The organism is Streptomyces sp. NPDC006476, from assembly GCF_040612015.1.
GTDB classification, from domain to species: Bacteria; Actinomycetota; Actinomycetes; order Streptomycetales; family Streptomycetaceae; genus Streptomyces; species Streptomyces griseorubiginosus_B.
In genome coordinates this window covers 1-57,671 of record NZ_JBEXPK010000041.1, presented here as the reverse complement: position 1 = coordinate 57,671, position 57,671 = coordinate 1, and the positions used below count along the sequence as shown (strand labels likewise).

At 71.0% G+C, this 57,671-nt stretch carries 52 protein-coding genes (1 of these 52 running past the window's edge); 40 read left to right on the top strand and 12 right to left on the bottom strand.

The window, feature by feature from the left end:
• Positions 1-549: the 3' portion of an NAD(P)H-dependent glycerol-3-phosphate dehydrogenase gene (locus tag ABZZ74_RS35335; RefSeq protein ID WP_356772069.1), read on the top strand. It extends 462 nt beyond the left edge of the window; the window shows 549 of its 1,011 coding nt (coding positions 463-1,011); its start codon lies off the left edge, out of view; the stop codon is at positions 547-549.
• A gap of 59 nt (positions 550-608) precedes the next feature.
• Complete coding sequence (locus tag ABZZ74_RS35330) at positions 609-1,763, top strand: D-alanine--D-alanine ligase family protein (RefSeq protein WP_356772067.1); 1,155 nt, start codon at positions 609-611, stop codon at positions 1,761-1,763.
• Positions 1,764-1,801: 38 nt separating this feature from the next.
• On the opposite strand, the gene ABZZ74_RS35325 is transcribed toward ABZZ74_RS35330, so the two are convergent.
• A complete protein-coding gene (locus ABZZ74_RS35325) occupies positions 1,802-2,284 on the bottom strand; it encodes a DUF3515 domain-containing protein (protein ID WP_356772065.1) in 483 nt (160 codons plus the stop codon).
• A 20-nt stretch (positions 2,285-2,304) separates the two neighbouring features.
• Entirely contained in the window at positions 2,305-2,538 is a 234-nt protein-coding gene (locus ABZZ74_RS35320; protein WP_057616476.1) for an Lrp/AsnC ligand binding domain-containing protein, read from the bottom strand.
• 206 nt (positions 2,539-2,744) lie between these two features.
• On the opposite strand from ABZZ74_RS35320, the gene ABZZ74_RS35315 reads away from it, so the two are divergent.
• Both ABZZ74_RS35315 and thiD read left to right on the top strand, forming a co-directional pair.
• Entirely contained in the window at positions 2,745-3,710 is a 966-nt protein-coding gene (locus ABZZ74_RS35315) for a thiamine-phosphate kinase (protein WP_133046760.1), read from the top strand.
• Entirely contained in the window at positions 3,707-4,513 is an 807-nt protein-coding gene (thiD, locus tag ABZZ74_RS35310; RefSeq protein WP_356772063.1) for a bifunctional hydroxymethylpyrimidine kinase/phosphomethylpyrimidine kinase, read from the top strand. Before ABZZ74_RS35315 ends, thiD begins: the two co-directional genes overlap by 4 nt.
• On the opposite strand, the gene ABZZ74_RS35305 is transcribed toward thiD, so the two are convergent.
• From ABZZ74_RS35305 to rpmB, 3 genes are all read right to left on the bottom strand, one after another.
• Positions 4,488-5,684, bottom strand: coding sequence for an FAD-dependent monooxygenase (locus ABZZ74_RS35305; protein WP_356772061.1), 1,197 nt, complete (start codon positions 5,682-5,684; stop codon positions 4,488-4,490). The genes thiD and ABZZ74_RS35305 overlap by 26 nt on opposite strands.
• 34 nt (positions 5,685-5,718) lie before the next feature.
• Positions 5,719-8,775, bottom strand: a complete 3,057-nt coding sequence (locus tag ABZZ74_RS35300) for a BTAD domain-containing putative transcriptional regulator (protein WP_356772059.1) — start codon at positions 8,773-8,775, stop codon at positions 5,719-5,721.
• 96 nt (positions 8,776-8,871) lie between these two features.
• A complete protein-coding gene (gene rpmB / locus ABZZ74_RS35295; RefSeq protein WP_003993230.1) occupies positions 8,872-9,057 on the bottom strand; it encodes a 50S ribosomal protein L28 in 186 nt (61 codons plus the stop codon).
• 251 nt (positions 9,058-9,308) lie between these two features.
• Here rpmB and ABZZ74_RS35290 point away from each other — a divergent pair, with 251 nt between their 5' ends.
• Positions 9,309-11,129 (top strand): DAK2 domain-containing protein, encoded by a 1,821-nt coding sequence (locus ABZZ74_RS35290; protein WP_356772057.1) that lies wholly within the window; start codon positions 9,309-9,311, stop codon positions 11,127-11,129.
• Between the two features lies 1 nt (position 11,130).
• On the opposite strand, the gene ABZZ74_RS35285 is transcribed toward ABZZ74_RS35290, so the two are convergent.
• Both ABZZ74_RS35285 and ABZZ74_RS35280 read right to left on the bottom strand, forming a co-directional pair.
• Positions 11,131-14,151: a tetratricopeptide repeat protein gene (locus ABZZ74_RS35285; RefSeq protein WP_356772055.1), complete on the bottom strand. Its 3,021-nt coding sequence runs from the start codon at positions 14,149-14,151 to the stop codon at positions 11,131-11,133.
• Positions 14,151-16,019 (bottom strand): HSP90 family protein, encoded by a 1,869-nt coding sequence (locus ABZZ74_RS35280; RefSeq protein WP_356772053.1) that lies wholly within the window; start codon positions 16,017-16,019, stop codon positions 14,151-14,153. The genes ABZZ74_RS35285 and ABZZ74_RS35280 overlap by 1 nt, the downstream gene beginning before the upstream one ends.
• 167 nt (positions 16,020-16,186) lie before the next feature.
• Here ABZZ74_RS35280 and recG point away from each other — a divergent pair, with 167 nt between their 5' ends.
• From recG to mutM, 8 genes are all read left to right on the top strand, one after another.
• Positions 16,187-18,394 carry an ATP-dependent DNA helicase RecG gene (recG, locus tag ABZZ74_RS35275; protein ID WP_356772051.1) on the top strand — a complete coding sequence of 736 codons (2,208 nt, stop codon included), beginning with the start codon at positions 16,187-16,189 and terminating at the stop codon, positions 18,392-18,394.
• Positions 18,395-18,432: 38 nt separating this feature from the next.
• Entirely contained in the window at positions 18,433-19,017 is a 585-nt protein-coding gene (gene rsmD, locus ABZZ74_RS35270; protein WP_356772049.1) for a 16S rRNA (guanine(966)-N(2))-methyltransferase RsmD, read from the top strand.
• Between the two features lie 26 nt (positions 19,018-19,043).
• Positions 19,044-19,523: a pantetheine-phosphate adenylyltransferase gene (gene coaD, locus ABZZ74_RS35265; RefSeq protein WP_356772047.1), complete on the top strand. Its 480-nt coding sequence runs from the start codon at positions 19,044-19,046 to the stop codon at positions 19,521-19,523.
• A 58-nt stretch (positions 19,524-19,581) separates the two neighbouring features.
• Complete coding sequence (locus tag ABZZ74_RS35260) at positions 19,582-20,619, top strand: ATP synthase F0 subunit B (RefSeq protein WP_356772045.1); 1,038 nt, start codon at positions 19,582-19,584, stop codon at positions 20,617-20,619.
• Between the two features lie 132 nt (positions 20,620-20,751).
• Positions 20,752-21,396 (top strand): YceD family protein, encoded by a 645-nt coding sequence (locus tag ABZZ74_RS35255; RefSeq protein ID WP_356772043.1) that lies wholly within the window; start codon positions 20,752-20,754, stop codon positions 21,394-21,396.
• A gap of 2 nt (positions 21,397-21,398) precedes the next feature.
• On the top strand, positions 21,399-21,572 hold the full coding sequence (gene rpmF, locus ABZZ74_RS35250; RefSeq protein WP_003951102.1) for a 50S ribosomal protein L32: 174 nt from the start codon (positions 21,399-21,401) through the stop codon (positions 21,570-21,572).
• Between the two features lie 7 nt (positions 21,573-21,579).
• A complete protein-coding gene (gene rnc, locus ABZZ74_RS35245; RefSeq protein ID WP_165954999.1) occupies positions 21,580-22,419 on the top strand; it encodes a ribonuclease III in 840 nt (279 codons plus the stop codon).
• 79 nt (positions 22,420-22,498) lie between these two features.
• Positions 22,499-23,359 (top strand): bifunctional DNA-formamidopyrimidine glycosylase/DNA-(apurinic or apyrimidinic site) lyase, encoded by an 861-nt coding sequence (gene mutM / locus ABZZ74_RS35240; RefSeq protein WP_356772041.1) that lies wholly within the window; start codon positions 22,499-22,501, stop codon positions 23,357-23,359.
• Here the strand turns inward: mutM and ABZZ74_RS35235 are convergent.
• Entirely contained in the window at positions 23,332-23,733 is a 402-nt protein-coding gene (locus tag ABZZ74_RS35235) for a helix-turn-helix domain-containing protein (RefSeq protein ID WP_356772039.1), read from the bottom strand. The two genes, mutM and ABZZ74_RS35235, sit on opposite strands and share 28 nt — an antisense overlap.
• A 135-nt stretch (positions 23,734-23,868) precedes the next feature.
• On the opposite strand from ABZZ74_RS35235, the gene ABZZ74_RS35230 reads away from it, so the two are divergent.
• The gene (locus tag ABZZ74_RS35230) at positions 23,869-24,450 is read left to right on the top strand and encodes a flavodoxin family protein (RefSeq protein ID WP_356772037.1); all 582 of its coding nucleotides are present in this window, start codon (positions 23,869-23,871) and stop codon (positions 24,448-24,450) included.
• A gap of 12 nt (positions 24,451-24,462) precedes the next feature.
• Here ABZZ74_RS35230 and ABZZ74_RS35225 read toward each other — a convergent pair whose 3' ends face one another.
• Positions 24,463-25,614, bottom strand: a complete 1,152-nt coding sequence (locus ABZZ74_RS35225; RefSeq protein WP_356772035.1) for a CAP domain-containing protein — start codon at positions 25,612-25,614, stop codon at positions 24,463-24,465.
• 169 nt (positions 25,615-25,783) lie between these two features.
• Here ABZZ74_RS35225 and ABZZ74_RS35220 point away from each other — a divergent pair, with 169 nt between their 5' ends.
• The 4 genes from ABZZ74_RS35220 (at position 25,784) to ABZZ74_RS35205 (ending at position 32,100) form a co-directional block, all read left to right on the top strand.
• Entirely contained in the window at positions 25,784-26,065 is a 282-nt protein-coding gene (locus tag ABZZ74_RS35220; RefSeq protein WP_133046777.1) for an acylphosphatase, read from the top strand.
• A gap of 383 nt (positions 26,066-26,448) precedes the next feature.
• The gene (locus ABZZ74_RS35215) at positions 26,449-26,652 is read left to right on the top strand and encodes a hypothetical protein (protein ID WP_016432419.1); all 204 of its coding nucleotides are present in this window, start codon (positions 26,449-26,451) and stop codon (positions 26,650-26,652) included.
• A gap of 220 nt (positions 26,653-26,872) precedes the next feature.
• The gene (smc, locus tag ABZZ74_RS35210; protein WP_356772032.1) at positions 26,873-30,484 is read left to right on the top strand and encodes a chromosome segregation protein SMC; all 3,612 of its coding nucleotides are present in this window, start codon (positions 26,873-26,875) and stop codon (positions 30,482-30,484) included.
• Positions 30,485-30,678: 194 nt separating this feature from the next.
• Positions 30,679-32,100 (top strand): sugar porter family MFS transporter, encoded by a 1,422-nt coding sequence (locus tag ABZZ74_RS35205; RefSeq protein ID WP_356772030.1) that lies wholly within the window; start codon positions 30,679-30,681, stop codon positions 32,098-32,100.
• A 95-nt stretch (positions 32,101-32,195) separates the two neighbouring features.
• On the opposite strand, the gene ABZZ74_RS35200 is transcribed toward ABZZ74_RS35205, so the two are convergent.
• Positions 32,196-33,167, bottom strand: a complete 972-nt coding sequence (locus ABZZ74_RS35200; protein ID WP_356772028.1) for an LLM class flavin-dependent oxidoreductase — start codon at positions 33,165-33,167, stop codon at positions 32,196-32,198.
• Between the two features lie 105 nt (positions 33,168-33,272).
• Between ABZZ74_RS35200 and ftsY the strand changes: the two genes are divergently transcribed.
• Positions 33,273-34,475, top strand: coding sequence for a signal recognition particle-docking protein FtsY (ftsY, locus tag ABZZ74_RS35195; RefSeq protein WP_356772026.1), 1,203 nt, complete (start codon positions 33,273-33,275; stop codon positions 34,473-34,475).
• A 114-nt stretch (positions 34,476-34,589) separates the two neighbouring features.
• Here ftsY and ABZZ74_RS35190 read toward each other — a convergent pair whose 3' ends face one another.
• A complete protein-coding gene (locus tag ABZZ74_RS35190; RefSeq protein WP_356772024.1) occupies positions 34,590-35,246 on the bottom strand; it encodes a bifunctional DNA primase/polymerase in 657 nt (218 codons plus the stop codon).
• 447 nt (positions 35,247-35,693) lie between these two features.
• On the opposite strand from ABZZ74_RS35190, the gene ABZZ74_RS35185 reads away from it, so the two are divergent.
• From ABZZ74_RS35185 to ftsH, 6 genes are all read left to right on the top strand, one after another.
• Positions 35,694-37,172 (top strand): hypothetical protein, encoded by a 1,479-nt coding sequence (locus tag ABZZ74_RS35185; protein ID WP_356772022.1) that lies wholly within the window; start codon positions 35,694-35,696, stop codon positions 37,170-37,172.
• A gap of 332 nt (positions 37,173-37,504) precedes the next feature.
• Positions 37,505-38,845 (top strand): ammonium transporter, encoded by a 1,341-nt coding sequence (locus ABZZ74_RS35180; protein WP_356772020.1) that lies wholly within the window; start codon positions 37,505-37,507, stop codon positions 38,843-38,845.
• Positions 38,842-39,180 (top strand): P-II family nitrogen regulator, encoded by a 339-nt coding sequence (locus ABZZ74_RS35175; RefSeq protein WP_133046785.1) that lies wholly within the window; start codon positions 38,842-38,844, stop codon positions 39,178-39,180. Before ABZZ74_RS35180 ends, ABZZ74_RS35175 begins: the two co-directional genes overlap by 4 nt.
• A 25-nt stretch (positions 39,181-39,205) precedes the next feature.
• Positions 39,206-41,653, top strand: a complete 2,448-nt coding sequence (locus ABZZ74_RS35170; protein WP_356772019.1) for a [protein-PII] uridylyltransferase — start codon at positions 39,206-39,208, stop codon at positions 41,651-41,653.
• 93 nt (positions 41,654-41,746) lie between these two features.
• Positions 41,747-43,309, top strand: coding sequence for a signal recognition particle protein (gene ffh / locus ABZZ74_RS35165; protein WP_356772018.1), 1,563 nt, complete (start codon positions 41,747-41,749; stop codon positions 43,307-43,309).
• Positions 43,310-43,463: 154 nt separating this feature from the next.
• Positions 43,464-45,437: an ATP-dependent zinc metalloprotease FtsH gene (gene ftsH / locus ABZZ74_RS35160; protein ID WP_356772016.1), complete on the top strand. Its 1,974-nt coding sequence runs from the start codon at positions 43,464-43,466 to the stop codon at positions 45,435-45,437.
• Here ftsH and ABZZ74_RS35155 read toward each other — a convergent pair.
• Positions 45,434-46,300 (bottom strand): SAM-dependent methyltransferase, encoded by an 867-nt coding sequence (locus tag ABZZ74_RS35155; protein ID WP_356772014.1) that lies wholly within the window; start codon positions 46,298-46,300, stop codon positions 45,434-45,436. The two genes, ftsH and ABZZ74_RS35155, sit on opposite strands and share 4 nt — an antisense overlap.
• Positions 46,301-46,499: 199 nt before the next feature.
• Between ABZZ74_RS35155 and proS the strand changes: the two genes are divergently transcribed.
• From proS to ABZZ74_RS35080, 15 genes are all read left to right on the top strand, one after another.
• Positions 46,500-47,915 carry a proline--tRNA ligase gene (gene proS, locus ABZZ74_RS35150; protein WP_356772012.1) on the top strand — a complete coding sequence of 472 codons (1,416 nt, stop codon included), beginning with the start codon at positions 46,500-46,502 and terminating at the stop codon, positions 47,913-47,915.
• 261 nt (positions 47,916-48,176) lie between these two features.
• Entirely contained in the window at positions 48,177-48,773 is a 597-nt protein-coding gene (locus ABZZ74_RS35145) for a hypothetical protein (protein ID WP_133046790.1), read from the top strand.
• 273 nt (positions 48,774-49,046) lie between these two features.
• Positions 49,047-49,466, top strand: a complete 420-nt coding sequence (rpsP, locus tag ABZZ74_RS35140) for a 30S ribosomal protein S16 (protein ID WP_133046791.1) — start codon at positions 49,047-49,049, stop codon at positions 49,464-49,466.
• Between the two features lie 2 nt (positions 49,467-49,468).
• Positions 49,469-49,708, top strand: coding sequence for an RNA-binding protein (locus tag ABZZ74_RS35135; protein WP_003973401.1), 240 nt, complete (start codon positions 49,469-49,471; stop codon positions 49,706-49,708).
• Between the two features lie 85 nt (positions 49,709-49,793).
• Positions 49,794-50,336 carry a ribosome maturation factor RimM gene (gene rimM / locus ABZZ74_RS35130; protein WP_356772009.1) on the top strand — a complete coding sequence of 181 codons (543 nt, stop codon included), beginning with the start codon at positions 49,794-49,796 and terminating at the stop codon, positions 50,334-50,336.
• A gap of 3 nt (positions 50,337-50,339) precedes the next feature.
• Complete coding sequence (gene trmD, locus ABZZ74_RS35125) at positions 50,340-51,173, top strand: tRNA (guanosine(37)-N1)-methyltransferase TrmD (RefSeq protein ID WP_356772007.1); 834 nt, start codon at positions 50,340-50,342, stop codon at positions 51,171-51,173.
• 135 nt (positions 51,174-51,308) lie between these two features.
• Positions 51,309-51,659 (top strand): 50S ribosomal protein L19, encoded by a 351-nt coding sequence (gene rplS, locus ABZZ74_RS35120; RefSeq protein ID WP_079309735.1) that lies wholly within the window; start codon positions 51,309-51,311, stop codon positions 51,657-51,659.
• A gap of 45 nt (positions 51,660-51,704) precedes the next feature.
• Positions 51,705-52,400, top strand: coding sequence for a signal peptidase I (lepB, locus tag ABZZ74_RS35115; RefSeq protein ID WP_356772005.1), 696 nt, complete (start codon positions 51,705-51,707; stop codon positions 52,398-52,400).
• Positions 52,393-53,514, top strand: coding sequence for a signal peptidase I (lepB, locus tag ABZZ74_RS35110; protein ID WP_356772003.1), 1,122 nt, complete (start codon positions 52,393-52,395; stop codon positions 53,512-53,514). The genes lepB (ABZZ74_RS35115) and lepB (ABZZ74_RS35110) overlap by 8 nt, the downstream gene beginning before the upstream one ends.
• Positions 53,402-54,385, top strand: a complete 984-nt coding sequence (gene lepB, locus ABZZ74_RS35105) for a signal peptidase I (protein ID WP_356772001.1) — start codon at positions 53,402-53,404, stop codon at positions 54,383-54,385. Before lepB (ABZZ74_RS35110) ends, lepB (ABZZ74_RS35105) begins: the two co-directional genes overlap by 113 nt.
• A 103-nt stretch (positions 54,386-54,488) precedes the next feature.
• Positions 54,489-55,265, top strand: coding sequence for a signal peptidase I (lepB, locus tag ABZZ74_RS35100; protein ID WP_356771999.1), 777 nt, complete (start codon positions 54,489-54,491; stop codon positions 55,263-55,265).
• Positions 55,255-55,779, top strand: a complete 525-nt coding sequence (locus ABZZ74_RS35095; RefSeq protein WP_356771997.1) for an NUDIX hydrolase — start codon at positions 55,255-55,257, stop codon at positions 55,777-55,779. The genes lepB (ABZZ74_RS35100) and ABZZ74_RS35095 overlap by 11 nt, the downstream gene beginning before the upstream one ends.
• 56 nt (positions 55,780-55,835) lie before the next feature.
• The gene (locus ABZZ74_RS35090) at positions 55,836-56,144 is read left to right on the top strand and encodes a DUF2469 domain-containing protein (protein ID WP_003965949.1); all 309 of its coding nucleotides are present in this window, start codon (positions 55,836-55,838) and stop codon (positions 56,142-56,144) included.
• Positions 56,145-56,232: 88 nt separating this feature from the next.
• Positions 56,233-56,595, top strand: coding sequence for a YraN family protein (locus ABZZ74_RS35085; protein WP_356771995.1), 363 nt, complete (start codon positions 56,233-56,235; stop codon positions 56,593-56,595).
• Between the two features lies 1 nt (position 56,596).
• Positions 56,597-57,671: ATP-binding protein (locus tag ABZZ74_RS35080; protein ID WP_356771993.1), on the top strand; the 1,075-nt coding region annotated here is incomplete at its 3' end.

Below are 57,671 nucleotides of genomic sequence, written 5' to 3'. Positions count from 1 at the left end.
GTGGTCGCCTGCACCGACGAGGCGGTGGCCCAGCGGCTCCAGGCGGCCTGTCACACGCCGTACTTCCGGCCCTACACGAACACCGACGTGGTCGGCTGCGAACTGGGCGGCGCGGTCAAGAACGTCATCGGGCTCGCGGTCGGCATCGCGGACGGCATGGGGCTCGGCGACAACGCCAAGGGCTCGCTCATCACGCGCGGCCTCGCCGAGACCACGCGGCTCGGGGTCGCGCTGGGCGCCGACCCGCTGACCTTCTCCGGACTCGCCGGCCTCGGCGACCTGGTGGCCACCTGCTCCTCGCCGCTGTCCCGCAACCACACGTTCGGCACCAACCTCGGCAAGGGCATGACCCTGGAGGAGACCATCGCGGTCACCAAGCAGACCGCGGAGGGCGTCAAGTCCTGCGAGTCGGTGGCGGATCTGGCCCGCCGGCACGGTGTGGAGATGCCGATCACGGAGACGGTCGTCGACATCGTGCACGAAGGCAAGCCGCCCGTCGTGGCGTTGAAGGAACTGATGTCGCGCAGCGCGAAGCCGGAACGACACTGAGCGACCCCCCGGGGCGCACGCTGTCTCAGGGCACTACCAACGGGTACTCTCAACGCGATATGAGCACCGAGAACCTTCCCCAGAGCCCTGAGCAGCCGCCTCGCAAGCCGCGCGTGGCCGTCGTGTTCGGCGGGCGCAGCTCCGAACACGGGATCTCCGTGGTCACCGCCGGCGCCGTCCTCAAGGCCATCGACCGGACGAAGTACGACGTCCTGCCGATCGGCATCACGCGGGAAGGCCGCTGGGCCCTGACCGCCGACGAGCCGGACCGCATGGCGATCACCGACCGCCGTACCCCGGAGGTCGAGGACGTGGCCGAGTCGGGCGAGGGCGGCGTGGTGCTCCCCCTCGACCCCGGCAACCGCGAAGTCGTCGTCAGCGAGCCCGGATCGGTGCCCAAGGCGCTCGGCGAGGTCGACGTGGTCTTCCCCGTCCTGCACGGCCCGTACGGCGAGGACGGCACCCTGCAGGGCCTGCTGGAGCTCTCCGGTGTCCCGTACGTGGGCGCGGGGGTGCTCGCCTCGGCCGTCGGCCAGGACAAGGAGTACATGAAGCGGGTGTTCACCTCCTTCGGGCTGAAGGTCGGCCCGTACGTGGTGATCCGGCCCCGGGAGTGGGAGCGGGACGAGTCCGCGGCCCGCAGGAAGATCGTGGACTTCGCCGGCGAGCACGGCTGGCCGCTGTTCGTGAAGCCCGCGCGCGCGGGTTCGTCGATCGGCATCACCAAGGTCGACGACCTGTCCGGCCTGGACGAGGCGATCGCGGAGGCTCAGCGCCACGACCCGAAGATCCTGGTCGAGGCGGCGGTGGTGGGGCGCGAGATCGAGTGCGGGGTGCTGGAGTTCGAGGACGGTCCGCGGGCCTCCGTCCCCGCGGAGATCCCGCCGCCGGACGCGCACGCGTACTACGACTTCGAGGCCAAGTACATCGACTCGACCCCGGGGATCGTGCCGGCGCCCCTGACCCCGGAGGAGACGGCCGAGGTCCAGCGCCTGGCGGTGGATGCCTTCGAGGCGGCCTCCTGCGAGGGCCTGGTGCGCGCGGACTTCTTCCTCACCGACGAGGGCTTCGTCATCAACGAGATCAACACCCTGCCCGGTTTCACGCCCATCTCGATGTACCCGCAGATGTGGCAGGCGAGCGGCATCGGCTACCCGGAACTGGTGGACCGGCTCATCCAGGCGGCCCTGCGCAGGTCGACCGGCCTTCGCTAGTCGGGCACAGCTAGTCGGGCACAGCCAGTCGGGCACACCTAGTCGGCGATCCCTTCGGGGATCGCCTTCTTTATCGCCGGAGCCAGGTCGACGAGCGGGGACAGGCCGTCTCCCGTGCGGCCCTTGGGGATGGTGACCTCGACATACGCCTTGCGCAGGGTCGTGGTGAACCGGAACGAGCCGTCGCCCTGCTTCTCCAGCAGCCAGCCCACCCCGTTCGCCTCGACCCCGTCGGCCTCCGGATCGCTCATCTTCGCGGGCCGTACGACACCGCAGCGCAGTATGATCGCCGGGTTCCCCCAGCCCGCGGTCAGCGCGGACGCGGGCTCGGGATCCCGGCGATCCCGACCGTCCACCTCGGCCGGCAGCACCTTGTCCAGCTTCTGGCACAGCCCGGTCACCGTCGTACCCGGTGAGGGAACCGCGGCCCTGGCGCTGTCGTCTGCCGAGGAGCAGCCCGCGAGCGTGATCAGCAGGGCGAGCACGGGCAGGCCGGTGAGCCGGTGACGGAAGAAGTTCACCGGCCAAGGGTAGACGGGGGCTACAGATGGACGACCGGGCAGGTCAGGGTGCGGGTGATGCCGTCCACCTGCTGGACCTTCGCGACCACCAGGCGGCCCAGGTCGTCCACGGTGTCGGCCTGCGCCCGCACGATCACGTCATAGGGTCCTGTCACGTCCTCGGCCTGGATCACCCCAGGAATCTTGCTGATCGTCTCTGCGACGGTCGACGCTTTGCCGACGTCCGTCTGGATCAGGATGTACGCCTGTACCACGGAACCTCCAGGGCGGCCACGAGGATCATGTGGGGAAAAGGAACGCCACGGTATCGCGTCGCCGCGCGCCGCGGGGAGACCCGCGAAGGCCGTGGCTCACGCGCCGGGGTGTGGGCACGACACAGGTTGACGGACACCTCGACCGTATCGAGGACACTGATGACGCGCGACCGGGAACGGCAAGGGACAGAAGGGGAGCAAGGGCAATGAAGGGCACTGTTGGTGAGCTCGGGGAGTTCGGGCTCATCAGGGAGCTCACCTCCCGTCTCACCACCACCCCGGCGGTCCGGGTCGGCCCCGGCGACGACGCCGCGGTGGTCGCCGCGCCCGACCGACGGGTGGTGGCCTCGACCGACATCCTCCTGGAGGGCCGGCACTTTCGCCGCGACTGGTCCACGGCGTACGACGTGGGCCGCAAGGCCGCCGCGCAGAACCTCGCGGACATCGCCGCCATGGGCGCCGTGCCGACCGCGCTGCTGCTCGGCCTGGTCGTGCCCGCCGAACTGCCGGTGACCTGGCCGAGCGAGCTGATGGACGGCATCCGCGACGAGTGCCAGGTCGCGGGTGCCTCCGTGGTCGGCGGCGATGTCGTACGCGGCGACACGATCATGGTGTCGATCACCGCGCTCGGCGATCTTCGCAACCAGGAACCCATCACCCGGGGCGGCGCCCAGCCCGGCGACCTCGTCGCGGTCACCGGCTGGCTGGGCTGGTCGGCGGCCGGCTACGCGGTGCTCTCCCGCGGCTTCCGCTCGCCGCGCGCCTTCGTGGAGGCCCATCGGCGCCCCGAGCCGCCGTACCACGCGGGCCCGGCGGCCGCGGGACTCGGCGCGACCGCGATGTGCGACGTCAGCGACGGGCTGATCGCCGACCTCGGGCACATCGCCGAGGCCAGCAAGGTGCGCATCGACATCCGCTCCGGCGCGATCGACATCCCCTCGCAGATGAACGACATCGGACAGGCCGTCGGTGTCGATCCCATGCAGTGGGTGCTGACCGGGGGAGAGGACCACGCGATCGTGGCCACCTTCCCGCCGGACGTGAAGCTCCCTGCGCGCTGGAAGGTGATCGGGGAGGTCCTCAACCCCTCGGCGCTGCCCCAGGTGACGGTCGACGGGGCGCCGTGGACGAGCAAGGGCGGCTGGGACCACTTCGGGGACATCGAGTCATGAGCCTCCCGCCCCGGGTGCTGACGGTCGCCGGGTCGGACTCCGGTGGAGGCGCCGGGATCCAGGCGGACCTGAAGACGATGCTCGCGCTCGGCGTGCACGGCATGAGCGTCGTCACGGCCGTCACCGCGCAGAACTCCCTTGGTGTGCAGGGCGCCTGGGAGCTGCCGGTGGAGGCGGTGCGGGCGCAGTACCGGAGCGTGGTCGACGACATCGGCGTGCAGGCCGTCAAGACCGGGATGCTGGCCTCGGCCGAACTCGTCGAGACCGTGGCCGAGTTGATCGCCGGGACGGACGCCCCGGCGGTCGTCGACCCGGTGGGCGTCTCCAAGCACGGGGACCCGCTGCTGGCCGCCTCCGCGCTGGAGTCCGTACGCCGGCGGCTCCTGCCGGTCGCGACCGTGGCGACCCCGAACCTCGACGAGGTCGCCCAACTCACCGGTGTGCGGGTCGAGTCGGAGGGACAGCTCAAGGAGGCCGCGGCGGCCGTGCTGTCGTACGGACCGCGATGGGTGCTCGTCAAGGGCGGTCATCTGCCCGGTGACGCCGTGGACCTGCTCACCGACGGCACCGAGGAGCACTGGCTGCGCGCGCCCCGGCACGACAACCGGCACACGCACGGCACGGGCTGCACCCTCGCCTCCGCGATCGCGTCGCAGCTCGCGAAGGGGCGGACCGTGCCGGAGGCGGTGGCCGCCGCCAAGGAGTACGTCACCGGGGCCGTCGCCGCCGGCTTCGCGCTCGGCGGCGGGATCGGGCCCGTGGACCACGCCTGGGCGCTCAGAACGGGTACTCCCTCAGCTTGATGTCCGTGGCCGCCTTCTCGGTCATCCGCTTGAAGAAGCGGGCCAGCGGACGGGAGGCGAGGATCCGGTACATCCGGTCCCGGCTGCGGATGCGCCGCTCGGTCGCCGGGGCGAAGAACGGCCCCGCGTTCCCGGAGATCTTCTGGCAGCCCTTGGCGAAGTCCCGGATCCGGGTCTCGTACTCCGCGAAGGCCGTGCGGAAGTCGCCGTCGGCGAGGGCGAGTTCACCGGCGAGGACATACGCGCCGACGATCGCCACGCCCGTGCCCATGCCGCCCATGGTCGCCCCGTACCCGGCGTCACCGAGCAGCGCCACGCGTCCCTTGGTGAGGCGGTCGACGTGGATCTGGGCGATGGCGTCGAAGTACAGGTCGTCGGTCTCTTCGAGGGCCTTGAGGATCGTCGGCCCCTCCCAGCCCAGCCCGGCGAAACGCTCCCTGAGGATCCGCTTCTGCGCGGTGACGTCCCGGCGGTCGTAGCGCAGTTCCTCGGACCGGAAGACCAGCAGCGCGCCGGCACGGTCCGGGTCGCCGTCGTAGTTGCCGACGACGACCGCGCGGCCGGGCTCGCTGTAGACCCGGCCGGTCCGGTCGAGGCCCAGATGGTTGGGGACGTCGAAGCCGGCCACGTAGTGATCGAAGAAGCGCAGGTAGCGGGATTCGTCGCCGAAGACCAGCCGACGGGTGTGGGAGTGCAGTCCGTCCGAGCCGACGACCAGGTCGAAGCGGCGGGGAGCGCCCCGCTCGAAGGTGACGTCCACGCCCTGCGGGTCCTCGGTGAGGGTGGCGATCGAGTCCCCGAAGACGTACTCGACATCGTCCTTCGTCCGCTCGTACATGATGCGCGCGAGCTCGCCGCGGAAGATCTCCACGTCGCCGCTCATCATGTCCGCGGGCAGGTCCACGCGCGGGGCGCCGTCCGCGTCGACGACGGTCTGGCGGCCCATGTGGGTCTGACGGGCGTGGATCTCGTCCCAGATGCCCATGGAGGTGAGGACCTTGCGATGGACGTGGCCGCGGAAGTCGACCGCGAAGCCGCCGCCGCGCAGTTCGGGTGCCTTCTCGACGACGGTCACCCGGGCGCCGAGCCGGGCCAGGTCGAGGGCGACGGCGGGGCCGGCGACGCTCGCGCCGGAGACCAGGACACTGAGGTTGCTGAGGTTCTTCGTCATGCGGTGAGCTTCGGCGGGGCCGCTGACCGTCCGCCTACCGTTCGCTGACCGCCGCTGACCGCCGGCTCCGGCCCCGCTCGAAGGCCGCCGCGTAGGCCTCCGCCGACAGCCCGGCGCGGGCCTCCCGTTCGGCGCGTACGACGTCCGGGGCGCCCGCGTCGGGGGCGCCCCGCAGGCCCGTCGCGGCGCCCAGCAGGACGGCGGCCCGTTCGGGCGATCCGGCGACGGACGCCAACGCCTCCGCCACCTCGGCGAGTTCGAGTTCGCCGGGGCCCTCGACCGCGAGTTCGGCGGCCTGCCGGAACCAGTCGCGGGCCTCCTCGGCGCGGCCTTCGGCGACGGCGGTGCGGCCGAGCCCGATGAGGATCCGTGCGGTCTCACCGACGCTGAACCAGTTGGCGGCGCAGGTCTCCAGAGCGGCTTCGTACTGCTCACGCGCGCGTGCCGGGTCCCCGGCCAGCCGGGCCGCGTCACCGAGGCCGCGCCGGGCGCCCGCCATCTTGTCGGGCAGACCGGCGTCACGGGCCAGCGCCAGAGCCTGCCCGAAATGGATCTCGGCACCGGCCGTGTCGCCCTGGTGCAGCAGCACGGCGCCCCGGGTACGCAGCAGGTCGGCGGTCTCCTCGGGGGCCGCCACCTCCCGCATGTACGCCAGTCCCTCGTCGATCAGCTCCAGGGCGCGCCGCGCGTCCCCGCGCGCCAGGGCGAACATGCCGAGCGGATCGAGGCAGTTGGCCATCCCCCAGCGGTCACCCGTCTCCCGGAACGCCTCCAGCGCCCGGGCGAAGCTCTCCTCGGCCTCCCGCGGCCGGCCCGCGAACCGCTCCTGGAAACCCAGGCCCACCTCCAGCAGTGCCCGAGCCCAGGGGTCCTCGCCGGCCAGGGCTATGGCCCGGTCGTTGCTCGCCGGCCGGGGGCCGACCGCCAGCGACCACAGCATGAGGATGTACGGCAGCCGCAGCGGACCCTCGTACGCGGCCAGGATGGCGTCCACGCGCGCGACGAGCCCGTCGCGGCCGGCCGCGTCCTCGCCGTCGCCGAGGAGCACGTTGATCGCGCACAGCACGTACTCCTCCGTCAGCCCCGGAGGCGGCGCGTCCCCGACGGCGGCCAGCAGCTCACGCGCCGATGCCACCTGTCCGCCGTGCAGCCCGCGCAGTCGCCAGAAGCACGACAGGACGGCCATCAGCCGCAGGGCGTCCCGGGGGCCGTGGCGTACGAGGTGGCGGAGCGCGGCGTCCAGGTTGTCGTGCTCGGCGGACAGCCGCTCCAGCCACGGCAGTTGACCACCACCCCGGACGTTCGGCTCCGCCTCCTCGGCCAGCCGCAGGAAGTACGCGGCGTGCGCGTCGGCGAGAGCGCCCGGGGCGCTCAGGTTCTCCGCCGCGAACGCCCGGATCGTCTCCAGCATCCGGTAGCGCCCCTCGGACACCTCCACGAACGACTTCTCGACCAGCGAGGCCAGCACGTCCTCGGGATACGGCAGCCCGCACACCGCTTCGACCGCCTCCAGGGTGGCGCCGCCGGAGAACACCGTCAGCCGCCGCGCCAGCTCCCGCTCCTCCTCGTCCAGCAGCTCCCAGCTCCACTCCACGACGGCGCGCAGCGTGCGATGCCGGGGCGCCTTGGAGCGGTCGCCGCGCGAGAGCAGCCGGAACCGGTCGTCCAGCCGCTCGGCGAGCTCGTCCGGGGTGAGGGTGCGCAGCCGGGCGGCCGCCAGCTCGATGGCGAGCGGGAGCCCGTCGAGGGCGGCACAGATGTCGGGCACGCGCGCGTGGCCGTCGAAACCGGGCCGCACCGCGCGCGCCCGGTCCAGGAACAGCCGCTCGGCGGGCTCCGGCCGCAACGGCGGTACGGGGACCAGGACCTCGCCGGTGATGCCGAGCGACTCCCGGCTGGTGGCGAGGACACGGACGCCCGGGCAGGCGGCGAGCACCAGGGCGGAGACCCGGGCGGCGTCCTCGACGAGATGCTCGCAGTTGTCCAGCACCAGCAGCACCTCCCGGTTCTCCAGCGTCCCCAGCAGCCGGTCGGTACTGTCGGCCGCCCGGCTGCGAAACCCCTCACGCACCCCGAGGGCGGTCAGAACGGCGTACGGGATCTGCTGCCCGTCGGCGACGGGAGCGAGCTCCACGAAGCAGACGTCGGGGGAGGGGGACGGGTGGCCGGCGGAGGAGCGGGCACCGGTGCTCGTGCGGTTCGTGAGAGTGGCTGCCGCCTCGATCGCCAGACGGGTCTTTCCCGCGCCGCCCGGGCCCGTCAGGGTGATCAGGCGGGCCTCGGCGAGCAGGGCGGCCATGCGGGCGAGTTCGGGCTCGCGGCCGACGAAACGGGTGAGCTGGACCGGGAGGCGGCGGCGCTCGGGCTCCGTGCCCTGGAGCAGCTCCAGGTGCAGCGCGGACAGCTCCGGCGACGGGTCGGCGCCCAGCTCGTCCGCGAGGGTGCGCCGGGCCTCCTCGTACACCGTCAGCGCCTCCGCGGGCCGTCCGCCCGCGTGCAGGGCCCGCATCAGCTGCCCGTACAGCCGCTCGCTCAGCGGATGGTCCCGCAGCAGCGCCCGTAGCTCCGGCACGAGCTCGGGACCGCCACCGAGCCCCAGGTCCGCCTCGATCCGGTCCTGTACGGCGGCCAGCCGCAGCTCCTCGAGCCGTGCGACCTCCGCGTGCGCGGACGGCAGGTCGGGCAGCGCGGGCCCGCGCCACAGCGCGAGTGCCTCCCGCAGCCGGGCCGCCGCGCCCTTGTGGTCACCGTCGGCGAGGGCGGCTCGCCCTTGACCGGCCAGCTGTTCGAAACGGTGCGCGTCGACGGACTCGGGCGGCACGTCGAGGCGGTATCCCGCGGGCACCGCCTCGACGTCCGTGTGCGGGGCCAGGCGGCGGCGCAGCCGGGAGATCTGGGACTGCAGTGCGTTGGCGGCCCCGGCGGGCGGCTCGGCGCCGTACAGGCCGTCCGTGAGCCGCTGCGTGGAGACGGGGTGGCCGGCGTCCAGGAGCAGGAGGGTGAGCAGGGCGCGGGGGCGGGGGCCGCCGGGGTCGACGGGGGTGCCGTCGTCGGTGCGTACCTCCAGGGGGCCCAGGATGCCGAAGCGCATGGGTACAGCTTGTCAGGACACAGCAAAAAGCCGGTCCACACGAGGTGGACCGGCTCAGTGCAGCGAACCAGCGGTGGCCGCGCGCTTAGCTGTGCGTCAGCGCGAGACCTTGCCGGCCTTGATGCACGAGGTGCAAGCGTTCACGCGCTTCGGCGTCCCGCCGACCACGGTACGGACGCGCTGGATGTTCGGGTTCCAGCGACGGGACGTACGGCGGTGCGAGTGCGAGATGTTGTTGCCGAAGCCCGGCCCCTTGCCGCAGACGTCGCAGTTGGCAGCCACGGGTCACTCCAAAGACTTCAGATGCACTTACGGTTGGATCCCGGCATGCCGGGATCGCGATCGCAGGATCAGATCTGAGTGGCGTTGCCAGGGGAATGGCCCGATCTGGATCGGGCAACCGGAGCAGCATACAACGACTGCGCCAGTACAACGAAACTACCATGGCTGCTGACACCCCCGGCCCCGGCCCTCTTCCGGCACCGACCGTCCCTGGGTCTACGCTGCGTCCAGTCCAGCTCAGGGAGGCGCAGGTGGCGCGGGTGCCGCAGACATTCCTCGATGCTCTCGCGGTGCGCACCTGGTGCGGTCTCGCTCTGGAGGCGCTGGGACGCGCGCGCGAGGAGATCGACGCGATCAACGTCTACCCCGTGGCCGACGGGGACACCGGCACCAATCTGTATCTGACCATGGAGTCCGCCGCGGCCGCGGTCGAGGCCGTCTTCGCCGGTCACGAGGCCGGCGTGGATGCCGGGAAGCCGACCCTGGCGGAGGCCGTGCGCGCGATGGCGCACGGGGCGCTGATCGGCGCCCGGGGCAACTCCGGGACCATCCTCGCGCAGCTGCTGCGGGGCATGGCGCAGGTGCTCGCCGAGGACGGTGAGACGCCTCACACCGACGGCGACGGGCTGCGGCTCGCCCTGCGGCACGCGGCCGACTCGGCCCGGCAGGCCGTCGCGCACCCCGTCGAGGGCACGGTCCTGTCGGTCGCCTCGGCCGCCGCCGACGCGGCCGGGGACGACGCCGAGGACGACTGCGGGTCGGTCGCCCGGGCCGCCCACGCGGGCGCGTGCACCGCGCTGGCCGCGACGCCGGGCCAGCTGGCGGTCCTGGGCCGCGCGGGCGTGGTCGACGCCGGCGGACGCGGGCTGGTGGCGGTACTGGGCGCGCTGGTGGAGACGTTCACGGGGGAGATGCCGGGGGGAGCGCCGGTGCCGGGCGGCGAGGGGTACGGGCGGGCGGATGCGGGTGCCGCGCACACGCGTGTGGACTCGGACGCGATGTACGCGCACGTGGAGTCCGACGCGGCGGCGCATCCGCACGTCGAACTCGGCGACCTCGTTTCCGATGCGCTGCACGCGCGCGCGGAGATCGTCTCGGGCCTCTCCGGCACCGCGGTCGAGGAGTGCGCCGACCCGGTGGCGGACGCCGGCCCCGCCTTCGAGGTGATCTACCTCCTGGAGGCCGAGGACGTGGCCGTGACGCGGCTGCGGGACCGGCTCGACGCGCTCGGGGACTCCCTGGTCGTGGTCGGCGGCGACGGGCTGTGGAACGTGCACGTGCACGTGGACGACGCGGGCGCCGCCGTGGAGGCGGGCGTCGAGGTCGGGCGGCCGTACCGGATCCGGATCACCCACTTCGGGGCCGGTGACGTGCACACCACCGGTGCCGAGCGGCCGCCCCGGGAGCGGGTGCAGCGCGCCGTGGTGGCCGTCGTGCCCGGCGAGGGCCTGGCCGGGCTGTACGCCGAGGCCGGTGCGACCCCCGTGCTCGCGCGCCCCGGGGAGCCGCCCGCGAGCGGGGAGCTGGTGAACGCCGTACGGCGTGCCCACGCGCGTGAGGTCGTGCTGCTGCCCAACGACGCTGATCTGCGGCACACCGCGGCCGCGGCGGCCGAGCAGGCCCGCGCCGAGGGCATCCGGGTCGCCCTCATCCCCACGCGGTCCGCGGTCCAGGGCATCGCGGCGCTCGCCGTGCACGAGCCCGAGCGCCGCTTCGACGAGGACGTGGTGTCGATGACCTCGGCGGCCGGCGCGACCCGCTACGCCGAGGTCGCCGTCGCCGAGCGCCAGTCCTGGACCATGGCCGGCATCTGCCAGGCCGGCGACGTCCTCGGCCTCATCGACGGGGACGTGGCGGTGATCGGCACCGATGTCACCGCCACCGCCGAGACCGTCCTGGACCGCATGCTCCAGGCCGGCGGCGAACTCGTCACCCTCGTCCTCGGCGACGAGGCCCTGGAGTCCGTGGCCGCCCGACTGGAGGCACGCGTGCGTGAGTCCTATCTCGCCGTCGACACGGTGGTCTACCACGGCGGCCGCCAGGGCGCGCTGCTGCTGATCGGCGTGGAGTGACCTAGGGCCTGGCCTGCTCCTCCGTCACCTGCAGCAACTGGTCGGCCTCCGCGCGGCGGTCCCGGACCGTCTCGTCCTCGGTGCCGGCTCCGTCGTACGCCGTGAGCACGGCACGGGCGCGGGCAGCCGCGTCGGCCGGGCGGCCGAGGTCGGCCTCCAGCCAGCCCGCGGCGAGTTCGGCGCCGGTACGGCTGTGCAGGGCGTCCTCGTCCTCCAGCGAGGCGAACACCGCGACGGCCTCGCCGACCTGGACCAGGGCGTCCTCCAGCGCGGCCCGGATCGCGTCGTCGTCGGCGTCCTCGGCGGCGGAACGGGCCAGCAGATCCCCGAACTGGCGGTGCGTGTGGCCCAGTTCGGCGACCAGACGCTCCCGCGCCTCCTCCTCGGCCTCGCCGGCGCCCAGCACCCGCTCGCACTCCCCGACCGCGGCCGACATCAACTCCCGTGCCGCGTCCGCCCCGTCGTCCGCGCGCAGCGCGAGCCACGCACGCGCGCGCAGGGAGCGGACCAGGCCGTGAATGTTGCCGAGCGAGCGCCACAGTTCGCCCGCGCGCGCGTACGCCTGATCGGCCTCGGCGGGCAGTCCGGCGGCCCCGAGGGACTCGGCGGCGAGGTGGGCGAGCGTGGCGTGGTCGTGCTGCTCGGGCCAGTGCCGGGCGATCTCGGCGGCCCGCAGCCGCCGTTCGGCCGCCTCCCGGTGCTCCCCCAGCTCGCTCAGGCAGTCACCGAGCCACCACTGCGCCTGGACGACCGCGCCGTCGCCGTGGGTCTCGACGGTCAGGTCGGGCAGCGCGGACTCCAGCACCTCCGCGGCCTCGGCGAATCGTCCCTGCCGCAGCAGGAAGCCGCCCAGCTGATGCCGGGCCCAGGCACCGAGCGTGGGCCCCTCGCCCGCCTCGTCGGCCCAGTGCGCGGCCTCCAGGGAGTGCTCGGCGGCCTCCACGGCGAGTCCCCGGCCGCCGACGACCTCGGCGAGCTGGAGATGCAGCTGGGCCCGCCCGACCGCCTCCAGCTGCGTCCCGCCGTGCTCCAGCGCTGCCCGCAGCGCCCGCTCCGTCCCGGCGATGTCGCCCAGGTGGTGCGACAACCCCGCCAGCCGCGCCTCGTACTCGACCGCGAACCACGGCAGCCCGGCCGCCACGAACCCGTCCGAGGCCCGCGTGAACAACTCCACGGCCCCCTCCGGATCCCCGCCCTGCAACGCCAGCTCCGCGAGCATGGCCAGCCCCTCGGCCTCCCGGGCGGCGATCCGCACGTCGTCCCCGGCATACCCCCCGACCAGCGCGAGCAACTCCCGCACGGCACGCTCGGCCTCGGCGAGCACGCCCTCCGCGGACGGGGCCCGCGAGGGGGCCGTGCCGGTCTCGTCCGGCACCCCACTGACTGCCCCGTCCTGCCTGTCCTCCCTGTTCACCCCCGCCCCGGTCTCGGCCAGCTCCTGCACCCGGCGCATCAGCACCCGCGCCCGGCCCATCAGCACCGACGCCGTCTGCCTCAGGCCCGTGGCCTCGTCGGCGTACAGGGCGAGGATCTCGTCGTAGGGCTCGGCGACCGCGGCGACGGCCTCGTCGACGCGGCCCGTGAGGGCGCGTACGTACGCCGCACGCGTGCGTGCCGCCAGTGCCTCGCCCGGGTCGCCCGCCTCGGCGTACAGCTCGGCGGCCCGCTCGAAGAGCTCGACGCCCTCGGGCCCCCGGCCCATCGCCTCGTGGTCGACGATCTCGGCGCGTTCGCGGACGTCCAGGTCGACGCCCTCGGCGGCGCGGGACACCGCCGCCCACGCCTCCACGGCGTTCGGCCGCAGCGTGTCCGACAGGCGCCGCGCCTGAGTCAGCAGGGCCGGCAGGTCCCGCTCCGCCTCCGGGGACACCGCGACCGGCGTCGCCACCGGTGCGGCGGGCGCCGGGCGCACCGCGCGGACGCCGAGCGGCAGCCGCTCCACCAGCGGACTCTGCGCCATACGCGCGCGTGCCCGTTCACTGACGTACGTCGTCCCATTGCGCTCGTCGAAGCGCGCCGCCAGGGCCAGGGCCTCGGTGCTCGCGTGCGTGGCGAGTTCGCGGGCCGTCCAGGACCGTCCGGCCGGGCCGGGCACCTCACGGTCCGCGAGGCCCATCTCGACGAGCCGGTCCATGAGCAGGGTCACCACGCTCAGGAAGTCCAGCCGGCTGCGCGGCTGCCCGGTGTCCGTGAAGTACGCGGGCCGCTCCGCCAGCAGCTCCAGGCCCCGCGCCTCGTTCCCGGTCAGAGCGCAGAACTCAACATGGTCCGCGTACGCGCCCCGCATGCTCTCCATGGGCCGCACCAGCCGGAAGCCCCGCAGATGGTTGGCGCGCGCCTCGTCCGCGCGGCCCAGCCGCAGCAGCGGCACCAGCGAGGACGCGAGCACCGTGTGCGGCTCGTGCGCGCACGTGAACTCGCCCTCCAGGACCGGCCGCCACAGCAGCAGCGCCTCCGCGTCCCGGCCCCGCTCCGCCTGCCACCAGCCCTGCCCGTGCAGCTCGCAGGCGTGGCAGTCGGCCATGCTGTCCCGGTCCGCCGCGAGCCAGGCCGTGTACGCCCGCTCCGCGCGCGGGAGGTCACCGACGTGCGCGGCCACGCTGAACTCGGCGCTGCGCACGGCCCGTTCGGAGTGCCCGGCGAGCCGGTAGCGGTGCTCCATCTCGCCGAGCCACTTCTCGATCGAGGCGATCGGGACGTGCGGCTGGTCGAGCATGCCGGACGACATCCACTTGAAGACCCAGTGCAGTGAGTGCGTCTCGTACTCGTCGAAGTCCTCGGGCCGCTCGTCCCACATGCGCAGCAGACGCGCGAAGGGGACGAACATCTTGTCCTTCTCGGAGCTGTAGTTGTAGACCTTCAGCTGGTGCCCGAGCGCCTCGATGACGGCGAGCGGGATGCCCAGCTTCTCCGCCTCGGCGAGCAGTTGCTCCGCGCGCGCGTTGCGCGCGGGCCCCTCCGGCCGTTCGGAGTTCTCCGCCATCGCCCGGCGCAGGGAGTCGAAGTCCGTGATCCCAGCCATCAGCGGCCGTCCTCCCCGTGTGCGGACTCTCCGTTTGCGGACTCTCCGTGAGTGGCCCATTCCAGCAGGCCAATGAACGCCCGGTTCAGCAGGGCGGTGTCCGCGGGCCTCAGCGGCCGCTGCGCCATCAGCAGGGCCTGCCCGTACAGGGACTCCGTGGCCGTGCCGATCAGTTCCGCGTCACCCAGCGAACTGATCCTGCGGACCAGGGGGTTGAGATGGTTGAGCACCAGACGCGCGCGAGGAGCGCTGCCGCGCAGCGAACCGAGGATGCCCGCCCACAGGTCGTCGGCCTGCTCCTCGGCGTCCGCGCGGGCCTGTTCATGCCGGGCGGAGCGGTCGTCGAGGTGGAGGGCGGGGACCGAGACGGGGTGGAAGGCGCGCAGTACTATGTCACATTGCACCGCGTCCAGCCGGGCCCGCGCCGCCGCCAGGAACCCCGACAGCGCCAGCTCCTCAGCCGCGTCCACGGCGTCCAGATGCGCCGTCACGGTGTCCGCGTCCAGCTCCGCGACCACCGTCCCCGGCCGCACCGACGGCAAGGCCTCGACCAGCTCGCCGTCGTACGTGTAACCACCGTTGATCACGCCGATGCCCTGCGCGGAGGCGATCGGCGCGACCTGCCGGTACTCCTCCACCGTCCGCGTGAAGTGCACCACCCGGTGCCGCTGCGCGAACTCCTCCAGCGACAGCCGCCCGTCGGTCGTCTCGAACGGCAGCCACGGCAGCATCGTCCGCAGCATCTCCCGGTCGTGCCGCGCCAGGGACTTCACGCCCAGGTGGTGCACCGACAGGAAGGCCGCCAGCCGCTCCGGATCACCGGCCGCGAGCCCGGTCAGCCAGGCCCGGATCCGTTCGCCGAGCGCCTCCCGCACGGCCGCCAGCGTCTCGTCCTCGTACAGCGACTCGCGCGAGGCTGTGGGCCGCAGACTGTCCGTGTCGAGCACGCAGCGCACGAAGAACGCCCAGTCCGGCAGCAGCTGTTCGGCCCGCTCGGTCAGCAGCATGCCCTTGAGGTGCACCCGGTGCGTCGCCCGCTGCGCCGGACTGACCGCCGACGGCAGCACATACGCCACCCCCCGGATCCCGGCGAGCGGCACGTTCAGCTCGATCGAGTCCAGCGGGGTGAACCCGAACAGCTCGTGACAGTGCCGAGCCAGGGCCACCCTGCGGGTGGCGGGGGAGGGGTGGGGACGGTCCCAGGGCGCGGGCAGATCCGTGACCGCCTCCTCGCCCACCCGGACGTCGTACGGCAGCAGCGAACCGAAGTCCCGCGCCAGCGTGAGCACCCGCTCCGGCGACAGCCACTCCGCGGCCCCCGCGCGCGCCATCAGATGCACGGTGGTGCCGGGTTCGGGCCGGGCCGCGTCGGGCAGCGTCCGTACGGTGTAGGAGCCGTCGTCGCTCGCCGTCCACTCCACGGGCGCCGCGTCCGGGGTACGGGCGCTGCGGCTGACGACCCTGATGCGCTCGGCCACCACGAAGCAGGCCAGCAGCCCGATGCCGAACTGCCCGAGGAAGTCCGAACGGACCTCCTGGATCCCGCCGGCGATCCCCTCGGAGCGCTTGGAACTGCGCCCGATGGTGGCGAGCAGACTGTGCACGTCCGCCTCGGTGAGCCCGATGCCGGAGTCCTCCACCCGCAGCGCGCCCGCCTCCGCGTACAGCCGCACCCGCGCCGGGGCGTCGGGCTGCTCGGCGCGCCGGGCGGTGATGGCGTCCACGGCGTTCTGCAGCAGCTCGCGCAGATAGACCCGTGGACTGGAGTAGAGGTGATGGGAGAGCAGGTCCACCAGTCCACGCAGGTCGACCTGGAACGTATGAGGTGGCGGAGACGGCTGGGATGACTGTGAGGTCTGGGAGTCCATCGTCGCAGCGCCGGTGGGGGGACTGCACGTCGGCGCGGGGTCGGGCGGTCCCGATTGGGGCGGTGACCGCGGGGGATGGCCGGAGCGCGCCATCCTATGGCCGGAACGAGCCGTCTGACCAGGGGTTTCGACAGACGTATACGGCGATGTCAGTGACGTGGTGTGCAATGGATCTCGTGCCCGCACTGGAAGAACCACTGAAGAAGGTGCTCGGACCACCCACCGCGAAGGTGATGGCCGAGTCCCTCGGCCTGCACACCGTCGGCGACCTCCTGCACCACTACCCGCGCAGATACGAGGAGCGCGGCCAGCTCACCCACCTCGCCGACCTGCCGATGGACGAGCACGTCACGGTGGTCGCCATGGTCGCCGACGCCCGGCTGCACACCTTCGCCTCCGCGCGGGCCCCCCGCGGCAAGGGCCAGCGCCTGGAGGTGACGATCACCGACGGCAGCGGCCGGCTCCAACTGGTCTTCTTCGGCAACGGCGTCCACAAGCCCCACAAGGAACTGCTGCCGGGCACCCGCGCGATGTTCGCGGGCAAGGTCTCCCTCTTCAACCGCCGCCTCCAACTGGCCCATCCGGCGTACGAGTTGCTGCGCGGCGACAGCGAGGAGACGGTCGAGACCTGGGCCGGCGCCCTGATCCCCATCTACCCCGCCACCGCCAAGCTGGAGTCCTGGAAGATCGGCAAGGCGATCCAGACGGTGCTGCCCAGCGCCCAGGAGGCCCTGGACCCCCTGCCCGCCACCCTCCGTGAGGGGCGCGGCCTGGTCACCCTGCCCGAAGCCCTCCTGAAGATCCACCAGCCCCACACCAAGGCCGACATCGCCGACGCCCGCTCCCGCCTCAAGTGGGACGAGGCCTTCGTCCTCCAGGTCGCCCTGGCCCGCCGCCGGCACGCCGACGCCCAACTCCCCGCCGTCGCCCGCAAACCCAAGCCCGACGGCCTCCTCACCGCCTTCGACGACCGCCTCCCCTTCACCCTCACCGAGGGCCAGCGGAAGGTCTCGAAGGAGATCTTCGGCGACCTGGCCACCGAACACCCGATGCACCGACTGCTGCAGGGAGAGGTCGGTTCGGGCAAGACGATGGTGGCGCTGCGCGCCATGCTCGCCACCGTCGACGCCGGCGGACAGGCCGCCATGCTCGCGCCCACCGAGGTGCTGGCCCAGCAGCACCACCGTTCCGTCGTGGAGATGATGGGCGAGCTGGCCGAGGGCGGGATGCTGGGCGGTTCCGAGCACGCCACCAAGGTGGTGCTGCTGACCGGCTCCATGGGGACGGCGGCCCGGCGCCAGGCGATGCTCGACCTGGCCACCGGCGAGGCCGGCATCGTGATCGGCACGCACGCGCTGATCGAGGACAAGGTCCAGTTCCACGACCTGGGCCTGGTCGTCGTCGACGAACAGCACCGGTTCGGCGTCGAGCAGCGCGACGCCCTGCGCGGCAAGGGCAAACAGCCCCCGCACCTCCTCGTCATGACGGCCACCCCCATCCCGCGCACGGTCGCCATGACGGTCTTCGGCGACCTGGAGACCTCGGTCCTCGACCAGCTCCCCGCCGGCCGCTCACCCATCGCCTCCCATGTCGTCCCCGCCGCCGACAAACCCCACTTCCTGGCCCGCGCCTGGGAGCGGGTCCGCGAGGAGGTCGGCAAGGGCCACCAGGCGTACGTCGTCTGCCCCCGCATCGGCGACGAGGAGGACGACCCGAAGAAGTCCGCCAAGAAGAAGTCCCCCGAGGACGAGGCGGAGAAGCGCCCGCCGCTCGCGGTCCTGGACGTCGCGGACCAGCTGGCGAAAGGGCCGCTGCACGGCCTGCGCGTGGAGGTCCTGCACGGACGCATGCACCCCGACGACAAGGACGCGGTCATGCGCCGCTTCGCCGCCGGCGACACCGACGTCCTGGTCGCCACCACCGTCATCGAGGTCGGTGTCAACGTCCCCAACGCCACCGCGATGGTCATCATGGACGCCGACCGCTTCGGCGTCTCCCAGCTACACCAGCTGCGCGGCCGGGTGGGCCGAGGCTCCGCCCCCGGCCTCTGCCTCCTGGTCACCGAGATGCCGGAGGCGAGCGCGGCCCGCCAGCGGCTGAACGCGGTGGCGTCGACCCTGGACGGCTTCGAGCTCTCCCGCATCGACCTGGAGCAGCGCCGCGAGGGCGACGTCCTCGGCCAGGCCCAGTCGGGCGCCCGCACCAGCCTGCGGGTGCTGGCCGTCATCGAGGACGAGGACGTCATCGCGGAGGCGAGGGAGGAGGCGGCGGCGGTCGTGGCGGCGGACCCGGAACTCACCGACCTCCCGGCGCTACGGACGGCGCTGGACGCCCTCCTGGACGAGGAGAGGGAGCAGTACCTGGAAAAGGGCTGAGAATGAACCCGTAGCCGCCCACGACCGAGGAACCGAAGATGACCCGCGTGATCGCCGGTGCAGCCGGCGGACGTCGACTCGCCGTGCCGCCAGGCAACGGCACCCGTCCCACCTCCGACCGCGCACGCGAGGGCCTCTTCTCCACCTGGCAGTCCCTCCTCGGCGGCCCCCTCCAGGGCGAACGCGTCCTCGACCTGTACGCCGGCTCGGGAGCCGTGGGCCTGGAAGCCCTCTCCCGAGGCGCGAGTCACACCCTCCTCGTCGAGGCCGACGCGAGGGCCGCCCGCGTCATCAGGGAGAACGTCAAAACCCTCGGCCTCCCTGGCGCGGAGGTCAGGGCGGGCAAGGCCGAGCAGATCATCCAGTCGGCGCCCGCAGCCCCGTACGACCTGGCCTTCCTCGACCCCCCGTACCGTGTCACGGACCACGATCTTGGGGAGATTCTGCTCACACTCCGCACCGAACACTGGCTCGCGCCGGAGGCTCTGGTCACCGTGGAGCGCAGCACCAGAGGCGGAGAATTCAAGTGGCCGCAGGGCTACGAGGCGGTCAAGGCCCGTCGCTATGGCGAGGGAACGTTTTGGTACGGTCGCGCCGCCTCTACGTGCGAAGACGCACGATGACCGGACCGGAGAGCGAGGGATCACAAGTGCGCCGCGCCGTCTGTCCCGGGTCGTTCGACCCCATCACCAACGGACACCTCGACATCATTTCCCGCGCCTCCCGTCTGTACGACGAGGTCTACGTCGCGGTCATGATCAACAAGTCCAAGAAGGGCCTGTTCGAGATCGACGAGCGGATCGACCTGATCCGTCAGGTCACCGCCGAGTACGGCAACGTGAGGGTCGAGGCCTTCCACGGACTCCTCGTCGACTACTGCAAGCAGCGTGACATCCCGGCCATCGTCAAGGGCCTGCGCGCCGTCAGCGACTTCGACTACGAGCTGCAGATGGCCCAGATGAACAACGGCCTGTCCGGTGTGGAGACGCTCTTCGTGCCGACGAACCCCACCTACAGCTTCCTCTCCTCCTCCCTCGTCAAGGAGGTCGCGACCTGGGGAGGCGACGTCTCCCACCTCGTGCCGCCGACCGTCCTCGAAGCCCTGAACGAGCGCCTCCGCCAGGACTGATGGGGCTACAGTCGTCCCGTCCGTCTCCAACACATCGGTAGAGAGTGGCGAGCACACGGTGGACGTGCAGAAGAAGCTCGACGAGATCGTCGCGGCGGTCTCCAGTGCCCGGTCGATGCCCATGTCGGCGTCGTGCGTGGTCAACCGCGCGGAACTGCTCGCGATGCTCGAAGAGGTCCGCGCGGCCCTGCCCGACTCCCTGGCCCAGGCGCAGGAGCTGATCGGCGGCCGGGAGGAGATGGTCGAGCAGGCCCGCCAGGAGGCCGAGCGGATCATCCAGGGCGCGCATGCCGAGCGCGGCTCGCTGATCTCCGACACCGAGATCGCCCGCCGCTCCCAGGCAGAGGCGGACCGGATCCTGAGCGAGGCCCGCCGGGAGGCGGAGGAGGTCCGCGCCGAGGCCGACGACTACGTCGACTCCAAGCTCGCCAACTTCGAGGTCGTCCTCACCAAGACCCTCGGCTCCGTCGGCCGCGGCCGCGAGAAGCTGCTGGGCACCGGCCCGGGCCTGGACGAGCAGGGCTACGAGGACGAGGACGCCCCCGAGCGCAGCCACGACCCGGAGACCCTGCGCAAGGACGCCGACGCCTACGTGGACGTCAAGCTGGGCGCCTTCGAGGCGGTCCTCGCCAAGACGCTGGAGGCGGTCGGCAAGGGACGCGCCAAGCTGCACGGCCGCATCGCCACCGACGACCTCGGCGCCCTCGCCGACGACACCACGTCCTTCCAGCACTCCAGCGACGCCGACTACCTGGCCGACCTCGCCGCGCTCTCCCAGCGGGAGAACTCGGCCGAACAGCAACAGCCGCAGCAGTACGACCAGCAGCCGGCCTACGGCTACCAGCAGACGGACACCTACGCCGCGGCCGGCTACGAGCAGCAGACCTACGGCCAGCAGGACGCGTACGGCTACCAACAGGCCGACCCCTACGCGTACCAGGGCTACGACGCCCAGCAGCAGGCCTCGTACGATCCGAACCAGGTCCAGCAGCACCAACCGCACCAGTCGTACGCTCTCGACGAGACCAGCCTCTTCGACACCGGCATGATCACGCCGGAGCAGTTGAGGGCCTACGAGCAGGGCCGCGGCCAGTAAGGGACCACCGGATTGGGCCGTGAGCGAAAGGTCCAGTATCCTGGCTCTTCGGTCGCGCGTACGTCCGCGATCAACGCTGCCCGGGGACACCGCAGGGCGGCGTCCCTCTGAGCTCAGAAGATCGAAAGCAGGATGGCTCCCAACGCTCGCCTCGACCACCGCAACCCCCTCGTGTTCGACACGCACGAGCTGGGTCGCCGTCCCGGTGCGCTGCAGCGGCTGTCCCGCACGGTCGACGCCCCCAAACACTTCGGTGTCCAGGGGGTCGTCGGAGTGCCGGAAGGCGCTCCGGTGGAGCTCGAACTCCGGCTCGAGTCGGTCATGGAAGGGGTGCTTGTCACAGGCACCGCCCGTGCACAGGCCGAGGGGGAGTGCGTAAGGTGTCTGGAGCCGCTTCAGCTCGACGTCGAAGCGGACTTCCAGGAGATGTTCTCGTACCCTGACGCCGACGACCGGGGCCGCCCCAAGGCGGAGCCGGCCGACGACGCCGAGGAAGACGAGGACAGGCTCTTCATCGAGGACGGCCTGTTCGACCTCGAGCCCGTGCTGCGCGATGCGGTGGTGCTCGCACTGCCGATGCAGCCGGTGTGCCAGGAAGACTGCCCGGGTCTGTGCTCCGAGTGCGGAGCGCGGCTGGCGGACGACCCGGACCACCACCACGACGCCGTCGACATCCGTTGGGCGGCACTGCAGGGACTCGCCGAAACCATGACGGACGGCGAGAAGGACGAGATGAGCGGCGCCGAAGCGGGCGTCGACGAGAAGCAGGAGAAGTAGCCGTGGCTGTTCCGAAGCGGAAGATGTCGCGCAGCAACACGCGCCACCGCCGGTCGCAGTGGAAGGCTGCGGTCCCCACCCTGGTTGCGTGCGAGCGCTGCCACGAGCCCAAGCAGCAGCACATCGCGTGCCCGTCTTGCGGCACCTACAACAAGCGCCAGGTCCTCGAGGTCTGAGCGGCTGGTGAGAGGCACCGTGTCCACTGCCAAGAAGGCGGATGACGCCAAGGCGGACCCGTCCGCCAAGAAGAAAGCGGACAACACGGCCTCGTCCCACACGCTTCTGGAAGGGCGGCTCGGGTACAAGCTCGAGTCCGCCCTTCTGGTGCGTGCGCTGACCCACCGTTCCTACGCGTACGAGAACGGCGGTCTGCCGACCAACGAGCGGCTGGAGTTCCTCGGGGACTCCGTGCTCGGTCTCGTGGTCACGGACACGCTGTACAACACCCACCCCGACCTGCCCGAGGGCCAACTGGCCAAGCTGCGGGCCGCGGTGGTCAACTCGCGTGCGCTGGCGGAGGTCGGTCGCGGTCTGGAACTCGGCTCCTTCATCCGGCTGGGCCGCGGTGAAGAGGGCACGGGCGGCCGGGACAAGGCGTCCATCCTCGCCGACACCCTGGAAGCGGTGATCGGCGCGGTCTATCTCGACCAGGGCCTCGACGCGGCCTCCGAACTGGTGCACCGCCTGTTCGACCCGCTGATCGAGAAGTCCTCGAACCTCGGTGCCGGCCTGGACTGGAAGACCAGCCTCCAGGAGCTCACCGCGACCGAGGGGCTCGGTGTCCCCGAGTACCTGGTCACGGAGACCGGCCCCGACCACGAGAAGACCTTCACTGCTGCCGCCCGCGTCGGAGGCGTCTCGTACGGCACCGGCACCGGCCGCAGCAAGAAGGAGGCGGAGCAGCAGGCCGCCGAGTCCGCCTGGCGGTCCATCCGGGCCGCCGCGGACGAGCGCGCCGAGAAGGCGGCGGCCGAGAAGGCCGCCCTGGACGGCGACGAAGGCCCGACGTCCGTCTCTGCCTGACGAACAGCGCGTCCCGAGCGCCTGTCCCGCACACCGGGGCGGGCGCTCGGCTCATCCACAGTCCGGTACGGGAGTCGTCATGCCCGAGTTGCCCGAGGTCGAGGTCGTCCGGCGCGGCCTGGAGCGGTGGGTCGCCCACCGTGTCGTCGCCGACGCCGAGGTGCTGCACCCGCGTGCCGTACGGCGCCACATCGCGGGCGCCGACGACTTCGCGCACCGCCTCAAGGGCCACCGCGTCGGCGTCCCGAGCCGCCGCGGCAAGTATCTGTGGCTGCCCTTGGAGGACACCCGCCAGTCGATCCTGGCGCACCTCGGGATGAGCGGCCAGCTGCTGGTCCAGCCCAACACGGCCCCCGACGAGAAGCACCTGCGCATCCGCGTCCGCTTCGCCGACGCCCTCGCGACGGAACTCCGCTTCGTCGACCAACGCACCTTCGGCGGGCTGTCGTTGCACGACAACACCCCCGAGGGTCTGCCCGACGTCATCGCGCACATCGCCCGCGACCCCCTCGACCCGCTGTTCGACGAGGACGCCTTCCACCAGGCGCTGCGCCGCAAGCGGACCACCATCAAACGGGCCTTGCTGGACCAGTCGTTGATCAGCGGGGTCGGCAACATCTATGCCGACGAGGCCCTTTGGCGGGCCCGCGTCCACTACGAGCGCCCCACCGCCGGCTTCACCCGACCGCGCACGGCTGAACTCCTCGGCCACGTACGGGACGTGATGAACGCGGCCCTCGCTGTCGGCGGCACCAGCTTCGACAGCCTGTATGTCAACGTCAACGGGGAGTCCGGCTACTTCGACCGGTCCCTCGACGCGTACGGCCGTGAAGGTCTGCCGTGCAAGAGGTGCGGTACGCCCATGCGCAGGCGCCCGTGGATGAACCGGTCAAGCTACTTCTGCCCGAAGTGTCAGAGGGCGCCGCGCGTGGTGTCGTAACGCTCGCGGGCCGTGAGGACGTCGTTCATGCGGCCCTCCACCAGGTGGATCAGGTCCAGCAGCCGCTCGGCGACCTGGCGGCCGAGCGGGGTCAGTTCGTAGTCCACGCGGGGCGGGTTGGTCGGTTGGGCCTCGCGGTGCACCAGGCCGTCGCGCTCCAGTGCGTGCAGGGTCTGGGAGAGCATCTTCTCGCTCACGCCGTCGACCCGGCGGCGCAGCTCGTTGAAGCGCAGCGAACCCTCGTACAGCGCGCCCAGCGTGAGCGAGCCCCAGCGTCCCGTGACGTGTTCGAGGGTGCCGCGCGAGGGACACGCCTTGGCGAACACATTGAACGGGAGGTCGTGCGCCGACGGGCGCTCCTGCGTGCTGTCCATAGCACAAGCGTACTCGAATGCAGCGCTAACCGACAGGTTGCACTAACCAGAAGTTAGTGCTTTCCTTTCGTCATTGCCAGTGAGCTGGTCATTGGCTGTGAACGCTCATCCATGCTCATCACAGGAGTACTCATCGTGACGACCCCCGTTGTCTCCATCGCCTACCACTCCGGCTACGGTCACACCGCCGTGCTCGCCGAGGCCGTCCGCTCCGGTGCCGTCGAGGCGGGTGCCGAGGTGCACCTGATCAACGTCGACGGGATCACCGACGAGCAGTGGGCGCTGCTCGACGGCTCGGACGCCATCGTCTTCGGCTCGCCGACCTACATGGGCACCGCGTCCGGCGCCTTCCACGTCTTCGCCGAGGCGTCCTCGAAGCGCTGGTTCGGGCAGGACTGGAAGGACAAGCTGGCGGCCGGCTTCACCAACTCCGGCTCCAAGAGCGGCGACAAGCTGCACACCCTGCAGTTCTTCCAGATCCTCGCCGGCCAGCACGGCATGCACTGGGTGAACCTCGGCCTGCACCCCGGCTGGAACAACAGCGAGGGCAGCGAGCACGACCTCAACCGCCTCGGTGTCTTCGCGGGCGCCGCCGCCCAGACCAACGTCGACGAGGGCCCGGACGCCGTCCACAAGGCGGACGTCAAGACCGCCGAGCACCTGGGGCGCCGGGTGGCGGAGACGGCGCGGGTGTTCCTCCAGGGCCGCGCCGCCTGAGCCTCGTGACGTCTAGTAGCCGAAGTCCTGCGTCCACCAGGGGCCGCCGGTACCGAGGTGGACACCGACCCCCAGGGTCTTGAAGTCGCAGTTCAGGATGTTCGCCCGGTGGCCCGGGCTGTTCATCCAGGCCTCCATCACCGCGGCCGCGTCGGCCTGCCCCCGGGCGATGTTCTCGCCGCCGAGGTTGGTGATGCCGAGCTTGGCGGCCCGGTCCCACGGCGTCGCGCCGCTGGGGTCGGTGTGGTCGAAGAAGTTCTGCGCGGCCATGGCGTCGCTGAAGTTCTCCGCCAGCTCCGACAGGGTGCTGTTCGCGGACACCGCGCTGCAGCCGACCTTGGCCCGCTCCTCGTTGACGAGCTTGAGCACCTCCGCCTCGGCCGCGGCCTGGGCGGAGACCGTCACCGCGGGGGCGGTCGCGGACTGCTTCGGCGGCGCGGTCTCCTTCCGCGAGGGCTTCGAGGGCGTCGTCTTCGGCTTCTTGCTCGGCGGCGTCTTCGGCTTCTTCGTCGGCACCTCGGTCGGGGCGGCCGCGGAGGCGGACGGAGTGGAGTGAACCGCGGAGGGCGTGGGCGAGCGGTCGGCGTCGCGGCTCGTCGAGGAGCCGTCGTCCCGGCCCTGGACGCTGCCGGAGGTGCCGCCCTGCTCGGCCGCCGAGTTGCTCGGCGTGCTCGCGGCCTGCACCTTTCCGCCGCCGCCACCGCCACCCAGCTTGTAGTTGTCCAGCCCGGGCACCGCACCCGTGGCGACCGCGACCGTGCCGATCGCGACGGCCGCGGAGACCCCGAGCAGCCCGGTCTTCACCGGCGTCACGGTCCGCTTCCGGCGCCGGTGCGACCCGCCGCGCCCGCCGTCGGGCGTGAAGCCGTCGTCCGGGAAGACGGTGCGGTAGTCGTCCTCGTTGGCGAACAGGTAGGCGGCACTCCGGGCGGAGGCCTCGGCGTACTCGTCCGTGTTCAGATACGGGGCCGTGCCCAGCGTGGGCGGGTCCTCGGACCCGAAGGCCTCCGGCGGGTCATAGCTGCCGAAGGCCTCCGGCGGGTCATAGCTGTACGAGTACTGCCGGGGGTCATAACTGCCGGCGTGCGAGCCGTTCCTCGCTGTGACCCCCGTGGCGCGGCCCGTGGCGGCGCGGCCGGCGGCGGAGCGTCGGTGGCGTCCCATGTTTCTGGCCTTCCTCGTCCTGGCGGTCAACCCGCCGGATACGATCTTGCGGGTGACCCAGCTCACTCCTTCGAGTGAGTTTTATCTGAGATTCATTGGGTGGGGACGGTACCGCATGGCGCCAGAGGAGGAAGTGTCCGAAGAGACATTGGCCGGTTAGGTTGCCCCCATGAGCGAGGATGTACGACTGGTCGCCTGGGTGCGCGGACGCGTCCAAGGTGTGGGTTTCCGCTGGTTCACGCGGGCCAAGGCGCTGGAGCTCGGCGGCCTGAGTGGTTTTGCTCTCAATTTGGGCGACGGTCGGGTCCAGGTGGTCGCGGAGGGCTCGCGGGAGTCCTGTGAAGGACTTCTGGACTGGCTCCAGGGTGACGACACGCCCGGGCGCGTGGAGGGCGTCACCGAGATCTGGGACACACCTCGCGGGGGTTACGACGGCTTCGCCATCCGCTGACCCCTTTCTGTAAAGAGGCCCAGGCGGAAGCGGACGCACATGCCACCGGCAGCTGCCGGGAGCGGAAAGACGCTGGTGGTTGCCAAGAACCGCTTGCTCTGGCAGGCTGCGCACGCAAAGATGATCGCCACGCCCCGAGGGGCCCGCAGGAGTCGCAGCGCAGCCGCTCTCAGGCCGCGCGCCCCCGGGATGCCCGCCAATACGGGGCGTGATCGTGTTGACCGTCAAACTTTTTGGTGAGACGCTGAAAGCACCCCGCGCACCTTAGCTGTTTGGCATGGATGAACGGCAGCATGAACTCCATAGTGTCAAGCACCACGGGTGCGATTCCCTCACGACCCACACCGCTTCGGTCGGTCACTCAGTGTGGAGGACCATCCATCATGGCAAAGGCGCTTCTCGGTTACGTCGGCGGCTCCGACCCTCGACTCCTCGCCGAGATGCGACGGCTTCAGCAGCGTGTCCAGGACCTGGAATCCGAGCTCGTACGGATCCAGGCCGAGAACGACGCGCTCGCGGCTGCCGCTTCTCACGACAGGATCATGGAGAGCATCGACGCACACCAGGCGGAGCCTGCGCTCACCTGATCACTGCATCGCACCACGACAGCAGTGGTTGGGCCGCCCGTATCAACCGCTAAGTTGTCAGATTTGCAAGGGACGCTTCGGCGTCCCTTCTTTCTTACCTGCCCCCGCGCATCCTTTCACCTTCTACAACGTTTGATGTGCCCTGCATGTTCAAAGGTGAAACCGCGGGAGACAGCACGTTCATGGAGTGAGACACCCCCGGAAGGTAGAGTCCAGCGGCGTGCACCTCAAGGCCCTGACCCTCCGCGGGTTCAAGTCGTTCGCCTCGGCGACCACGCTCCGGTTCGAACCGGGGATCACGTGCGTCGTCGGACCGAACGGCTCGGGCAAGTCCAACGTCGTCGACGCCCTCAGCTGGGTGATGGGCGAGCAGGGCGCCAAGTCGCTGCGCGGCGGCAAGATGGAGGACGTCATCTTCGCCGGCACCACCGGCCGCCCGCCGCTGGGCCGTGCCGAGGTGTCCCTGACCATCGACAACTCCGACGGTGCGCTGCCCATCGAGTACGCCGAGGTCACCATCACGCGGATCATGTTCCGCAACGGCGGCAGCGAGTACCAGATCAACGGCGACACCTGCCGTCTGCTGGACATCCAGGAACTCCTCTCCGACTCCGGCATCGGCCGCGAGATGCACGTCATCGTCGGGCAGGGCCAGCTCGACTCCGTCCTGCACGCCGACCCCATGGGCCGCCGCGCCTTCATCGAGGAGGCCGCGGGCGTCCTCAAGCACCGCAAGCGCAAGGAGAAGGCCCTCCGCAAGCTCGACGCGATGCAGGCCAACCTCGCGCGCGTGCAGGACCTGACCGACGAACTCCGCCGCCAGCTCAAGCCCCTGGGCCGGCAGGCCGCCGTCGCCCGCCGGGCCGCCGTCATCCAGGCCGACCTCCGCGACGCCCGGCTGCGTCTGCTGGCCGACGATCTCGTACGACTGCGCCAGGCACTGCAGGCCGAGGTCGCCGACGAGGCCGCGCTGAAGGAGCGCAAGGAAGCCGCCGAGCAGGAACTGAAGAAGGCCCTCCAGCGCGAGGCCCTCCTGGAGGACGAGGTACGGCAGCTCACCCCGCGCCTGCAGCGCGCCCAGCAGACCTGGTACGAACTCTCCCAGCTGGCCGAGCGCGTGCGCGGCACGATCTCGCTGGCCGACGCCCGCGTGAAGAGCGCCACCTCCGCGCCCCCCGAGGAGCGGCGCGGACGCGACCCGGAGGACATGGAGCGCGAGGCCGCCCGGATCCGGGAGCAGGAGGCCGAGCTGGAGGCGGCCCTGGAGGCGGCCGAACGCGCCCTGGAGGACACGGTCGCCCACCGCGCCGAACTCGAACGCGAACTCACGCAGGAGGAACGGCGCCTGAAGGACGTGGCCCGCGCCATCGCCGACCGCCGTGAGGGCCTCGCCCGCCTCAACGGCCAGGTCAACGCGGCCCGTTCGCGCGCCGCCTCGGCCCAGGCCGAGATCGACCGGCTGGCCGCGGCGAGGGACGAGGCGCAGGAGCGCGCGGTCGCCGCCCAGGAGGAGTACGAGGCGCTCAAGGCCGAGGTCGACGGCCTGGACGCCGGCGACGCCGAACTGGCGGAGCGGCACGAGTCGGCCAGACAGCAGCTGACGGAGGCGGAGAGCGCCCTGTCGGCGGCCCGTGAGGCGGCGACGGCGGCGGAACGCAGGCGCGCGGCGACACAGGCCCGCCATGAGGCGCTGGCACTGGGCCTGCGCAGAAAGGACGGCACGGGCGCCCTGCTGGGAGCGAAGGATCGTCTCTCCGGCCTGCTGGGCCCGGCAGCCGAACTCCTGACCATCACCCCGGGCTACGAGGTCCCTCTGGCGGCGGCTTTCGGCGCGGCGGCGGACGCACTGGCGGTGACGTCACCGTCGGCAGCGGCGGACGCGATCCGCTTGCTGCGCAAGCAGGACGGGGGACGGGCGGCACTCATTTTGGCCGGAGGCTCCGAAGACGCGCCCCTCAGGGGCGCGGGGCTGCACCAACTTGCGGCTCCGCCGCGGGGCGCGATCAACCACGACGGCCCCGCAGACGCCACACATCAGCACGCGGCAGATCTCGTCCGCGGCCCTTCCGACCTGATGCCGGCGGTCCGTCGCCTCCTGCACGGCATCGTCGTCGTCCCCACCCTCGAAGACGCCGAGGAACTGGTCTACTCCCAACCCCACCTCACCGCCGTGACCGCCGAAGGCGACCTCCTCGGCGCCCACTTCGCCCACGGCGGCTCCGCCGGCGCCCCGAGCCTCCTCGAAGTACAGGCCTCCGTCGACGAGGCCGCCGCCGAACTCGAAGAGCTGGCCGTCCGCTGCGAGGAACTCACCGAGGCCCAGCACGCGGCCCAGGAGCGACGCAAGGAATGCGCCGCCCAGGTCGAGGAACTGGCCGACCGCCGCCGAGCCGCCGACCGCGAGAAGTCGACCGTGGCCCAGCAGCTCGGCCGTCTCGCGGGGCAGGCCAGAGGTGCCGCGGGCGAGGCCGAGCGGTCCGTCGCGGCGGCGGCCCGCGCCCAGGACGCCCTCGACAAGGCACTCCAGGACGTCGAGGAACTCGCCGAACGCCTCGCCGTGGCCGAGGAGATGCCCGTCGAGGAGGAGCCCGACACCTCCGTCCGGGACCGTCTCGCCGCCGACGGCGCCAACGCCCGCCAGACCGAGATGGAGGCCCGCCTCCAGGTCCGTACGCACGAGGAACGCGTCAAGGGCCTGGCCGGCCGCGCCGACTCCCTCGACCGCGCCGCCCGCGCGGAGCGCGAGGCACGCGCGCGTGCCGAGCAGCGGCGGGCCCGGCTGCGTCACGAGGCGGCCGTCGCGGAAGCCGTCGCCTCCGGTGCCCGCCAGCTGCTCGCGCACGTCGAGGTCTCGCTCACCCGCGCCGACGAGGAGCGCACCGCCGCGGAGGCCGCCAAGGCCCGGCGTGAGCAGGAGCTGACCGCCGCCCGCAACGCCGGCCGTGACCTGAAGGCGGAGCTCGACAAGCTCACCGACTCCGTGCACCGCGGTGAGGTCCTCGGCGCCGAGAAGCGGCTGCGCATCGAGCAGTTGGAGACCAAGGCGCTGGAGGAACTGGGCGTCGAACCCGCCGGGCTCGTCTCCGAGTACGGCCCCCACCAGCTCGTACCGCCCTCCCCGCCCGCCGAGGGCGAGGAGTTGCCCGAGGACCCGGAGCATCCGCGCAACCGGCCGAAGCCGTTCCACCGGGCCGAGCAGGAGCGGCGGCTGAAGGCGGCCGAGCGCGCCTACCAGCAGCTGGGCAAGGTCAACCCGCTGGCGCTGGAGGAGTTCGCCGCGCTGGAGGAGCGGCACAAGTTCCTCAGCGAGCAGCTGGAGGACCTGAAGAAGACCCGCGCCGACCTGCTTCAGGTCGTGAAGGAGGTCGACGAGCGGGTCGAGCAGGTCTTCACCGAGGCCTACCGGGACACCGCCCGGGAGTTCGAGGGCGTCTTCAGCCGGCTCTTCCCCGGCGGCGAGGGACGGCTCGTGCTGACCGATCCCGACAACATGCTCACCACGGGCGTCGACGTCGAGGCCCGGCCGCCCGGCAAGAAGGTCAAGCGGCTGAGCCTGCTCTCCGGTGGCGAGCGCTCGCTGACCGCCGTGGCGCTGCTGGTGTCGATCTTCAAGGCCCGTCCGAGCCCGTTCTACGTCATGGACGAGGTCGAGGCCGCCCTCGACGACACCAACCTCCAGCGGCTCATCCGCATCATGCAGGAGCTGCAGGAGGCCTCGCAGCTCATCGTGATCACGCACCAGAAGCGCACGATGGAGGTCGCCGACGCGCTGTACGGCGTCTCCATGCAGGGCGACGGTGTCTCGAAGGTCATCAGCCAGCGGCTGCGCTGACCTGTCACTGGCGGGCGCGTCCCTTCAAGAAGTGAACGTAAGTCACGGAATCCTGTCTCGGTTCTCACATTTTCCCGCGTTTGATTTTGGGAGTTGAAGGCATAAGGTCAGCAGAGTTGGATTTAGCTTCAGGTACCACCTATCTGGAGAGCTGACCGCACCGGCGGCGTTGCCGGTGGCCCGAGGAGTTGAACGTGACCAGCACAGCGCAGGCACAGAAGTCAGGAGCCGGCACGGCTCATCCCGATCATCTCGGGCATGTCATCTTCATCGCGGCGGCGGCCGCGATGGGCGGGTTCCTCTTCGGCTACGACAGTTCCGTGATCAACGGCGCCGTCGAGGCCATCCGGGACCGCTACGACATCGGCTCCGCGGCCCTCGCCCAGGTCATCGCCATCGCCCTGATCGGCTGCGCCATCGGCGCCGCGACCGCGGGCCGGATCGCCGACCGCATCGGCCGGATCCGCTGCATGCAGATAGCCGCCGTGCTGTTCACCATCAGCGCCGTCGGCTCCGCGCTGCCCTTCGCCCTGTGGGACCTCGCCCTGTGGCGCGTCGTCGGCGGCTTCGCCATCGGCATGGCCTCCGTCATCGGCCCCGCCTACATCGCCGAGGTCGCCCCGCCGGCGTACCGCGGCCGGCTCGGCTCCTTCCAGCAGGCCGCGATCGTCGTCGGTATCGCCATCTCCCAGCTGGTCAACTGGGGCCTGCTCAACGCGGCAGGCGGCGACCAGCGCGGCAAGCTGATGGGCCTGGAGGCCTGGCAGGTCATGCTCGGCGTCATGGTGATCCCGGCCGTCCTGTACGGACTGCTCTCCTTCGCCATCCCCGAGTCGCCGCGCTTCCTGATCTCCGCCGGCAGGCGCGAGCGCGCCCGCGAGATCCTCGCCGAGGTCGAGGGGGGCGAGAGCGCCGCCCTCGACGCCCGGGTCGCCGAGATCGAGCAGGCGATGCGGAGCGAGCACAAGTCGTCGTTCAAGGACCTGCTCGGCGGCGGCTTCTTCTTCAAGCCGATCGTCTGGGTCGGTATCGGCCTGTCGGTCTTCCAGCAGTTCGTCGGCATCAACGTCGCGTTCTACTACTCCTCGACGCTCTGGCAGTCGGTCGGCGTCGACCCGACGGACTCGTTCTTCTACTCCTTCACGACGTCGATCATCAACATCGTCGGCACCGTGATCGCGATGATCTTCGTGGACCGGATCGGCCGCAAGCCGCTGGCCCTGATCGGCTCCGTCGGCATGGTCGTCGGTCTGGCGCTGGAGGCCTGGGCGTTCTCCTACCACCTGGTCGACGGCAAGCTGCCGGCCGCGCAGGGCTGGACCGCCCTGGTCGCCGCCCACGTCTTCGTCCTCTTCTTCGCCCTGTCCTGGGGTGTGGTCGTCTGGGTCATGCTCGGCGAGATGTTCCCGAACAAGCTGCGCGCCGCCGCCCTGGGCGTGGCCGCCTCGGCGCAGTGGATCGCCAACTGGGCCATCACCGCGAGCTTCCCGTCGCTGTCCGACTGGAACCTCTCCGCGACCTACGTGATCTACACGGTCTTCGCGGCGCTCTCCATCCCGTTCGTCCTGAAGTTCGTCAAGGAGACGAAGGGCAAGGCGCTGGAGGAGATGGGCTGAGGCCCCCGGCTCGAGGGGAAGGGCCCCCGGCTCGGGGAGAAGGGCCAAGTCCCCGCCGCCCCTCTCCCCGAATCCGCAGGACGTACCGCCCCGGCTCACTCACCGAGCCGGGGCAGTACGTTCTCGCAGAACAACCGCAGGCTGCGCCACCCCTCCTCCACCGGCATGCCGCCGGACAGCGGATGCAGGACGAGGTTGTCGAGCCCCTGCTCCACGCACTGGTCCGGCGTCAGGATCCGGTAGACCCCTTCCGCGCGCAGTTCCTCCACGCTCGTGGCCGCCGACTTCACCGCCGAGCGGATGTCCCCGGACTGCCAGGAGGCGTAGGTCCGGGCCTCGTGCAGGAAGTGTGAGCCGTAGGAGGCCCAGGCCCGGTCCGGGTCCTCGGCGATGTGCAGCAGCGGGGTCTCGGCGGTCGGCATCATGGTCCAGCCCTCGGTGCCGTACTCCACGAGCCGTTCCTTGTAGTAGGCCTCCAGCTCCGGCAGATGCGCGCTCGGGAAGAAGGGGAGACCCAGGCGGGCGGCCCGGCGGGCGGCGGCCTTCGAGGAGCCGCCGACCAGCAGCAGGGGGTGCGGGTCGGTGAAGGGGGGCGGGGTGATCCGTACAGTACGGCCCCGGTACTCGAACGCCTCGCCGGTCCAGGCCTTCAGGAGCGTCTCAAGGACCTCGTCCTGGATTCTCCCGCGGCGCTTCCACTCCACGTCGAACAGCGCGTACTCCTCCGGGCGGTACCCGATCCCCGCGACCGTCACCAGCCGGCCGCCGCTGAGCAGGTCGAGCACGGCGATCTCCTCGGCCAGCCGCAGCGGATCGTGCAGCGGGCCGATGATCGCCGACACGGTCACCGCGATCCGCCGGGTCGCGCCGAAGACCGCGCCCGCGAAGGCGAACGGCGACGGCAGCCAGTTGTTGTCGGCACCGTGGTGCTCCTCGGTCTGCACGGTGGTGATCCCGTGCTCGTCGGCGTAGGCGGCCATCTCCAGGGCCGCCCGGTAGCGGGCGGAGAGCGTGGCGGGAGTGGCGCCGGGCTCGACGAGGTTGAAGCGGACGACCGTGACGGGCATGGGGGTCCCCCTTCACAGGGCAGGTGTGGAGGGGGACGGTAGCTGACGGTGTGTCAGACATCCAGAGCGGTGTCGCAGGACTCCATGGCCGATACTGGACGGGTTATGGAAACCGTCATCCTTGCTGTAGTCATCGCCGTGGTCGTGCTCGGCGCGCTCGGTGGGCTCGTCGTCGGCAGTCGTCGCAGGAAGTCCCTGCCCCCGCCGCCCCCCTCCGCGCCCGACATCACCGCCCCTCCGGCCGAGCCGCACGTCGGCGACGAGGCCGAGACGCCCCGCGACGAACCGCGCCGGACGATAGAGGAGGTGGATCTTCCGGACGGCTCGGCGCCGGTCACCGTCGAGGAACCGCCGGCTCTGGAAGTCCCCGAGATCGAGGTGCCCGAGCCGACCGCCGGCCGGCTCGTCCGCCTTCGCGCCCGCCTCTCCCGCTCCCAGAACGCGCTCGGCAAGGGGCTGCTCGCGCTCCTGTCCCGGGAGCACCTGGACGAGGACACCTGGGAGGAGATCGAGGACCTCCTGCTCACCGCCGACGTCGGAGTGCAGCCCACACAGGAACTGGTGGACGGCCTGCGCGAGCGCGTGAAGGTGCTCGGCACCCGCACCCCCGAGGAACTGCGCGGCCTGCTGCGCGCGGAGCTGCTCAAGCTGGTCGACCCCGGCATGGACCGCACGGTGAAGACCGAGCCGGAGACCAGCAAGCCCGGCATCGTGATGGTCGTCGGCGTCAACGGCACCGGAAAGACCACCACCACCGGCAAGCTCGCCCGGGTCCTCGTCGCCGACGGGCGCAGCGTGGTGCTGGGCGCCGCCGACACCTTCCGGGCCGCCGCCGCCGACCAGCTGCAGACCTGGGGTGAGCGCGTCGGCGCCTACACCGTGCGCGGGCCCGAGGGCGGCGATCCCGCCTCCGTCGCCTTCGACGCGGTGAAGGAGGGCAAGGAGATGGGCGTGGACGTCGTGCTCATCGACACCGCCGGCCGTCTCCACACCAAGACCGGCCTCATGGACGAGCTCGGCAAGGTCAAGCGCGTCGTCGAGAAGCAGGCCCCGCTGGACGAGGTGCTGCTGGTGCTGGACGCGACCACCGGGCAGAACGGTCTGGTCCAGGCCCGGGTCTTCGCCGAGGTCGTCGACATCACCGGCATCGTCCTGACCAAGCTCGACGGCACGGCCAAGGGAGGCATCGTGGTCGCGGTCCAGCGCGAGCTGGGCGTACCGGTGAAGCTGATCGGTCTGGGCGAGGGCGTGGACGACCTGGCTCCGTTCGAGGCGGAAGCGTTCGTGGATGCCCTTATCGGTGACTGACCGGCCCCCACCACACGAAGGAGCGCCCGCCCCGAGGTGCAGTCGGGGACGGGCGCTTCGCTGTGTACGGCGCAGGGGGTACGGCTGCGCACGCGACCGGTGTGGCAGGTACGGCTATGCCCGCGACCGGTGTGCCACGTACGCCAGGGTGCCCAGCAGGAGGCGGGCCGCCGGTGGCCTCGTCGCGGAGTCGAGGGCCGGGGGGCGAAGCCAGCGGACGGGGCCCAGGCCGGCCCGGTCCGACGGGGGAGCGGTGATGTGGGTGCCGGGGCCGAGGCCGCGCAGGTCCAGGGAGCTCGGGTCGTCCCAGCCCATGCGGTAGAGAAGCGCGGGGAGTTCGGCGGCGCAGCCCGGGGTGACGAAGAAGTGGGCGCGGCCCTCGGGGGTGGCGGCGACCGGGCCGAGGGGGAGGCCCATGCGCTCGAGGCGGACGAGGGCGCGGTGCCCGGCGGGCGCGGCGACCTCGATGACGTCGAACGCGCGACCGACCACGAGCATCACCGCGGCGCCGGGGAACTCGCCCCAGGTCTTGGTCACTTCGTCGAGGGTGGCGCCGGCCGGCACAGGGGGTGCGAAGTCCAGCGGGTGCGCGCCCGGCGCGGGGCAGTCGGCACGGCCGCAGGAACACTGGCCGCCCGCGGCCCGCGCGCCCGCCACGACGTCCCAGCCCCACAGTCCGGTGTACTCGGCGACGGCGGTGCACTCCGAGGAGCGTCCGCGCCTGCGCGTGCCGGACCGGATCTCCCGGATGCCGCCGATCGTGAACCCCATGCCCCCTCCAACGTTTCCGACGCGTCGGTGGTTACGGCGCGGATGCGGAACGTGACCCTCTGTGTTCGGATGCCCCGGTTCCGCTCGGTCCCGAGCGGCGCTCGGAAGTGCCCCTGGTGGTGAACTCGACCGTGCGCGCCCCTGAGTGCATCGCTCCGCCTACTCCCGGCCGTCCTATGTCAAGTGAATCGCGTGGAGGCGACCGTGAGTTCATTCGAAGGGGTGGCGAATGGTGGCGTTTCAGGGATCGCCATGGCTGGACGCGTGATCGTAGGATTACTTTGAGTGCACGAGTCCTGGGGGCACATGCACTCGTGGGTATGCCGGAGGCAACTCGGCATCGCGTTCGAAGGGTGAGAACCGGCGGACGGGCGGCCGTATTTACCGGCATTCTGATAGGGCTTGGCGCACTCAGCGACAAGTGGTCTCAGGGATGGGGGCGTTCCAGTGAGCGGCAACGGCGGAGGCGGGACGACCGCGACCAGCACGGACAAGCGCCCGAACGAGCTGCTCACGTCCTGGTTCGTCCGCAGCGGCTGGTCGAAGGGCGAGCTGGCCCGTCAGGTCAACCGCAGGGCACGCCAGTTGGGCGCCAACCACATCTCCACCGACACCTCCCGGGTGCGCCGCTGGCTGGACGGCGAGAACCCCCGCGAACCCATCCCCAGAATCCTGTCCGAGCTGTTCTCCGAGCGCTTCGGGTGCGTGGTCTCCGTCGAGGACCTCGGCCTGCGCGCGGCACGCCAGTCACCGTCCGTGTCCGGCGTCGACCTGCCCTGGACGGGCCCGCAGACAGTCGCTCTGCTCAGCGAGTTCTCGCGCAGCGACCTGATGCTGGCGCGGCGCGGCTTCCTCGGGAGCTCGCTGGTGCTGTCGGCGGGCCCGTCCCTCATCGAGCCGATGCAGCGCTGGCTGGTGCCCGCGCCGCAGACCCCGCAGCCGGAGCCCGAGCCCGTCAGCCGGGCCCGCGGCCGGCTCTCCAAGCCGGAGCTGGACCTCCTCGAGTCCACCACGATCATGTTCCGCCAGTGGGACGCCCAGTGCGGCGGCGGCCTGCGCCGCAAGGCGGTCGTCGGCCAGCTGCACGAGGTGACCGACCTGCTCCAGGAGCCCCAGCCCGAGGAGACCACCCGCAAGCTGTTCAAGGTCGCCGCCGAGCTGGCCGAGCTGGCCGGCTGGATGTCGTACGACGTCGGGCTGCAGCCCACCGCCCAGAAGTACTTCGTGCTCGCCCTGCACGCGGCCAAGGAGGCCGGCGACAAGCCCCTCGGCTCCTACGTCCTGTCCAGCATGAGCCGTCAGATGATCCACCTCGGCCGGCCCGACGACGCGCTGGAGCTGATCCACCTCGCGCAGTACGGCAGCCGGGACTGCGCGAGCCCGCGCACCCAGTCGATGCTGTATGCGATGGAGGCCCGCGCGTACGCCAACATGGGCCAGCCCGGCAAGTGCAAGCGGGCCGTGCGGATGGCCGAGGACACCTTCGCCGACGTCGACGAGTGGGACGACCCGGATCCCGACTGGATCCGCTTCTTCTCCGAGGCCGAGCTGTACGGGGAGAACAGCCACTCCTTCCGCGACCTCGCCTATGTCGCCGGCCGCAGCCCGACCTACGCCTCGCTGGCCGAGCCGCTGATGCAGCGGGCGGTCGAGCTGTTCGCGGCGGACAGCGAGCACCAGCGGTCGTACGCACTCAACCTCATCGGCATGGCCACCGTGCACCTGCTGCGGCGTGAACCCGAGCAGAGCGCGGTGCTGGCCGAGCAGGCCATGCACATCGCCAAGAAGGTCCGCTCCGAGCGCGTGAACACTCGTATCCGAAAGACGGTCGACACGGCGGTACGCGACTTCGGAGAGCTGGCCGAGGTCGTCGACCTCACCGAGAAGCTCGCCATCGAGCTCCCGGAGAACGCCGAAGCGGTCTGACCCGACCGGAAAACACCTGCACCCCGGCCGCGGCCGGCCCTCCCGAACTGCCCGACTCGGCTCCCCCATGCCAGGTCATCGGAAGGCCGGCCGCGGCCGGTTCCCGTCCTTCGCGAAGGTTGCGCCACGATAACGATCGCGCGGCCGGACATCCGGCAGTTCATCGACGCGTAACACGCAGAGCGTCTTCGTCACTCCGGTGAAACAACCAGGGGCTTCGACCGAAACCGCGCTGCGCCAATCTCATGGCGCATAACCGGCCCACCCCTCTTGACCGGACCGCTCACACGCTCCGACCCGCACGGGGCCGTACAACCGACGAGGAGACGCCGATGGCATCAGCCGCCATCACGCTTGCCGCGGAGGCACCCAAGCTGTCATCCGCCAACACAGGCTTCATGCTGATCGCATCCGCCCTGGTGCTGATCATGACCCCGGGCCTCGCCTTCTTCTACGGAGGCATGGTCCGGGTCAAGAGCACCCTGAACATGCTGATGATGAGCTTCATCAGTATCGGCATCGTCACCATTCTGTGGGTGCTCTACGGTTTCTCCCTCGCCTTCGGCACGAACAACAGTCTGATCGGCTGGGACACCGACTGGTTCGGACTCCACAAGGTCGGCCTCACCGAGCTCTGGCCCGGCTACACCATCCCGATCTTCGTGTTCATGGTCTTCCAGATGATGTTCGCGATCATCACGCCGGCCCTGATAAGCGGCGCCCTCGCGGACCGTGTCAAGTTCTCCGCCTGGTCGCTGTTCGTCGCCCTGTGGCTGACGGTCGTCTACGTCCCGGTCGCCCACTGGGTGTGGGGCGCCGACGGCTGGGCCTTCAAGCTCGGTGTGATCGACTTCGCCGGTGGTACCGCGGTCCACATCAACGCCGGTGCCGGCGCCCTGGGCGTCATCCTGGTCATCGGCAAGCGCGTCGGCTTCAAGAAGGACCCGATGCGCCCGCACAGCCTCCCGCTGGTGATGCTCGGTGCCGGTCTGCTGTGGTTCGGCTGGTTCGGCTTCAACGCGGGCTCCTGGCTCGGCAACGACGACGGCGTCGGCGCGCTGATGTTCGTCAACACGCAGGTCGCCACCGCCGCCGCCATGCTCGCCTGGCTCGCCTACGAGAAGATCCGCCACGGCGCGTTCACCACGCTGGGCGCCGCCTCCGGCGCGGTCGCGGGTCTGGTCGCGATCACCCCGTCCGGCGGTGCGGTCTCCCCGATCGGCGCGATCGCCGTCGGTGCCATCGCCGGTGTCGCCTGCGCCGCCGCGGTCGGCCTGAAGTTCAAGTTCGGCTACGACGACTCCCTCGACGTGGTCGGCGTCCACATGGTCGGCGGCATCATCGGCTCCCTGCTCATCGGCTTCTTCGCCACCGGCAAGGGCCAGTCCACCGCGACCGGCGTCTTCTACGGCGACCACTCCTTCACCCAGCTGTGGAAGCAGTTCGCCGGTGTCGGCGCGGTCCTCGCCTACTCCCTGATCGCCTCCGCGGTCCTCGCCTTCCTCCTCGACAAGACCATCGGCATGCGGGTCACCGAGGACGAGGAGGTCGGTGGTATCGACCAGGCCGAGCACGCCGAGACCGCATACGACTTCAGCGGCGCGGGCGGTGGCATCGCCGGATCCGCCGCCTCGGTCCTGGCCGCCACGGAGACCAAGAAGGTGGACGCATGAAGCTCATCACCGCCGTCGTCAAGCCGCACCGGCTCGACGAGATCAAGGAAGCCCTCCAGGCGTTCGGCGTCCACGGTCTGACGGTCACCGAGGCGAGCGGTTACGGTCGTCAGCGGGGCCACACCGAGGTCTACCGCGGTGCTGAGTACACCGTCGACCTGGTGCCCAAGATCCGTATCGAGGTACTGGCCGAGGACGACGACGCCGAGCAGCTGATCGAGGTCGTCGTCAAGGCGGCCCGCACCGGCAAGATCGGTGACGGCAAGGTCTGGTCGATCCCGGTCGAGACGGCGGTCCGGGTGCGGACCGGCGAGCGCGGCCCCGACGCGCTCTGACAGAAAAAAGAACAGGAGCTCCTGGGTGTCGAGTACGGACGTGCACAACGAAGCAGAAGACTCGGGACCCAGCGGCTACGCGGCGGCCCGGCTGCACCTCCTCACCGAGGGGGAGCGGTCCGGGCCGCCGCGCCGTTCGGCCCTGTCCGCGCTGACGGACGACTGGCTGACGGGACTCTTCGCCGCCGGAGCCGAGGGGCTGCGCGGGGTCTCCCTGGTCGCCGTCGGCGGCTACGGACGCGGCGAGCTGTCCCCGCGCAGCGACCTGGACCTGCTGCTCCTCCATGACGGCAGCGACAGCAAGGCGGTCGCCGCGCTCGCCGACCGCCTCTGGTACCCCGTCTGGGACCTCGGTCTCTCCCTGGACCACTCGGTGCGCACGCCGGGGGAGGCCCGCAAGACCGCCGGGGAGGATTTGAAAGTCCAACTCGGTCTCCTCGACGCCCGTCACATCGCCGGCGACCTCGGTCTCACCGCCGGTCTGCGCACCGCCGTCCTCGCCGACTGGCGCAACCAGGCACCCAAGCGTCTGCCCGAACTGCAGGAACTGTGCGCCGAGCGCGCCGAACGCCAGGGCGAGCTGCAGTACCTGCTGGAACCGGATCTGAAGGAGGCGCGCGGCGGGCTGCGCGACGCCACCACCCTGCGCGCCGTCGCCGCCTCCTGGCTGGCCGACGCCCCGCGCGAGGGCCTCGACGACGCCCGGCGCCGGCTCCTCGACGTCCGTGACGCGCTCCACCTCACGACGGGGCGCGCGACGGACCGGCTCGCGCTCCAGGAACAGGACCAGGTCGCCGCCGAACTCGGCCTGCTCGACGCGGACACGCTGCTGCGCCAGGTCTACGAGGCGGCGCGCGTGATCTCGTACGCCAGTGACGTCACCTGGCGCGAGGTGGGGCGCGTGCTCAGATCGCGCGCCGTGCGGCCGCGGCTGCGCGCCATGCTGGGCGGCGGCAAACCGGTCGCCGAGCGCTCCCCGCTGGCCGAGGGCGTGGTGGAGCAGGACGGCGAGGTGGTGCTCGCCCGTGCCGCGCGCCCCGAGCGCGACCCCGTCCTGCCGCTGCGCGCCGCGGCCGCCGCCGCGCAGGCCGGACTCCCGCTCTCCCTGCACGCCGTACGGCGCATGGCGGCCATCGCGCGCCCCCTGCCCGCGCCCTGGCCCGCCGAGGCGCGCGAGCAGTTGGTGACCCTCCTCGGCTCCGGTCATCCGACCATCGACGTCTGGGAGGCCCTGGAGGCGGAGGGGCTGATCACCCGGCTGCTGCCGGACTGGGAGCGGGTGCGCTGCCGGCCGCAGCGCAACGCCGTGCACATCTGGACCGTCGACCGGCATCTCATCGAAACGGCCGTGCGAGCCTCCGACTTCACCCGCCGCGTCCACCGCCCCGACCTCCTCCTGGTCGCCGCGCTGCTGCACGACATCGGCAAGGGCTGGCCCGGCGACCACTCGGTGGCCGGCGAGATCATCGCGCGCGACGTGGCGGCCCGGATCGGCTTCGACCGCGACGAGGTCGCCGTGCTCGCGACCCTGGTACGGCACCATCTGCTGCTCGTCGACACCGCCACCCGGCGTGACCTGGAGGACCCGGCCACCGTACGGTCGGTCGCCGACGCGGTCGGCTCGCAGGGGACCCTGGAGCTGCTGCACGCGCTGACCGAGGCGGACGCGCTGGCCACCGGCCCGGCCGCCTGGTCGTCCTGGCGCGCCTCGCTCGTCGCCGAGCTCGTGACGCGGGTCTCCGCGGTCCTCGCCGGGGATGTCCTCGACGAGCCCGAGGCCGCCGCGCCCACCGCCGAGCAGGAACGGCTCGCCATCGAGGCGGTCGCCACGGGCTCTCCCGTGCTGTCCCTGCGCGCGCAGACCGAGCCGCCGGCCGAGGACCAGCCCACCGGGGACCCCGAACCGCTCGGCGTGGAGCTGCTGATCGCCGTGCCCGACCAGCCGGGCGTGCTGCCCGCGGTCGCCGGCGTCCTCGCCGTGCACCGGCTGACCGTGCGCACGGCGGGACTGCGGACCCTGGACCTGCCGGACGGCGTCGAGGGCTCGGTCCTGCTGCTGGACTGGCGGGTGGCCGCCGAGTACGGCTCCCTGCCGCAGGCCGCGCGGCTGCGGGCGGACCTCGTACGGGCCCTGGACGGCTCCCTGGACATCGCGGGACGCCTGGCCGAGCGGGACGCCGCCTATCCGCGCCGCCGGGGAGTCGTGGCCCCGCCGCCCCGTGTGACGGTCGCCCCGGCCGCCTCCCGGCACGCCACGGTCATCGAGGTGCGCGCCCAGGACGCCCCAGGACTGCTGCACCGGATCGGACGGGCGCTGGACGACGCGAAGGTACGGGTGCGCAGCATGCACGTGTCGACCCTGGGCGCCAACGCCGTGGACGCCTTCTACGTCACCGCCCCCGAGGGCACGCCCCTGCCCACCGAGGAAGCGGCCTCGGTGGCCCGAAAACTGGAGGAGACGCTGCGGGGGTGACCTCGAAGGTGCCGGGCGGGGGCGATTGTCCTGCCGGTCCGGATACCCTGGAAGGCGCTCACACTGACCCCGACTCCGAGGACCGACGCCGCCGTGTTCGACACTCTCTCCGATCGCCTTTCAGCGACCTTCAAGAATCTGCGCGGCAAGGGGCGTCTGAGCGAGGCGGACATCGACGCCACCGCGCGCGAGATCCGTATCGCGCTGCTCGAGGCGGACGTGGCCCTGCCGGTCGTCCGGGCGTTCATCAAGAACGTCAAGGAACGCGCCCTCGGCCCCGAGGTCTCCGGTACGCAGTACCCCGCCCAGCGGGTGCTGGACATCGTCAACGACGAGCTGGTCACCGTCCTGGGCGGCCAGACCCGCCGGCTGCGCTTCGCCAAGCAGCCCCCGACCGTGATCATGCTCGCGGGTCTGCAGGGTGCCGGTAAGACCACCCTCGCGGGCAAGCTCGCCAAGCACCTCAAGGAAGAGGGCCACTCGCCGCTCCTGGTCGCCGCCGACCTCCAGCGCCCGAACGCGGTCAACCAGCTCAGCGTCGTGGCCGAGCGCGCGGGCGTCGCCGTCTTCGCCCCGGAGCCGGGCAACGGCGTGGGCGACCCGGTCAAGGTCGCCAGGGACTCCGTCCAGCACGCCAGGACCAAGCTCCACGACATCGTCATCGTCGACACCGCCGGCCGCCTCGGCATCGACCAGGAGATGATGCAGCAGGCCGCGGACATCCGGGACGCGGTCTCGCCGGACGAGATCCTCTTCGTCGTCGACGCGATGATCGGTCAGGACGCCGTCAACACGGCGGAGGCCTTCCGCGACGGCGTCGGCTTCGACGGCGTGGTCCTCTCCAAGCTCGACGGTGACGCCCGCGGTGGTGCGGCCTTGTCGATCGCCTCGGTCACCGGCAAGCCGATCATGTTCGCCTCCAACGGCGAGAAGCTGGACGACTTCGACGTCTTCCACCCGGACCGGATGGCCTCCCGCATCCTCGACATGGGTGACCTCGCCACCCTGTTCGAGAAGGCGCAGAAGGAGTTCAGCGAGGAAGAGGCCGCGAAGATGGCCTCCAAGCTCGCCTCCAAGAAGGGCCAGGACTTCACCCTGGACGACTTCCTGGCCCAGATGGAGCAGGTCAGGAAGATGGGCAGCATCAGCAAGCTGCTCGGCATGATGCCCGGCATGGGCCAGATCAAGGAACAGATCAACAACATCGACGAACGGGACGTCGACCGCACGGCCGCCATCATCAAGTCGATGACCCCGGGTGAGCGCCAGGACCCGACGATCATCAACGGCTCCCGCCGCGCCCGTATCGCCAAGGGTTCCGGCGTCGAGGTCAGCGCCGTCAAGAACCTCGTCGAGCGGTTCTTCGAGGCCCGCAAGATGATGTCCCGCATGGCCCAGGGCGGCGGCATGCCCGGGATGCCGGGGATCCCCGGCATGGGCGGCGGTCCCGGCCGCAGCCGGAAGCAGCCGAAGAAGGCCAAGGGCAAGCAGCGCTCCGGCAACCCGATGAAGCGCAAGCAGCAGGAGCAGGAGGAGGCCGCACGCCGGGCCGCCGCCCAGGGCGGTGCCGTGCCGGGCGGTGCCTTCGGGCTGCCGGGTCAGCAGGGCGGCCAGGACTTCGAGCTGCCGGACGAGTTCAAGAAGTTCATGGGCTGATCAAGAGTTCATGGGCTGATCGGAGAAGTTCACGGGCCGACCAAGAAGGTCATGGGCTGAACTCCACGAGAGTTCACGGGCCGCTCGTTAAGTTCATGGGTCGATTTCACCGGCAGCGCATGCCCGGGGTTGGTCGTTGTCGTAACGTCCGGTTATGACCAACCCCGCGCCGCCACGCAAGTCGCCCGACCAGCCCTGGCGTACCGAGGGCACCCCCGAGGAGCCCCAGAAGCCGTCCCCGGGCGGCCGGAGGATGCGCGGCGGCTGGTGGAGCCTGATCCTCACCGCTCTGGTCGTGTACCTGCTCGCCAACGTGCTGCTGTCGTTCTTCAACGAGGGCGACGAGCCGACGATCTCCTACACCGAGTTCAGCAAGCAGGTCGACGCCGGCAACGTCAGCAAGATCTACGCCAAGGGCAACGCCATCCAGGGCCAGCTCAAGAAGGCCCGGGACAACCCCGAGGGCGAGGGCAAGTACACCAAGTTCAACACCGAGCGGCCCACCTTCGCGGACGACAAGGTCTGGGAGGACCTGACCAAGCACGACGTCACGGTCACCGCGGAGCCGGTCGTCCAGCACCGCAGCTTCCTGTCCAACCTGCTGATCTCGCTGGCACCGATGCTGCTGCTGATCGCGGTGTGGGTGTTCATCGCACGGCGGGTGAGCTCGGGGCTCGGCGGCGCGGGCGGCATGCTCGGCCGCAAGGCGCCGCCCAAGCCGGTGGAGCTGGAATCGGGGCAGCAGCGCACCACGTTCGAGGACGTCGCCGGCATCGACGAGGTCGAGGGCGAGCTCAACGACGTCGTGGACTTCCTGAAGAACCCCGACGCCTACCGCAGGATGGGCGCGAAGATGCCCAAGGGCGTGCTGCTGGCGGGCCCGCCCGGCACCGGCAAGACGCTGCTCGCGCGGGCGGTCGCCGGCGAGGCGGGGGTGCCGTTCTTCTCGGCGTCCGCCTCCGAGTTCATCGAGATGATCGTCGGTGTGGGCGCCTCACGCGTACGTGAACTGTTCGCGGAGGCCCGCAAGGTGGCCCCGTCGATCATCTTCATCGACGAGATCGACACCATCGGCCGGGCCCGCGGCGGCGGTTCCGGGATGGGCGGTCACGACGAGCGCGAGCAGACGCTGAACCAGATCCTCACCGAGATGGACGGCTTCTCCGGCTCGGAGGGCGTCATCGTCATCGCGGCCACCAACCGCGCCGACGTCCTCGACCCGGCCCTGACCCGCCCCGGCCGCTTCGACCGGGTGGTCATGGTCTCGCCCCCGGACCGCGGCGGCCGCCAGGCCATCCTGGAGATCCACACCCGCCAGATCCCGCTCGCGAAGGACGTCGACCTCGCCCAGGTCGCTCGGACCACCCCGGGCATGACCGGCGCCGAACTCGCCAACCTGGCCAACGAGGCCGCCCTCCTCGCCGTCAAGCGCAAGCAGGAGAAGGTCACCCAGGCCGACCTCTCGGAGGCGCTGGAGAAGGTCCAGTTGGGCGCGGAACGGCCGCTGGTGATGCCCGACGAGGAGCGGCGCAGGACGGCGTACCACGAGAGCGGTCACGCCCTGCTGGGTATGCTCCAGCCCGGCGCCGACCCCGTCCGCAAGATCACCATCGTCCCGCGCGGCCGCGCCCTCGGCGTCACCCTGTCGACGCCGGAGTCCGACAAGTACGCCTACACCGAGGAGTACCTGCGCGGCCGGATCATCGGCGCGCTCGGCGGCATGGCGGCGGAACAGGTCGTGTACGGGGTGATCACCACCGGCGCCGAGAACGACCTCGAACAGGTCACCAACATCGCGCGCGGGATGGTCGCCCGCTGGGGCATGAGCGACCGCGTCGGCCGCCTCTCCGCCCTCCCCAACGACGCCCAGCAGGCCTACGGCCTCGCTGCGGCGCCGCAGACCCTCGACGTCATCGACGGCGAGATGCGCCGCATCGTCGACGAGTGCTACGACGAGGCCTGCCGCAAGCTCACCGAGCACCGCGGCCGACTCGACGCCCTCGCCGAGGCCCTGCTGGAGCGGGAGACCCTGGAGGAGGCGGACGTGTACCGCATCGCGGGCATCACGCGTCTGACCAAGGACGTCGAGGACGCGGAGGCACAGGGCCGGCCGAAGGAGTCCCTCTAGGGCACGCGCGCGATCAGGTAGCGGAAGACGTTCGGCATCCACACCGTTCCGTCGCCGCGCCGGTACGGGTGCAGGGCCTCCGTCAGCTCCTTGTCGACCTGGACCTGGTCCGTGGCGGTGATCGCCGCGTCGAAGAGGCCGGTGGAGAGCAGCCCCCGCAGCGCGCTGTCGACGCCTGCGTAGCCGAAGGGGCAGGAGACCCGGCCCGAGCCGTCCGGCTTGAGGCCGGCCCGCTGGGCGACCTCCTCCAGGTCGTCGCGAAGGGCGGGGCGCCAACTGCCCGCGCTGCGCAGCGGATCCGCCATCCTGGCGGCCACCCGCAGCACGGACGACGTGGCGCAGCGTTCCGGCGGACCCCAGCCGGCGAGCACCACGGGCGCCCCGCGCTCGGCGAGCGGTGTCACTGCCCGTAGCAGCCCGCCGAGCCCCTCCGAGTCGCCCGCGAGACACCCGATGGGCTCGAAAGCGGTCACCAGGGTGTACGCGGGCGTCTCCGCGTCGCCCGCGGCCCCGACGTCCCCGGGCGAACCGTCGACGAGTCGCGTGTCCCCACGCGCGCGCGTGCCTCCCGTCTCCGAGAGCAGCCGCTCCCGCGCGAGGGCGAGCCGTTCGGGCGAGCGGTGGTCGACACCTGTGACCGCGGCGCCTCTGGACGCCGCCATCAACAGGGCGAGTCCGCTGCCGCAGCCCAGGCCCAGCAGCCGGGTGCCGGAGCCCACCTCCAGTCGCTCGTAGACGGCCTCGTAGAGCGGAACCAGCATCCGCTCCTGGATCTCGGACCAGTCACGCGCGCGTGCACACAGGTCCACACGGGGTGTCGTCCCCGTATGAGGCAGGTGCTGCCGCACGAGCGTAGGTGTCATGTAAAGCGCCCCAATCCGCCGAGAGTTGCCGCTGTGCCCGTTTCCATGGCCCCCGTGACGTGCGCTCGCCCTCCCCCCGTATGCCAGGTAACTCCGCACTCGACCGCTCGTCCAGGGGTTGACGGTCCCCGGCTTGTGGCTTGACCGCGCCGGTGAAAAGAATTCACATCCCGGCAATGTGCCCCCGTAATATCCCGGCATGGCAAAGGCATCCGTGCTCACTCCGCGGGCGGACGACTTCCCGCGCTGGTACCAGGACCTCATCAACAAAGCCGAACTGGCGGACAACGGACCGGTGCGCGGCACCATGGTCATCCGACCGTACGGGTACGGGCTCTGGGAGCGGATGCAGGCCGAGATGGACGCCCGGATCAAGGCCACGGGCACGCAGAACGCGTACTTCCCGCTGCTGATCCCGCAGTCGTACCTCACCCGCGAGGCGGACCATGTCGAGGGCTTCGCACCGGAGCTGGCCGTGGTCACCCACGCCGGCGGCAAGGAACTGGAGGAGCCGGCGGTCGTCCGGCCCACCTCCGAGACGATCATCAACGAGTACTTCTCGAAGTGGGTGCAGAGCTACCGCGATCTGCCGCTGCTGATCAATCAGTGGGCGAACGTGGTGCGTTGGGAGTTGCGGCCCCGCCTCTTCCTTCGTACGACCGAGTTCCTGTGGCAGGAGGGCCACACCGCGCACGCCACGTACGAGGAGGCACGCGACTTCGCCGCCCATGTTCAGCGGCATGTCTACGGGGATTTTCTGCGGGACGTGCTCGCGATGGACTTCGTCTCCGGTCGCAAGACGGTCAAGGAGCGCTTCGCGGGTGCCATCAACACCCTGACCCTCGAAAGCATGATGGGCGACGGCAAGGCCCTCCAGATGGTCACCAGTCACGAGCTGGGCCAGAACTTCGCCAAGGCCTTCAACACCCGGTACCTGTCGAGAGAAGGCAGCCAGGAACTCGTCTGGCAGACCTCCTGGGGCTCCACCACCCGGATGATCGGCGCCCTGGTGATGACTCACGGCGATGACAACGGCCTGCGCGTCCCGCCGCGGCTGGCGCAGATCCAGGTCGTCGTCCTCGCGATCAAGGGCGACGAGACGGTTCTGGCCAAGGTCCGCGAGATCGGGGATCTGCTGGCGGCCGCGGGTGTCCGCGTCCATGTCGACGACCGCACCGACATCCCCTTCGGGCGCAGGGCCGTCGACTGGGAGCTCAAGGGCGTGCCGGTACGGATCGAGGTCGGCCCCCGTGACCTGGAGAACGGCACGGCGATGCTCGCCCGGCGGATCCCGGGAGGCAAGGAGCCGGTGGCGATCGACTCCCTCGTACGACTGCTGCCGTCCGTCCTGGAGGAGGACCAGGCGCTGCTGCTGGCGCAGTCCCGCGCGCGGCGTGAGTCGCGCACGGCCGACGTGTCGACGGTCGAGGAGGCCGTCGAGGCGGCCGTGGCCGGCGGCTGGGCGCGCCTGCCGTGGGCGGATCTCGGCGCGGAGGGCGAGGCCAGGCTGGCCGAGCACGCGGTGACCGTACGGTGTCTGGTCGGCGCCGACGGGTCGGTGCCGGAGTCGGAGGACGCACCCGGTAACGTCGCCCTCGTCGCGCGCGCTTACTGATACGGCGTCCTTCCGCGGCGAGAGCGGCCGAAACGCCCCTTGCGCATCCGCGGAACACAGCCGCACCGGCGCGTGGACGGCGGCTACGCGCCGGTACGTAGGTCTTGCTACGTACCACCTTGGTAGGAGCTGTGAGGTTTCTCCGCAGATCAGCGCACCCGCCCTCGTCTCCACTCATCAGCGGCAACTGACGGGTACGTGCAAATTATTTGGGATGCCCCGGAATAGGAACACAGCGGCACCCCCGCTCGTTGTCATTACGTGAGCACGACACAGACACCACCTGTTCTCGCCGCGGAGCTGGCACAGGCGTGGGCCGACATTCAGCGGTACCACCCCGAGCTGCCCGACCTCGCCGCGCCAGAATCCCTGATCGGAGAGTCGTCGTCCGCGTGCGGGCACGAGCTCTCCTTCGAGCGACTGCTCCATGAGGCAGTCCACGGCATCGCCGCAGCGCGCGGCGTGCGCGACACGTCCCGGGCCGGCCGGTACCACAACCGCAGATTCCTCGCGATCGCCGAGGAACTGGGCCTGGACCACCCCGAGGAACCGCATCCCAGCAGCGGCTTCTCGCTGGTCACACTCAACCCCGAGGCCAAGCGCCGTTACCGCCCGACGATGGAGCGCCTCCAGCGCGCCCTGAAGGCGCACACGGCGGCGACCTCAGCGGACACCCCGAAGAGCTTCCGGGGACCGGCCGCCCGGCACGGTTCCTCCGGCGGCGGGGTGCGCGTGAAGGCCGTGTGCGACTGCGGGCGCAACGTCCGGGTCGTCCCGTCCGTCCTGGCCCAGGCCCCCATCGTCTGCGGCGGCTGCGGCAAGCCGTTCCGGATTCCGGAGGTCGTCGGCGCGGCATGAGGATGCGGCTGCTCGTGGCAGCCGCACCCGCCATGCCGTGGCGGACGTGTGCAGCCTGTGGGCACCCGGACAGCCGGGTGCCCCTCAGGCATGCCCCGGAACCACCCGGCGTGAGCGACCCGCCGGGTGTGGCACAATGGCTAGCTGTACTCGACAGCCGCACAGGACCCCTCTCTCCTCCGGCTGACGCGTCCATCGGGCACTCGGGTACCGCAACCCCACGCGGCATTCTCGCCGTGCCCAACCACGTCAAATCCAGGAGAACCCACTCCCGTGGCAGTCAAGATCAAGCTGAAGCGTCTGGGCAAGATCCGTTCGCCTCACTACCGCATCGTCGTCGCCGACTCCCGCACCCGTCGCGACGGCCGTGCGATCGAGGAGATCGGCAAGTACCACCCGACCTACAACCCGTCGGTCATCGAGGTGGACGCCGAGCGCGTGGCGTACTGGCTGGGTGTCGGCGCGCAGCCGACCGAGCCCGTCCTCGCCATCCTGAAGAAGACCGGCGACTGGCAGAAGTTCAAGGGCGAGCCCGCCCCGGCTCCGCTGCTCGTCGCCGAGCCGAAGAAGGCGCGCCCGTCGTTCGAGGCCCTGGGTGGCGACGACGAGGGCAAGGGTGAGGCGATCACCCAGAAGAAGAAGGCGGAGAAGAAGGACGAGGCTGCCGCCGAGTCCGAGTCGGCCGAGGCCTGAGCATGCTCGAGGAGGCTCTCGAGCACCTCGTGAAGGGCATCGTCGACAACCCCGACGATGTGCAGGTCGCATCCCGCAACCTGCGCCGCGGACGCGTCCTCGAGGTCCGGGTCCACCCCGACGACCTCGGCAAGGTGATCGGCCGCAACGGCCGCACCGCACGCGCTCTGCGTACCGTCGTGGGCGCCATCGGCGGCCGCGGTGTCCGCGTCGACCTCGTCGACGTCGACCACGTCCGCTGACGCCGAAAACGCAGCACCGGCTCGGGCCGGGGAGGGCCACTGGGCCGTCCCCGGCCCGTAGTCGTATGACAGGAGATCCTGAGAAGTGCAGCTCGTAGTAGCGCGGATCGGCCGTGCCCACGGCATCAAGGGCGAGGTCACCGTCGAGGTCCGTACCGACGAGCCCGAAGTGCGGCTCGCGCCCGGCGCCGTCCTGGCCACCGACCCGGCCACCACGGGTCCCCTCACCATCGAGACCGGCCGCGTCCACAGCGGGCGGCTCCTGCTGCGGTTCGAGGGAGTGAACGACCGCAACGCCGCCGAGGCCCTGCGCAACACCCTCCTGATCGCCGAGGTCGACCCCGACGAACTGCCCGAGGACGAGGACGAGTACTACGACCACCAGCTCATCGACCTCGACGTCGTCACCGAGGACGGCGTTGAGGTGGGCCGGATCACCGAGATCTCGCACCTGCCGTCCCAGGACCTCTTCATCGTCGAGCGCCCGGACGGCAGCGAGGTGATGATCCCCTTCGTCGGGGAGATCGTCACCGAGATCGACCTCGCCGAGCAGAAGGCCGTCATCACGCCGCCGCCCGGTCTGATCGACGACAAGGCGGAGATCGCCTCCTCGCGGGAAGAGTCGTAAGCGATGCGCCTCGACGTCGTCACGATCTTCCCCGAGTACCTCGAACCGCTGAACGTCTCCCTCGTCGGCAAGGCACGCGCGCGTGGGCAGCTCGACGTCCATGTGCACGACCTGCGCGCGTGGACGTACGACCGGCACAACACCGTCGACGACACCCCGTACGGCGGCGGCCCCGGCATGGTCATGAAGACCGACCCCTGGGGCGACGCGCTCGACACCGTGCTCGCCGACGGCTACGAGACCGGCTCGCACGCCCCCGCGCTGATCGTGCCCACCCCCAGCGGCCGCCCCTTCACCCAGGAACTCGCCGTCGAGCTCTCCGAGCGCCCCTGGCTGATCTTCACGCCCGCGCGCTACGAGGGCATCGACCGTCGCGTCATCGACGAGTACGCGACCCGCGTACCGGTGTACGAGCTGTCCATCGGCGACTACGTCCTCGCCGGCGGCGAGGCGGCCGTACTGGTGATCACGGAGGCCGTGGCCCGGCTGCTGCCCGGCGTCCTCGGCAACGCGGAGTCGCACCGCGACGACTCCTTCGCGCCCGGCGCCATGGCCAACCTTCTGGAGGGCCCCGTCTACACCAAGCCCCCCGAGTGGCGCGGACGCTCCATCCCCGACGTGCTGCTCAGCGGCCATCACGGCAAGATCGCCCGCTGGCGCCGCGACGAGGCCCTCAGGCGTACGACGGCCAACCGGCCCGACCTGATCGAGCGCTGCGACCCCAAGGCCTTCGACAAGAAGGACCGCGAGATGCTCTCCATCCTGGGCTGGGCGCCGGATCCGGAGGGGGAGCCGTATGGCCGATTTTGGCGCAGGCCAGAGGGCGTGGAACAATAGGCCGCTGTTGTGCGTCGTCCGGCGTGCGCCCCTGCCACAGGGGGACACGACGCCCGCCCCGACACGGACAGCATCCTTCCTGGAACACCTAGCTCCCGTTGATGACCTGTGGCATCAGCGAAGAAAGCAGACGAAATGTCTCACCTGCTCGACTCCGTCGACTCCGCGTCGCTGCGCAGCGACATCCCGGCCTTCCGCCCGGGTGACACCGTCAACGTCCACGTCCGCGTCATCGAGGGCAACCGCTCCCGTGTGCAGCAGTTCAAGGGCGTTGTGATTCGCCGTCAGGGCGCCGGTGTCCGCGAGACCTTCACGGTCCGCAAGGTCTCCTTCTCCGTCGGCGTCGAGCGCACCTTCCCGGTGCACACCCCGATCGTGGAGAAGATCGAGCTCGTCACCCGCGGTGACGTGCGTCGCGCCAAGCTGTACTACCTGCGCGAGCTGCGCGGCAAGGCGGCGAAGATCAAGGAGAAGCGCGAGAGCTGAGCGCTTACCGGTGGTCAAAGCGGGGCCGGATACCATTCCGCCCCGATGGACACCGAAGCACAGCACACGGAGCGCGACCGCTCCTCCCGCCCTGAACCAGAGGCTGCGGAGGGACGGTCGCGTTTCGCGTTGGTGGCGCGGATCACCGACTGGCTGCCCGGTGGCCGGATCACCCTGACCCTGCTGGTCTGCCTGGTCTTTTTGCTGCTCCTCAACTCTTTCGTGGCTCAACCATTCCAGATTCCCAGCGGATCCATGGAACAGGGATTGAGGATCGGGGACCGCGTTCTCGTAAATAAGTTGGCGTACCGTTTCGGTGCCGAGCCGCGCCGTGGCGATGTTGTGGTGTTCGACGGAACTGGGTATTTCGGTGACGCGGACTACATCAAGCGCGTCGTGGGCGTGGGCGGAGACCGCGTTGTCTGCTGCGACAGGGAGGGGAGGATCGAGGTGAACGGCCGGTCGGTCGACGAGTCGGCTTTCCTGTACCCCGGGGACAGCCCGTCGACGGTGCCCTTCCGTGTCGTCGTGCCCGACGGCACCCTCTTCGTCCTCGGCGACCACCGCAGCGACTCGAGCGACTCACGCGACCACCTGGGCTCGCCGGGCGGCGGCATGATCCCGGTCTCCGACGTCATCGGCCGCGCCGACTGGATCGTATGGCCCACCACCCACTGGACCCGACTGCACCGCCCCGCCGCCTACGCGCGCGTGCCCGCCGCCGGCGGTGCGCATGGGTAACCGCGGCAAACCGCGCCGTCCGGAGCCGAGCGGCGGCTACGGCACGTTCGGCACCGAGAACCTGCTGCCCACCGGCTCCCGGCGCACCTCCACCGGCACCGCGCCGAGCGGCGGCCGCACCCGCGCGGAGCGGCGCAAACTGCAGCGCAAGGTCAAACGAAAGCGCAGGCGCAGCGCGGTCAAGGAAATACCGCTCCTGGTCGGTGTGGCGGTCCTGATAGCGCTGGTTCTGAAGACGTTCCTCGTCCAGGCGTTCGTAATCCCGTCCGGCTCCATGGAGCAGACGATCCGGATCGGCGACCGCGTCCTGGTCGACAAGTTCACCCCGTGGTTCGGCTCCGAGCCCAAGCGCGGGGACGTCGTCGTGTTCAAGGACCCCGGCGGCTGGCTCGCGGGCGAGCAGACCACGACGACCAAGAACGACCCCATCGTCGTCAAGCAGATCAAGGAAGGGCTCACCTTCATCGGCCTGCTGCCCTCGGCCAACGACAAGGACCTCATCAAACGGGTCATCGGCGTCGGCGGCGACCACGTCAAATGCTGTGACACCGAGGGGCGGGTGACCGTCAACGGCGTTCCCCTGACCGAGGCGGACTACCTGTATCCCGGCAACGCCCCCTCCACTCAGCCGTTCGACATCACCGTCCCCCAGGGGCGGCTGTGGGTGATGGGCGACCACCGGGGCAACTCGGCTGACTCGCGCGCCCACATGAACACCGACTACGGCGGCACGGTCTCCCTGCACTCCGTCGTCGGGCGGGCCATGGTGATCGCCTGGCCCCTCGGGCACATGACGTCCTTGAAGGAACCTAAAACTTTCTCCTCCGTTTCCAACTCCGTGTCGGGGACGACCGCGTCCCCCGAGCTGTCGCATAGGGTTGCACCCGACGATCCGAAGACAGCGATCCAGCTCCCGAGCCCTGCGGAACTCCCGCTCGTTATGGGAGTGGTGGGCCTGCGCCGGGTACGGCTCAGGCGGCGGCACAGAGTAAGGAGTTGGCGTGGGGGATGTGGCGGTTGGCGCACGGTCCGGACACGACGGCGAGGAGCACCGCGGGCGCCCCGCGGAATCAGCCGTCCCGGCCGCGGACAGCGCCGTGACCTCCGGGAGTGACTCCGGCGCGCAGGACGAACCCGCGGCGCCCGGCGAACCGACCAGGACGGACGACCAGGGCCCGGGCGACTCGACGCCCACGGCGAAGAAGCAGCGCTCCTTCTGGAAGGAGCTGCCCATCCTGATCGTCATCGCGCTCGTCCTCGCGCTGCTGATCAAGACCTTCCTCGTGCAGGCGTTCTCGATCCCCTCGGACTCGATGCAGAACACCCTCCAGCAGGGCGACCGCGTCCTGGTGGACAAGCTCACCCCCTGGTTCGGCTCGAAGCCCGAGCGCGGTGAGGTGGTCGTCTTCCACGACCCGGACAACTGGCTGGCCGGCGAGCCGACGGCGAACCCGAACGCGCTGCAGAAGGTCCTCAGCTGGATCGGCCTGATGCCGTCCGCCGAGGAGAAGGACCTGATCAAGCGCGTCATCGGCGTCGGCGGCGACACGGTCTCCTGCAAGGGCAGCGGCCCGCTGAAGGTCAACGGCAAGGCGCTGAACGACACCTCGATCGTCTACCCGGGCAACACCCCGTGCAGCGTCGACGACCAGGGCGGCCAGTTCACGGTGAAGGTCCCCAAGGGCTACATCTGGGTGATGGGCGACCACCGCCAGAACTCCCGCGACTCCCGCTACAACCAGAGCGACAAGCACAACGGCATGGTCCCGGTGAACAAGGTCGTGGGCCGCGCCATCGTCATCGCCTGGCCGATCAACCGCTGGAGCACCCTGCCCATCCCGGACACCTTCGAGCAGCCCGGCATCAACGACAAGTCCTCGGCGTCCGCCGCCCTGACCATCGCCCCGAACGCCCTCGCGCTCGCCGGCGCGGTACCGGTGGTGCTGTGGCGGCGCAGGAGGATCGCGCCCGCCGAGACCCGCTGAACCCGCCCCGCACCCCGCCTTGGTGAAACCCTGGTGCAGCTGTGACCTCGAGCGGTCATGAGGGGCTGACCCGTTCAGGTACCGCCGGGTAGGGTGCGGGTCCATGGGTGGCGAGAGCACGACACGTACGGCCCCGCGCAGCGGCGGCAAGAGCACGAGCCCGGTGGGCACCAAGGCCGGACAGCGCCTGTCCGGCATCGCGGTCGCCCTGGGCATCGTGCTGTTCCTCGGCGGATTCGGCTGGGGAGCGCTGGTCTACCGGCCCTACACCGTGCCGACGACCTCGATGACACCGACGATCGACGCCGGCGACCGGGTGCTGGCCCAGCGCGTCGACGGCAGTGAGGTGCACCGGGGCGACGTCGTCGTCTTCACGGACAAGACCTGGGTCACCAACGCCCCCGTGGTCAAGCGCGTGGTCGCGGTCGGCGGGGACACCGTCGCCTGCTGCACCGGCGGCAAGCTGACCGTCAACGGCAAGCAGATCGACGAGGGCTACCTCAAGGGCGGCGCGGTCGAGGACAAGACCATCCCGACCGTGAAGGTCCCCAAGGGCCGGCTGTTCCTGCTCGGTGACGAGCGGCAGGGCTCGCTGGACTCCTCCGCCCACCTCACCGACGCGGCCCAGGGCACGGTGGCCGAGTCCGCCGTCACGGCCCGGGTGGACGCCGTCGTGTGGCCCATGAACGGCATGCTGGCCCGTCCCACGGGCTTCGAGACGCTGGGCGCGCTGTCGACGCCGGGCCCGCTGCGAGTGATCGTCAGCCTGATCGTGGTCGGTGCCGTCCTCGTCCTCGGCGGCGGGGCGTACGGCCCGATCGCCAAGCGTCTGGGCGGCAGGCGTTCCCGCACGCGGACGGAGCCCGTGGGTGCCCGCTGAGGCGACGGGCGCGTACGAGGACTCCCGCGCGGGTGGCCTGCGCAAGGTGGCCCGGGTCGTCCTGCTCGACCCCGAGGACCGCATCCTGCTCCTGCACGGCCATGAACCTGACGATCCCACCGACGACTGGTGGTTCACGCCGGGCGGGGGCCTGGAGGGCGACGAGAGTCGTGAACAGGCCGCACTGAGGGAACTCGCCGAGGAGACCGGCATCACCGAGGTCGAACTCGGTCCGGTGCTGTGGCGGCGGACGTGCTCCTTCCCCTTCGCGGGGCGACGCTGGGACCAGGACGAGTGGTACTACCTGGCCCGTACGACCCAGACGGCCACCGAGGCCAGGGGCCTCACCGAGCTGGAGCGGCGTAGCGTCGCCGGAGCGCGCTGGTGGACGTGTGCGGAACTTGCCCGGGCGCATGAGACGGTGTATCCGACCAGACTCGCCGAGCTGCTGTGCCGGCTGCTCGACGAAGGGCCCCCGGCCGGGCCCGTGACCCTTGACACGGAAATCGTCTAGGGGCTCACGGGACTGGCGCACAATGGTGGGACCGCACGGCTGAAGGGGAAGCTGCCATGAGCGCCGAGGACCTCGAGAAGTACGAGACCGAGATGGAGCTGAAGCTCTACCGGGAGTACCGCGATGTCGTCGGTCTGTTCAAATACGTGATCGAGACCGAGCGGCGCTTCTACCTCACCAACGACTACGAGATGCAAGTGCACTCGGTCCAGGGTGAGGTGTTCTTCGAGGTGTCGATGGCGGACGCGTGGGTGTGGGACATGTACCGCCCGGCGCGTTTCGTGAAGCAGGTCCGCGTTCTCACATTCAAGGACGTGAACATCGAGGAGCTGAACAAGAGCGACCTGGAGCTGCCGGGCGGGTGACGAAGTTATCCACAGCCGGCGAGTTGTCCACCAAGATCCACTTCTCTTGGTGAGGTGCGTGACGGTTGGCGCCGGAGGTGGTGCCGACATGAACGCACGCAGTGCACTCGGCAGGTACGGCGAGGATCTGGCCGCGCGGCGGCTGACGGACGCCGGTATGACGGTCCTGGAGCGCAACTGGCGCTGTGGCAGGACCGGGGAGATCGACATCGTGGCCCGGGACGGGGACGTCCTGGTCGTCTGCGAGGTGAAGACCCGCAGGGACGGCCGCTTCGAGCACCCGATGGCGGCGATCACGCCGGAGAAGGCGCAGCGGCTGCGGGATCTCGCCGAGAGGTGGATCCAGACACACGGGGGAGCACCGCCGGGAGGCGTCCGATTCGACCTGATCGGCGTGGTGCTCCCGGTCAAGGGCGCCCCGGTCGTCGAGCACGCGCGGGGGGTGGCCTGAGATGGGTTTCGCGCGGACCTGCTCGGTGGCGCTGGTGGGCGTCGAGGGCGTGGTGGTCGAGGTCCAGGCGGACCTGGAGCCCGGGGTGGCGGCGTTCACCCTGGTGGGCCTCCCGGACAAGAGCCTGACGGAGAGCCGGGACCGGGTGCGGGCGGCTGTGGTGAACTCGGGGGGCGAGTGGCCGCAGAAGAAACTGACGGTCGGGCTCAGTCCGGCATCGGTGCCGAAAGCCGGCTCCGGCTTCGACCTGGCCGTGGCCTGCGCGGTGCTGGGTGCGTCGGAGCGCATCGACCCGCGGGTGCTGGCCGACATCGTGATGATCGGTGAGCTGGGTCTGGACGGCCGGGTGCGGCCGGTCCGGGGGATCCTGCCGGCCGTGCTCGCCGCGGCGGACGCCGGTTACGAACAGGTCGTCGTGCCCGAGTGCGCCGCGGCCGAGGCCTCCCTCGTGCCCGGGGTGTCCGTCCTGGGCGTGCGAAGCCTGCGGCAGCTGATCGCCGTGCTGGCGGACGAGCCCGTGCCCGACGAGGAGCCCGAAGAGCCCGGCCGTCCGGATCCGCTCCTCGCCGGGCTACGGGTGCCCGGCACCGGTGCGGCCACGGGCATGCATAGCATGGGCGCCGCGCAGCACGACCAGGGCCACGACCTCGCCGACGTGGTGGGCCAGATCTCGGCGCGGACGGCGGTGGAGGTCGCCGCCGCGGGCGGACACCATCTGTTCCTGGAGGGCCCGCCGGGCGCCGGCAAGACCATGCTGGCGGAACGGCTGCCCGCCATCCTGCCCAGGCTCTGCCGTGAGGAGTCGCTGGAGGTCACCGCGGTCCACTCGGTGGCGGGACTGCTGCCGCCGGGCAAGCCCCTGATCGACATCGCCCCGTACTGTGCCCCGCACCATTCGTCGACCATGCAGGCACTCGTCGGCGGCGGTCCCGGCATCGCCCGGCCCGGGGCGGTGTCGCTGTCGCACCGGGGCGTTCTCTTCCTGGATAGGACGTGCAAAACAGGTGGGTCGCAACGTTTGGACGTGCGACGACGGCCCCGGCACCTCCATCGGAGGGGCCGGGGCCGTCATATAC

Excerpts from the sequence above, each read along its gene's own strand:
- ABZZ74_RS35330 (WP_356772067.1), top strand. The coding sequence starts at position 609 with ATGAGCACCGAGAACCTTCCCCAGAGCCCTGAGCAGCCGCCTCGCAAG.
- ABZZ74_RS35315 (WP_133046760.1), top strand. The coding sequence starts at position 2,745 with ATGAAGGGCACTGTTGGTGAGCTCGGGGAGTTCGGGCTCATCAGGGAG.
- thiD (WP_356772063.1), top strand. The coding sequence starts at position 3,707 with ATGAGCCTCCCGCCCCGGGTGCTGACGGTCGCCGGGTCGGACTCCGGT.
- ABZZ74_RS35305 (WP_356772061.1), bottom strand. The coding sequence starts at position 5,684 with ATGACGAAGAACCTCAGCAACCTCAGTGTCCTGGTCTCCGGCGCGAGC.
- ABZZ74_RS35300 (WP_356772059.1), bottom strand. The coding sequence starts at position 8,775 with ATGCGCTTCGGCATCCTGGGCCCCCTGGAGGTACGCACCGACGACGGC.
- ABZZ74_RS35285 (WP_356772055.1), bottom strand. The coding sequence starts at position 14,151 with ATGGCTGGGATCACGGACTTCGACTCCCTGCGCCGGGCGATGGCGGAG.
- ABZZ74_RS35280 (WP_356772053.1), bottom strand. The coding sequence starts at position 16,019 with ATGGACTCCCAGACCTCACAGTCATCCCAGCCGTCTCCGCCACCTCAT.
- recG (WP_356772051.1), top strand. The coding sequence starts at position 16,187 with ATGGATCTCGTGCCCGCACTGGAAGAACCACTGAAGAAGGTGCTCGGA.
- rsmD (WP_356772049.1), top strand. The coding sequence starts at position 18,433 with ATGACCCGCGTGATCGCCGGTGCAGCCGGCGGACGTCGACTCGCCGTG.
- ABZZ74_RS35255 (WP_356772043.1), top strand. The coding sequence starts at position 20,752 with ATGGCTCCCAACGCTCGCCTCGACCACCGCAACCCCCTCGTGTTCGAC.
- mutM (WP_356772041.1), top strand. The coding sequence starts at position 22,499 with ATGCCCGAGTTGCCCGAGGTCGAGGTCGTCCGGCGCGGCCTGGAGCGG.
- ABZZ74_RS35235 (WP_356772039.1), bottom strand. The coding sequence starts at position 23,733 with ATGGACAGCACGCAGGAGCGCCCGTCGGCGCACGACCTCCCGTTCAAT.
- ABZZ74_RS35225 (WP_356772035.1), bottom strand. The coding sequence starts at position 25,614 with ATGGGACGCCACCGACGCTCCGCCGCCGGCCGCGCCGCCACGGGCCGC.
- ABZZ74_RS35220 (WP_133046777.1), top strand. The coding sequence starts at position 25,784 with ATGAGCGAGGATGTACGACTGGTCGCCTGGGTGCGCGGACGCGTCCAA.
- ABZZ74_RS35215 (WP_016432419.1), top strand. The coding sequence starts at position 26,449 with ATGGCAAAGGCGCTTCTCGGTTACGTCGGCGGCTCCGACCCTCGACTC.
- ABZZ74_RS35200 (WP_356772028.1), bottom strand. The coding sequence starts at position 33,167 with ATGCCCGTCACGGTCGTCCGCTTCAACCTCGTCGAGCCCGGCGCCACT.
- ftsY (WP_356772026.1), top strand. The coding sequence starts at position 33,273 with ATGGAAACCGTCATCCTTGCTGTAGTCATCGCCGTGGTCGTGCTCGGC.
- ABZZ74_RS35190 (WP_356772024.1), bottom strand. The coding sequence starts at position 35,246 with ATGGGGTTCACGATCGGCGGCATCCGGGAGATCCGGTCCGGCACGCGC.
- ABZZ74_RS35180 (WP_356772020.1), top strand. The coding sequence starts at position 37,505 with ATGGCATCAGCCGCCATCACGCTTGCCGCGGAGGCACCCAAGCTGTCA.
- ABZZ74_RS35175 (WP_133046785.1), top strand. The coding sequence starts at position 38,842 with ATGAAGCTCATCACCGCCGTCGTCAAGCCGCACCGGCTCGACGAGATC.
- ftsH (WP_356772016.1), top strand. The coding sequence starts at position 43,464 with ATGACCAACCCCGCGCCGCCACGCAAGTCGCCCGACCAGCCCTGGCGT.
- ABZZ74_RS35155 (WP_356772014.1), bottom strand. The coding sequence starts at position 46,300 with ATGACACCTACGCTCGTGCGGCAGCACCTGCCTCATACGGGGACGACA.
- proS (WP_356772012.1), top strand. The coding sequence starts at position 46,500 with ATGGCAAAGGCATCCGTGCTCACTCCGCGGGCGGACGACTTCCCGCGC.
- ABZZ74_RS35135 (WP_003973401.1), top strand. The coding sequence starts at position 49,469 with ATGCTCGAGGAGGCTCTCGAGCACCTCGTGAAGGGCATCGTCGACAAC.
- trmD (WP_356772007.1), top strand. The coding sequence starts at position 50,340 with ATGCGCCTCGACGTCGTCACGATCTTCCCCGAGTACCTCGAACCGCTG.
- rplS (WP_079309735.1), top strand. The coding sequence starts at position 51,309 with ATGTCTCACCTGCTCGACTCCGTCGACTCCGCGTCGCTGCGCAGCGAC.
- lepB (WP_356772005.1), top strand. The coding sequence starts at position 51,705 with ATGGACACCGAAGCACAGCACACGGAGCGCGACCGCTCCTCCCGCCCT.
- lepB (WP_356772003.1), top strand. The coding sequence starts at position 52,393 with ATGGGTAACCGCGGCAAACCGCGCCGTCCGGAGCCGAGCGGCGGCTAC.
- lepB (WP_356771999.1), top strand. The coding sequence starts at position 54,489 with ATGGGTGGCGAGAGCACGACACGTACGGCCCCGCGCAGCGGCGGCAAG.
- ABZZ74_RS35090 (WP_003965949.1), top strand. The coding sequence starts at position 55,836 with ATGAGCGCCGAGGACCTCGAGAAGTACGAGACCGAGATGGAGCTGAAG.
- ABZZ74_RS35085 (WP_356771995.1), top strand. The coding sequence starts at position 56,233 with ATGAACGCACGCAGTGCACTCGGCAGGTACGGCGAGGATCTGGCCGCG.